This window comes from Streptomyces sp. NPDC005303 (assembly GCF_040607335.1).
Lineage (GTDB): Bacteria > Actinomycetota > Actinomycetes > Streptomycetales > Streptomycetaceae > Streptomyces.
Window position 1 is genome coordinate 1 of sequence record NZ_JBEXGM010000005.1, and the last position, 57,671, is coordinate 57,671.

Genomic DNA, 57,671 nt, shown 5'->3' on the forward strand with positions numbered 1-57,671 from the left:
CCCGTGAGAGCGCGTCGGCCCTGAGTCCCAGCTCCACGAGCCGCCCGTCGCGGGCCCGGCCGGCGGGATGCCGGTCATCCTGCCTTTCGTCGGGTCAGTTGATGCGGACGATCTTCCAGAGTTGGTCGTCGACGGTGAGGTTGTTCCATTGGATGACGGCTGCGCTGTCGGCGGTGGAGGACTGGGCGACGCCGGCGTAGAGGGTGCTGTTGAGGTTGCGGAGTTTGTAGTAGCCGTTGCCCGAGTCGGTGAGGGTCCACTTCTGGGAGTCGGCGGTGGAGGGGGTGTTCTGGACTATCGCGGCTCCTGCGTTGGTGGAGGAGTTGGCGATGTCCAGGTTGAGGTTGCTGTTGGCGTTCTTGATGTTCCAGGTTCCGTTGCCGGCGGACTGGAAGGTGAACAGCTGGCAGGGGCAGGCGGAGTTGTGGTACTGCTGCGCGGCTGTGCCGGCGGTGGTGGAGGCGGCGGGGATGTCGATGTACTTGCCGCTGTTCTTGTTGACGAGGACGTACTGTCCGGTGCCCAGTGGTGGCAGGGCGGTCTGGGTGAGGTTCCAGCGCTGGCAGGCGCAGTTGCTGGTGGTCCACTGGTCGGCGGCGGTGCCGGCGGTGGTGGAGGCGCCGGGGATCTCGAGGAGTTTGCCGGTGACGCGGTTGGTGATGGTGTAGCCGCCGGCGGGGCTGGGGGCGACCGCCCACTCGTGGTCGAGGGTGCCGTTGTCGTCCCACTGCAGAATGGCGGCGCCGTCGGCGGTGGACTGGCCCTGGACGCCGAGGACCTTGCCGCTGGCGACGTTGAAGATCTTGAAGTAGCCGGAGGTCTGCTGGACGAACTTCCACTGCTGGTCGGTGGCGTTGTCGGCGTTCTGCTGGGTGGCGGCGGTGCCGTTGGTGGTGGAGCCGCCCGCGATGGTGAGCATCAGGTTGCTGCCCGCGTTGGAGGCGGTGTAGGTGGCGCCGTCGGAGATCCCGCCGCCCAGATCGATCGTGCTGTACTGGATGGGGTTGAGGGTGCTTCCGTTACGGCCCCCGCTGAAGATCTCCAGGCTGTGTCCGTCGGACAGGGGGAACATGCCGCGGCTGTAGCCGCGGGGGACGTTGGACTGGATGTGGATCCAGGCGTCCGAGGCGCCGCCCTGGGTGTTGGTGAACACGTCCTGCACGGTGTCGCCGCTGACGACGAGGGTGCCGTTGGGGCCGCCGGTGGGCAGCCAGGTGACGTAGGGCGCCCCGCTGGGGATGGTGCCGTCGGTCGCCCGCAGCACCTGGTCGGTGGCGGAGTTGAACGCCTCGGGGTCGGCGGAGACCTTGTAGTACACGGAGCAGCCACCCTCGGGTGCACCGCAGTACTCGTGGGTCATCACGTAGTTGCCGTTGGGCAGCCGGGTCACCACCGGCATGCCCGGCCGCTTGGAGTAGGTCGGCTTCGTCACGTCGTCCACGACCGGGCCCCAGGTGCGCAGGTCCGTGGTGACCTGGTGGTCGATCTTCTGACCGTAGGTGGTGTCGCGCTGGTCGGAGTAGTAGACGATCAGCTTGCCGCCCGCGAACAGGAACTCCGGCTCCCACACCGGGGTGTGGCCGTTGCTGGAGATCGCCTCGCCGCCGGTGGCGATGTTGCTGACGAAGCTCCAGGTCAGTCCGCGGTCCGTGCTGGCGTACAGGTCGATCTTGGTCCCCGAGCGGTCGCTGGGCACGGAGTCACCGGCGACCAGGATCGTCCCCGCCGGGAACCCGCCCATGGCTGTGGGCAGTTCGTACAGGTCGGGCTCCCAGCGCATGCCCCAGCCGTTCTGGGTGTCGGCGACGTCGGAGATCTTCGTCCAGGAGTTGCCGTTGTCGGTGCTGCGGTAGATCGGGAAGACCGGTGTGCCGTTGGTCCACTGCTCGAAGGTGGCGAGGATGGTGCCGTTGGCCGAGCCGTTGTGCTGCAGGCGCAGGGCTCGCGGGTAGAGCGAGCCGGGGGCCGGCGCGTCCGACGGCGGCGTGTACATCGTCTGCGCGGGGCGGGAGATGGCGTCCGCTCTGCCGGCGGCGGGCAGGAGCAGCGTCGCCGCGGCCAGGGCCAGGGCGAGCAGCAGGAACAGGAGGGTGGTGGGACGGGGGCGCGGAGCGGCGCCTGGTTGTGCGGGGGACATGTGCGGCTCCCAGACAGGGATAGGAGGGGTGTTTCGGTGTCCGCCGCCCTGCTACGGATCCGGAGCGACGCGGCGGAGTTCGTCGGGCGCGTCGCCCGGGAACGATCGGGCGACACTGCCGGGTGCGGCTCGCGAGTGTGGGGCTCGCGGTGGGACATGCGCGGCATGGCGGAGGTGGTGAGGGCATCCGGGCGGACGGGCCCATGCCTGAGCAGTGGTGTGCGGGTGTGGATCAGAGGGCGGGCGGGGGCGCGGTCGAGCCTCGGACGATGAGTTGGACCGGTGGGTCACTCGCCGGCGGCGGTTCGACGTCGGGCTTCTCGATGGCGTGGAGGAGAAGCCGGATTCCTTCCCGTGACGCGGCCTCGAAGGGCTGACGGACCGTGGTGAGGGGAGGAGAGACGTAGGCGAAGACCGGGTTGCCGTCCAAACCGACGACGCTGACGTCCTCCGGGACCCTGCGCCCGGCTTCCTGCAGGGCGTGGATCAGGCCGATGGCCATCTCGTCGCCCGCCGCGAACACGGCGGTCACCGAGCTCTCCGCGGCCAGCCCGCGACCCGCGGCGTACCCGGAGGCCGCTGACCAGTCACCGTTGAGCACGGGTGGTTCGTGCGCACCTCGTGCCGCCAGCGCCGCCTGCCATCCCTCGATGCGGTCCTTGGTGGCGTACCACCGTCGCGGTCCGGCGAGGTGATGGACGGTCGAGTGCCCCAGGTCCAGCAGGTGTTCGGTGGCCGCGCGCGCCAGCTGATGGGCGCCCACGCCGACGGTCAGAGTCCGGGCGGCGGCGAACGCGGGTGGCGCGCCCAGGAAGAGGACCGGCACGTCGACACCGAGCGGGACCTCTCCTTCGACGACGGGTTCGGAGACGACGACGCCGTCCACGCCCTGTTCGAGGAGTGAATGCACGGCGCTGGCGATGCTTTCCGGGCCGCCGTCCGGTGTGTTGACCACGCGAAGCGCGTAACCGGCGTCGCGTACCGCTTGTTCGATGCCCACGAGCAGGGAGGCGGTCCCGTACCCGGCGGTGCCCAGAGCGACCACGCCGACGGAACGGGTACGTCCCGAGGCCAGCGCCCTGGCCGCGTGGTTCAGCCGGTAGCCGAGCTCCTCGGCGGCCGTGAGGACACGTCGGCGGGACTCGTCGGAGACGTACGGCTCGTTGTTGAGGACCCGGGAGACCGTCTTGCGCGAAACGCCGGCCAGCGTGGCCACGTCTGCGCTGCGCGGCGCGGAGGAGCCCATACCGCGCTCCAGCCCTGCTGCCATGAAGCCTCCCCACCAGTTCCTACACGATTAAGTGCGTGTCATGACCGCGCGGTCAGACCGCGCGGTCAATGTCTACGCATCCGTCGAACGCTCGTCAAGAGTTCAGGCAACGCCACTTGTCTCCGGTGCCGGTCGTCGTGGAGGCGCGTGACCGGATGGAGTCTGGTGCTGTAGGTACCGAGGAAGGGGTGCCAGCCGTGTATTCCTGCAGTTCAAGGGGTGATTGCTTCACCCTGGGGCGGTTTGAGGGGCAGTCATGTCGGCCCTGTCCGTCTGGTCCGGCTCTCCGCATGAGCGGCTTCTCGCGGAGCGTCCACCCTTCCTGATGTCCAGCGATCGTGTTTGTTTGATCGCGTTTGTTGCTGGTCGTTTCGATGGACTCGACGTTGGCCTTCGCCGGGTCGCCGGGCCGGGCTGCCACCGCCTCTTGACAGCGACCCCGGGCTCGCGGACCTCGGTACAGGGCCCCTCGTCGGCCTCGGCCCAGCCGATCGCGAAGAGGGAGATGCAGCAGGCACCGGTCTCCACTACTCGGCACCCTGGTCCGGAGCAACCGCGCGCCACCCGCGCCGTCGGCAGGCCGTGCCGCGCCCGGTCGGCCCGCCGGCCTCGGCGGGCCGCACCGTCGCCGGCGTGCTCTGTTCGCTCAGGCGCCCGGTGTGATGCGCAGCCTGATGGTGCGGGCTTCGGGGCGCAGCACGAACTCCGGCCATACGTCCGGCCCGCAGGACCGGGAGCCGAGTCCGTGCTGGCCCGCGTCGATGATCAGGTGACTCGTGTTCGACTCCGGGAGCTCGAAGGGGTGTGCGGCCCGGGCGAGCTGCTGGGGGGTGTGGCGGCCGAGGGTGAAGCCGGGACGCCGCCCGCGGGTGTCGGGGAGGGCCACGAGCCGCAGTACCTCGGTGCCGCCGCTGGTCAGCGTGAGGCGGCGCATCTGGGAGCGGTGGCCGGTCTCCTGGGGGCGCGCGTAGGCGACCGCGAGGTCCTGGACCGAAGAGGAGAAGCGGCCGGTGCGGGCGGCGCGGAGACTGTCGGGGTAGGACTCCAGCGGGCCCAGGCCGAACCAGTCCGCGCCGTCGACGGGTGCCGTGTCGTCGGGCAGTTCGAAGCGCACCCCGATCCGCGGCCACACCGAACGCCAGCCGCGCGAGGGCTCGATCTCCACGCGCAGTTCGAGTTCGCCGTCCTCGATCGACCAGACGGACTCCACGGTCACCGAGAGGGCGGAGTCCGCGGCGGAGACCCGGTCGACGGTGCGCAGGGCGCCCGCGGCCTCCTCGACGCCGAGGCGTCGCGTGGTCAGCCGGTCCAGGCCGTCGCGGCGCCACATGTCGGCGCTGGACACCCCGAGGACGCTGTTGTCGCTGCCCTCCAGCCGGTCGGCCCGGCTCTCGTCGTTGTCGGTGGGTGCGCGGAACAGCTCCAGGCGTGGTCCGGTCACGGGGCGCCCGGCGAGCTGGGTGAGGGAGCCGCCGGTGAACTCGGCGATGCCGAGAGTGAGCGTTCCCTCGCCGACCCGCCAGTCGCGCCGGGGCCGGGCGGCTGGCACCGGCCGCCGTACCGAGCGGTCGAGTTGGGCGGTGGCGATCTCATGTCCCTCCGGTGCCCAGGCCGTTGCCGCCGCCAGTACCGCCTCGACCGTCAGCCAGGTCTCGCCGTCCGGGCCCACCGCCACCGGCGGCAACGGCAACCGCCCCGACTCGCCCGCCGCGAGGACCGGGGCATCCCACACCCCCGAGTCCACGAGGTTTCCGTCGTGCTCGACGCGCCAGCGAAAGCGCAGGTCGGACGTGTCGGCCGAGTGCCGCAGGTTGGTGATCTCGAGCTTGTCGCCGTCGAAGACGAAGCGGATCGGCTGCACGACCGCCTTGTACTCGTACAGGCCCGGCGTCGGCACGTCGTCGCTGAGCACCATCCCGTCCATCACGAAGTTGCCGTCGTGCACGACCTCCCCGAAGTCACCGCCGTAGGCGTGGTACGGCGTCCCGTCCGGGGCCGTGGCCAGGATGCCGTGGTCGCGCCACTCCCAGACGAAGCCGCCGTGCAGCCGCGGGAACCGGTGGACCAGTTCCTCGTACTGGTCGATCGCGCCCGGCCCGTTGCCCATCGCGTGGACGTACTCGCAGAGCAGGAACGGCTTGGTGCGCTGCCGGGCACCCTGGGCGGGGGTGCAGCCGAGCAGTGGCGCGGGGGAACCGTCCGTGCCGATCTGCTCGATCTCCGGGACGGTCGGGTACATGCGCGAATAGACGTCGGTGTACTCGCCGGTGTAGTCACCTTCGTAGTGCACGGGACGCTCGGGGTCGCGGGCGTGGACCCAGGCCGACATGGCGGCGAGGTTGGCGCCGGTTCCGGCCTCGTTGCCGAGTGACCAGATCACGATGCCGGGATGGTTCTTGTCCCGCTCGACGGTGCGTTGGACGCGGTCCAGGTAGGCCGCGCGCCAGGCCGGGTCGTCGCTCGGGTTGCCGGCCCAGTCGACGTTCTCGAAGCCGTGGGTCTCCAGATCGCACTCGAGGACGACCCAGAAGCCGAGTTCGTCGGCGAGGTCGAGCAGCCGGGGGTGCGGGGGGTAGTGGCTGGTGCGGATGGCGTTCACGTTGAACCGCTTCATGCGGGCCAGGTCCGCGCGGGCGTGCTCCTCGTCGAAGACCCGGCCGCGCTCGGGGTGGGCCTCGTGCCGGTTCATCCCGTGGAAGACGATGCGGCGGCCGTTGACCAGGAACCGGTCGCCGCGGATCTCGACCGTGCGGAAGCCCACCCGCAGGGCGATGCTCTCCGCGGCCGAGGACACCGTGGCGTCGTACAGCCGGGGCCGCTCCGCCGACCACGGCTCCACGCCCGCGATGTCGACAGGCGCCACGTCGGCCGGGGTGGCCCAGACCCGTTCGACGCCGAGTTCGGGGATGCGCAGGGTGACAGGGAACGCGGCCGCGTCGGCGGTGACCTCCGGGTCGATACGGCCGTTTCCGTGGTCGTAGCCGGTGCGCAGCCAGACGTCCTCGACGCCGCCCGCCGGGCGGGCGAGCAGGGTGACGTCCCGGAAGATGCCCGGCAGCCACCACTGGTCCTGGTCCTCCAGATAGCTGGCGGCCGACCACTGGTGCACCCGTACGGCGACGACGTTGCCGCCCGGTCGCACCGCGGACGTCACGTCGAACTCGTGGGCCAGCCTGCTGCCACTGGCACTGCCGATCTCGACGCCGTTCACCCAGACCCTGAACAGCGACTCCACCCCGTCGAACCGCAGCAGGACCCGCTCGGCGTCCGACCAGTCCTCGGGGAGGTCGAAGCGGCGGCGGTAGTCGCCGGTGGGGTTCTCGTCGGGGACGTACGGAGGGTCGATCGGGAACGGGTACTGGACGTTCGTGTAGATCGGCCGGCCATAGGCGCCGTCGCCCTCCAGCACCCAGTGCGCGGGCACCGGGATGCTGTCCCAGCCCTGGTCGTCGAAGTCCTCGGAGGCGAAGTCCTCGGCGACGGCCGCCGTGGGCGACAGACGGAACTGCCAGGGGCCGTTCAGCGACTGGGAGGGGGCGTCGGAGTGCAGCCAGGAGCGGGCCGGACGCAGGGCGCCCCGCCACGGTGCGGTGTCCGACACATACGAGGAGAGCTGGGAGGGCAACGGGCTCACAACCTTCTTGAACAATGTACCGTGAGCGCTCACGGGAGCGGTAACGTGAAGCGATGGGAGTGTGGGCCGCAGCCCGGCGGAGTGTCAAGGTTCAGGACGTCCGGGCGGGCCCATGTGGGCAAGGTGGACCCCAGGACCGTGCCTGGACGAACCCGGGGCAGGGCTGACGGCACCGGGGCACGGGCATACTCGGTGCCCCTGCGACGCGGGCGCGTGGGCAATTGTGCGGAGGTAAGCGATGGTGTCGTCGGAGACCGGACCCCGCAGGGTGACGATCGACGATGTGGCCGAGGCCGCCGGAGTGTCCCGGCAGACCGTGTCACGCGCGCTCAACGACAAGGGTGAGATCGGCGTCTCCACCAAGCAGCGCGTCCTCGACGCCGCCCAAGCGCTGGGATACCGCCCGAGCCGGTTCGCCCGGGGGCTGGTCCGTCAGGACACGTTCAGCGTCGGCCTGGTGATCCCCGATCTGCTCAACCCGTTCTTCACCGAGGTCGCCGCCGCCGCGCTGGACGCGGCGCGGGCGCTCGGCTGGCACGTGGTCGTGTACGACACCGGCGACCGCGTCGAGGAGGAAAGGGGCACCCTGGAGGTGATCGCCTCACAGGTGGACGCGGTCGTGGGCTACCTGACCCTGCCGGAGGACGAGATCGGCAGGCTGACCCGGGGACTGCCAGTGGTGCTCATCGACCGGAAGCACCACAGCGAGCGGTTCAGTTCAATCCTGATCGACGGGGAGGCGGGCGTCCACGCGGCGATCCGGCACCTCGCCCGAGCGGGCCACCGGCGCATCGGCATGCTGGACCACGCGGAACGTTCCGAGCCGAGCGTCCGGCACGACTGGTTCGACGCCGCGATGACCGCGTGCGCACTGGACGCCGGTGCGGTGGCCCGCGCCGACCAGAGTGTGGAGGGCGGAGAACGCGCGCTTAAGGAACTTCTCGCCCGGCACCCCGACCTGACCGCCGTGTTCATGTTCAACGACATCATCGCCATCGGGGGCCTGCGCGCGGCACGCCGGCTCGGCCGCCAGGTCCCCCGGGACCTGGCGGTGATCGGCTTCGACGGCCTCCGCCTGGGCACGCTGGTCGAACCCCCGCTCACCACGGTGGCCCTGGACACGCGCGCTCTCGGCGCGCTGGCCGTCGAAGAGGCGGCCAGACTCCTGACCGGAAGCGGCCCCCTGCGCACGGACGAACTGACGGTGGGGGCGGAGCTGCGGCTGCGCGAGTCGGCGTAGAGGCGTCCCGGCAGCGGCGACGTCACGAAAGAACGGGACGACGACGCCGCGTGTGGGTGGCGGGTTCAGGTCCCGGGGCCGCCAGCGGCCAGGGCCGCCGCGGGTTCGGGGCGGTGGACGCCGCGGGGCCGGTAGCCCAGCAGATCGGACAGGCCGATGAGATCGGCGAGGGTCCACACGATGGCCAGCCACATCTCGGTGCCCTGCAGGCCCGGCTCACGCCCGGGGCCGCCGCCGTCGGCTGAGGGCCCGAATCCGAAGCCCTGCCCCGGGTGCCAGCGGGGCAGGACGGTGGTGAGCTGTCCAGCCGCCCAGTGCCGGATCTCCGCGTCGCGGTGGCTCGTCTGCCGGGTGCAGAGCCACAGAGGGTGGGCGACGTCGAGGACGTTGCAGGCGTTCTCGTGTCCCGGGGTGAAATGGCGAGGGTCGCGGCTGTGGTCCAGGACGGTGTCGATGACCCGTTCGGGATGTGCGACGGGCAGGCCGAACTGGGCGAACGTTCCGCGGGTGAGCCGGTAGTAGCCGTTCACCTGCTGGAGTCTTCCGGTGGCCGGTGAAGCGGCGCCCCACAGGCCGGTCCAGGGGTCGACGCGGGTGAGCAGCCAGCCGAAGAGTGCCTCCAGTGCGCCGGAAGCGGGCGGTTCGTCGTTGCGGCGGAGGTTCCAGTGGGCGGCGGTGGCCCAGGAGTCGATCCAACTGCCCGCGTACCAGGCCCGGTCGTGCCAGGGCAGAGCGTCGAGGCGGTGGACGAGTCGGTCTGCCGTCAGGGTGCGGGCCATGCCGATCGGATGGGCGAAGGAACTGCCCAGCAGGTCCAGGGCGTAGCCGACGGACAGTACGTGGTACCGCGCCGCTTCGTCGTCGACGAACCCGTCCGGAGCCGGGGGTGGGAGTCGGCGCGACAGTCCGGTGGCCGGGTCGGTCTCGGGCACCAGGCCGGTGAGCGGGTCCTGGGCGGCGCGCAACCGCTCGATATGGGAGCCGGCCGTGCCCTGCTCAGGAACGTCCCCGAGCAGCAGGTCCGCGATCTCCACCGCGTCGCAGTGCGCCCGCATGGTGGGTGCCGCTCCTGGGCGGTCGCGGTACCGCCCGCCGCCCGGAGCGGCTGGGTCCCAGCAACGGGCGATGAGGTCGGCTGCCTGGTCGGTGGCCGTGCGGCCGAACTCGGCGAGCTGCTCCGCGAGCCGCTCCTGAGGGGCACCGGCAGCGGCCGGACGGGAGCGCGTCCGGCGGTCGCGGACCGGTTTCGCGGGGTTGCCGGCCGCGACCGTCCAGGCGGGGACGGACTTGGTGACCACCGCGCCGGCGCCGATGACACAGTGGTCGCCGATGGTCACCCCGTCGAGAACGACGACATGGGAGCCGATCCACACGTCGTCGCCGACGCTGATCCCGCGGCTGGTGACGGGCTGCTGGTGGACCGGGCGGTCGGGCTCGAAGGAGTGGTTGAAGCCCAGCAGGGAGGTATGGGCGCCGATACGGACCCCGTCGCCGAGTGCCACGGTGCCGCGCACGGTCGTGAACGGGTTGATCGAGCAGTCGGCACCGACCGTGACGTCACCGGTGACGTACGCGTGGGCACCGATGTAGGAGTCGTCGCCCAGGTGCAGGCGGTCCGGGTACACGGCGGCGGACTGTGCGACGTAGCACCGCTCGCCGAACGTCACGGTCCCGGTGGCGAGCAACTGCTTCTGCTGTCGCCTCTGTTCGGCCCGCTGAGCGTCCGAGGCGCCCTCGGCGAAGAGCCAGGGGCAGTGCTCGAACAGGCCGTCGTCCTGGGGTGAGGTGTCGGGCGGCATAGGGGTGGTCGGCTCCAGGTCAGCAGCGGGACGGATTTCGCCGTCTTGGCTCATCAGGTGCTCCTCCACGGGGCAGTTGAGGGAGTACGGCCGTCCAGGCGGACTGTGTCAGCGGGCGCCGGTGATCGCGAGGAGTCGGTCGATCTCGGTGAGTTCGTCGGCGTTCAGGGGCGCGGAGTCCAACGCCGCGAGATTCTGGTCGAGTTGGGCGACGCTGCTGGCGCCGATGATGACCGAGACGACGCGCGGGTCCCGCAGGATCCAGGCGAGGGCGAGCTGCGCGAGCGTCTGCCCGCGCTGTTCCGCCACCTTCGCCAGGGCGTGGATGAGCAGGAGGGTCTCCTCGGTGAGGGCGGCGCTCTTGAGGAAGTGTCCCACCGCCATTCGCGAGCCGGCGGGGATCCCCTTGAGGTAGCGGTTCGTCAGCAGACCCTGGGCCAGCGGGGAGAACGCGATGAGGCTGCTCGCGGTGTCACCGACGGCTTCCAGCACTCCATGCTCGACGGTGCGGTCGAGCATGGAGTAGCGGGCCTGGTGCAGGAGCAGTGGCGTGCCCAGGCCGTTGAGGATCTCCACGGCGCGGCGGTGCTGTTCGGGTGAGTAGTTGGAGATGCCCGCGTACAGGGCCTTGCCCTGTCGGACGGCGGTGTCGAGGGCGCCCATGGTCTCCTCCAGGGGCGTGTCCGGGTCGAAGCGGTGCGAGTAGAACACGTCCACGTGGTCCAGACCGGTACGGCGCAGCGACTGGTCCAGGCTGGACAGGAGGTACTTGCGTGAGCCGCCGTCGCCGTAAGGGCCCGGCCACATGTCGTAGCCGGCCTTGCCGGCGATGAACAGCTCGTCCCGGTACGGGCGGAAGTCCTGTGCGAAGAGCGTGCCGAAGTTCACCTCGGCGGAGCCGTAGGGCGGGCCGTAGTTGTTGGCGAGGTCGATGTGCGTCACCCCGCGGTCGAAGGCCCGGCGCAGTACCGCCCGCTGGTTCTCCAGCGGCGCGGTGTCGCCGAAGTTGTGCCACAGGCCCAGGGAGACGGCCGGCAGGAGCACACCGCTGTGTCCGGCGCGCCGGTAGGTCATCGAGGTGTAGCGGTCGGCGGCGGCCTGGTGGGCCATGGCGGGAGGTCCTTTCGGAGCGCGGGCGAAGAAGTGACGGGGTGTCGTGTGGCCGTAGTCGACCCGGTCCCGGTTCTCGACCTGTACTGCGATCACTGGCCGTCGAAGGTGCCCAAGTAGGGCAGCAGCAACGGGAGGAGGGCCGATAGGTGGCAATCCACCGCGGCGAGGTAGCGGGGGTTCGGTGCTGCGCGGTCGGATCCCGGGCCCGGTCGGCAACCAGGACGGCCGACCGCCGCTTCCTCGGCGACGGCCGGTTCGATGAAACGCGGCACCGCCGGAGACGATCTGGAGCGGCTGCCCGTCGAGAAGGAATCCCTGGTCGACCATTTCAAGCGAGGTAGGACGGGACCGCTCCCTGAGGCGCGGAGGGCGGGGCGGGGCGCCCGCGGTGCGATGGTGTCCCGCCCCGCCCCGGTCCGGTCCGGGGAGGTCTGGTGAAGGGTCAGCCACCGGTGACGGTGAAGCCCTGCCGGTTCCCGTAGTCGGTGATCCGCTTCTGCCAGGCGGTGAGGCCGGCGGACAGGTCGGTGCGGCCGCTGATGGCCTGCCCGGCGGTGTCCTTGAACACCGAGTTCGCGTAGACCTGGAAGGGCAGGTACTGCCAGCCGGGGTTCACCTGGGCGGACGAGCCGGCGTAGATCTGGTTCGCCTGCTGGCCACCGAGGATGGCGATCTTCTTGTCGAGGAAGGCGGGGTCCTTGAGCAGCGCCGTGGTCGCCGGGAAGAGTCCGACGTCGGACAGCGCCTTGGTGGCGGCCGGGTCGGAGTTGAGCCATTCGGCGAAGGCCACCGCTGCGGCCTTGTTCTTGCTGGTCACCGGGACGGCATTGGAGGAGCCACCGTTCTCGGACGACGCCGTGCCACCGGCCTCCCACTGCGGGACGGGCGCGGCGGCCCACTTACCGGCGGTCTGCGGGATGGTGGCGGCGATGGGCCCGGCACCCCAGGCGCCGGCGATCCACATGGCGTACTTGCCGCTGGACATGCCCTGCCACCACTCGTTGGTCCAGCCGGCCGTGGGGTCGACGAGATGCTTCGACAGCAGGGAGGTCCACAGGGTGCTGACCTTGGCCGCGCCGGGGTCCTTGAGGTTGAGCGAGACCTTGGTGGATCCCGAGGTCTGGAAGGGCTTGCCGCCCGCCTGCCAGATGAGGCTGTCGACACCGCCGGCGTCACCCGGGTCGATGGAGGTGATGTAGTGGGTGGGATCCGCCGCGTGGATCTTGGCCGCGTCGTCGGCGAACTCCTTCCACGTCTTGGGGGGCTGCAGCTTGAGCTTCTTGAAGATGTCGGTGCGGTAGAACATGGTCAGCGGGCCGGTGTCCTGGGGGACGCCGTAGACCCCGCCGTTGGTGGTGACCTGCGACCAGGCGGAAGCGGTGAACTTGTCCTTGAGGGACTGGACGTTGTAGTCGTTGAGGTTCACCAGCTGCTTCGACAGTGCCATTTCCGGCAGCGCGAAGTACTCGACCTGAGCGATGTCGGGGCCGCCGGTGCCGGCCTTGATGGCGGTCTGGAGCTTCGTGTACTCGGCGGGTCCCTGGCCCGCGTTGACCACGTTGACCTTGATCTTGGGGTGGAGCGCCTCGAACTTGGCGACGATCGGCTTGAGGTTGGGCGCCCAGGTCCAGAAGGTCAGCGTGGTCGGCTTGTCGAGCGCGCCCGCGGTCGAGGCCGTTTTCGGGTGACCGGCTCCGGAGCCGCCGCAGGCGGTCAGTGTGAGAGCCAGCGCGGTCAGGGGCGCGGCGACGAGGACAACTCGTCTGTGGGACGGGCGGATCGGGGACATGGTGGTGGTGCTCCTCTACGTCATGGTGCGAGGTGGAAGGTGGGGGCTTGGGGTGGGGGGACGCGAGGTGGGGAGCGCTACTGCTTGACGCTTCCGCTGGCGAGGCCGGACTGCCAGAAGCGCTGCAGGAAGAGGAAGGCGATGATCAGGGGCACGATCGCCAGCAGACTTCCGGTGACGATCAGCGGGTAGAGCTGTGCGGTGCCGACCGTGCTCTGTCCGCTGGCCTGGGTGTTCCACTGGTTCAGGCCCACCGTCAGGGGGAACCAGTGGGGATCGCTCAGCACGATCAGCGGCAGGAAGTAGTTGTTCCAGGTCGCGACGAGCGCGAACAGGAGCACCGTGACGAACCCGGGAGCCAGCAGCCGCAGCGAAATGGTGAAGAAGGTCCGCAGTTCGCTGGAACCGTCGATGCGGGCGGCTTCGAGCATGGAATCGGGTACCGCGTCCAGCGCGTAGACCCGCATCAGGTACAGGCCGAACGGGCTGGCGAGCGCCGGGATCAGCACTGCCCAGGGTGTGTTGACGATACCCAGCTTGCTGAACATCAGGTACGTGGGAACAGCCAGCGCGGTGGTGGGGATGGTGACGGCGCCCAGTACGAGGGCGAACAACGCCCTTTTCCCACGGAACTCGTATTTCGCCAGCGCGTAACCGCCCGCTGTCGCGATGACCGCCGCTCCGCCCGCTCCCACCACGGAGTAGAGCAGCGTGTTGCCGAACCAGCGCAGGTAGATGCCGTTGTCGTAGGTCAGGACGTCGTGGACGTTCTGGAAGAAGTGGAAGCCGTCGCCGAACCACAGGCCGAAGCTGGAGAACAGCGACTTGCTGTCCTTGGTGCTGCTCATCAGCAGCCAGAACAGGGGGAGCAGGGTGTAGGCGAGCATCAGGAACATGGCCACCGTCAGCGGGGCGCTGCCGCGCCGCCGCGGGGCACGCCCGCCGGAGCCGACGGGGCGGCGGGGACTGCCGGGGCGGACGCGTCGGCGGGCGGGGGCAGTGGCTGTGGCGGTCACAGGACGCGCTCCTTCCGGGCGGTCGAGAGCTGGACCGCGTAGGCGACGACGGCCGTGACCACGCCGAGCAGGACGGCGATGGCGGCGGAGTAGTTGAACTGCTGGCCGTTGAACGCCAGGTTGAAGGCGTACATGTTGGGCGTGTAGCTGGTGGTGATGACGTCGGGCGCCAGCGACTGGATGATGTTGGGCTCGTTGAAGAGCTGGAAGCTGCCGATGATCGAGAAGATGACGGTCAGCAGCAGCGCCTGACGCAGCGCCGGGATCTTGATGCTCCATGCCTGGCGGACCGCTCCGGCGCCGTCCATCTCCGCGGCCTCGTACAGCTCCTCCGGTACCGAACGCAGCGCCGCGTACAGGATGAGCATGTTGTAGCCGACGTACTCCCAGGTGTTGATGTTGCCGATGCTGGCCAGCATCCAGGACTTGGACAGCAGGTTCGGCATGGTGACGTCGAGCGCGTCCCCGACCTGGTGGACCAGGCCGAAGCTCGGGCCGTACAGATATCCCCACATCAGGGCCGCCACCACGGCGGGGACGGCGTAGGGGATGAAGATGCCGATCCGGAACAGGCCGGCCCAGCGCAGCCGGCCGCTGTCGATGATCAGCGCGGCGAGCAGCGCCAGGCCGAGCATGATCGGCACCTGTACGGCGAGGAAGAGCGCCACCCGCGCCAGGCCCACGCGGAAGAGGGTGTCGCCGAAGGCCCGGGTGTAGTTCTCGAAGCCGACGAAGACGGTCCCGCCGATCAGCCGCTCCTGGAAGAGGCTCAAGTAGACCGCGTACAGCAGAGGTGCGGCGATGGCGATGGCGAAAACCATCAGGAAAGGTGCGAAGAGCACATAGCCGAACCGACCGTGCGGGGAAGTCACCCCCCGGCGGGGCGGATGTGCGGACGATGACAGCTCGCTCAAGGCTCTGGTCCTGTTCAGGCGATACCGATGGCCCGTGTTTGCGCAAACACGCTTGACTGGATGGGAGATTGCCCGCGCTCGCTCCCGTGTGTCAAGAGGGTGTTACCAAACGGAATCCGACGGGTGTCCGGTGCGGTCGAAGGTTCGGATACGGTGCATTCCGGGCACTTCGAAGCCCTGACCTCCCGGTCTGAGGGCCTCCGGGGTGCCGCGACCGCGCCTGAATTGACTCCCACCGGTGTTTGCGTCAACATCCGCAGTGAGAGTGAGCAGCCTGGACGGGCGAGGAGATCAAGGTATGGGCAGGGCAGGGAGCACCTCGGCCGGAGTCGCAGCAGAGGGCGTCCCTCCCGCGCGCACCCGGCCGCCCTCGCAGGCGGACGTCGCCGCGCTGGCCGGTGTCTCCAGCCAGACCGTCTCCCGGGTCGCCAACAACAAGTCCAATGTCGACGAGGAGACCCGGCAGCGCGTCCTGGCCGCCATGCGGATGCTGGGGTACCGGACCAACACCGCTGCCCGTGCGCTGGCGACCGGCCAGTTCCGGATGCTCGGCGTCATCAGCTTCGACCTGAGCGCCCACGGCAACGCCCGGACGCTGCAGTCCATCGCGGCGGTGGCCCAGGACGCCGGGTACTCGGTCAACGTCGCCGTGGTACAGACCGCCACCGAAGGAGCCGTACGACAGGCGTTCACCCAGCTCACCAGTCAGGCCGTCGACGGCATCGTGCTGATCGAGGCCCAGATCCTGGACCGCCCCGAGCTGCAGCTGCCTCCCGGAGTGCCGATCGTCATGGCCGACGGGAACCCCGGCCAGCGCTTCCCCGCCGTCGACAACAACCAGCTCCTGGGCGCCCGCGCCGCCACCGAGCACCTGCTCTCCCTGGGGCACGCCACGGTCTGGCACCTCGCGGGCCCGCAGGACTCCTACTCGGCCCGCCACCGGGTCACGGCCTGGCACAAGGCACTGAAGGAGGCCGGAGCCCCCGTACCGCCCGTCAGCTACGGCGACTGGAGCGCTGAGTCCGGCTACGCCATCGGCCGTGAACTCGCCGTCCGCGACGACATCACCGCGGTCTTCGCGGGCAACGACCACATGGCGATCGGCCTGATCCGGGCGCTGACCGAAGCCGGCCGCTCGGTTCCGGACGATGTGAGCGTGGTCGGCTTCGACGACATCGCCGAGGCCCGCTACCTCGAGCCACCGCTCACCACCGTCCACCAGGACTTCGAGGAAATGGGCCGCGCCTGCGTCGCCCTACTGCTGCGGCAGATCGAGGGTGGCGAGTCGATCGCGGGACTGGTCGACTCCGTCGAGCCCCGACTCGTCGTACGAGCGAGCACCGCGCCCCCGACGAAGCGGCCCCGGACGAGGCCGTAGGGCCCCGACCGGGCGGCGTCCCTGCCTGGGATCTTGATGCCCTCATCACCGCCAGGGAGCCTGAGGCAGCCCTTCCCGGCTGTTTCCCAGCACTGCCTCGGAGGCACCAGTAGATTCCCCACAATCAAATATGTTTGCGCAACCATCCACCTAGGGCCGAGCCTCGTCCGGCTCAGGCGTAGGGGTCGAAGGGGATGCTGGACGGCTTGGAGTGGGCTAGGGCGTACGGGAAGTCGCCGTCGTCGATCTTGAGGGTGGCCGAGCCGAAGTCCGCTGCGATGAGCTTGTCGCGGTAGCCGGCGGGGTAGCCGTTCCAGCCGACGAGGCGCGGGAAGAACCAGCCGCCCGTGGCGTTCTCAGGAGGCTCGTCGTTGCCGCTCGCGAACCGGAAGCAGTGCGTGGAGACACCGTCCTTGTGGTAGACGATCTTCGGGTGGGTGCCGTCGAAACGCACCGCCGAACGGGCGGCCACCTGGTAGCCGGAGTGCTGGGACACCGACACGTACTGGACCTGGTCGCCGTAGACCCACACCACGACGTGCTCCCAGTCGTGGGTGTGTCCGATGGCCGCCGGACCGAGTGTCGCCTGGTCCTTCTCGAAGTAGCTGGCGTACATCACGGCACACCAGCCGTTGTCGCACTTCGCCCGCGAGTAGGTGTTGGAGTTGGCGAGTTGGGCGTAGTCGTGGCACTTGCCGTTGACGTCGCCGCCGAGTTTCAGCCCGGGGTTGATCGTGCCGTCGGCGCCGATCGCGGCGGTGGCGTAACAGCCGTCGCGGTCGTAGTCGTAGGCGGGGGAGAAGGTCTGCTCCAGGCCGTCGGCGTTCTGCGGGAGCAAGGTCAGGACGTTCGCGTGGGCGGTCGCGGGAATCGCCACGACGAGCGCCAGGGCGGCGCCCAGAGCCGTGGTCAGGGATCTCAACTTGCGCATGTCGTGCCCCTGTTCAGCAGTAGAGGTTGCCGCCGGGGGAGACCCCGAGGATCGACGTGAAGCGGTTGTAGGCGTCGACGCGGCTCTGCACCTGGGCCGGGTTGCGGCCGTCGCACTCCAGGGAGCCGTTGATGGAGCGGATCGTCTGGCCGAAGCCGGCCTGGTTGACCATGGCGTTGTGCGGGGTCATGGTGCCGGGGCCGGACTGGGTGTTCCAGTACCAGAGGCCGGTCTTCCAGGCCACCGCGGAGTCGTTCTGCACCAGCCAGGGGTTGTTGAGCAGGTCGATCCCCAACGCGTCGCCCGCGGCCTTGTAGTTGAAGTTCCAGGACAGCTGGATCGGGCCGCGACCGTAGTAGGCCGCCTGACCGGCCGGGCAACCGTACGGCTGGTTCCAGTCGCAGTAGGTCGGGTAGTTGGCGGTGTTCTGCTCGACGATGTACACCAACCCGCCCGTCTCGTGGTTCACGTTGGCGAGGAACGCCGCCGCCTCCTGCTTCCTCACCGTGTCGCTGCCGGTGGTGGTGAAGCCGGGGTACGCGCTCAGCGCCGCGACCAGGCCGCTGTAGGTGTAGAAGGAGTTCCGGCTCGGGAACATCTGGTTGAACTGCGCCTCGGTGACGACGAATCCGGACGGTGTGCCGCCGCCACCGCTTGCGGGCGCGTTCCACTTCTGGTTGGCCGTACCCGCACAGGTCCAGATCTGGAGCCGGGTGCCGTTGGCGCTGTTGTTGTCCCGGACGTCCAGGCACTTGTTCGCGGCCGGGTTGACGATGTCGCGCGCGGCGGAGACCACCCACTGCTGGTTGGCGCCGCCCGAGCAGTCCCACAGTTGTACGGCCGCCCCGTCGGCGGTGCTGCGGTCGGCGACGTCCAGACACTTGCCGAGCGCCCGGAGGGTCCCGTCACCGGAGTTCGACCAGATCTGGGCGCCGGTGCCGTTGCAGTCGTAGAGCTGGACGGCCGTGCCGTTGGCGGTGGACGCGCCCGCCACGTCGACGCACTTTCCGGCGAGGCCGGTGATCGTGCCGGAGGCGGCGTGCGCGGGTGTGACCGTGAGCAGCGCGGTGAGTACGGCGGCGAGGACGGCGAAGACCGCGAGGCGGCCTCTGCGCAGGGAAAGGGAAAGGGACATGGGTGAGTGCGCTCCTTGAGGGGGGTGGGGGAGGCCGCCCCCCGGCGAGGAGGGGCGGCCGGAAGGCGGAGCTCTACGGGTAGCTGGTCAGGTTCGCCACGTTGGTGGAGGAGTTGGACGGGCCGCCGGTGCCATTGACGACATGCCGGATGGTGCCGGTGCCGCCGAGGGAGACGGTCACCATGCTCTGGAAGCGCACCCCGGAGGTGTTCGGTGCCTCGATGGCCCGTTCCGCGGCCACGCCCGGGTTCACGTTGAAGTAGCAGTAGCTGCCGAGGCCGAAGGCCTGGTGGCTGGTGACGGAGTCGGCGACCTTGTAGGCGGCGTACCCCTGCGTCGAACCGTTCGTCCAGGCCGCCTGGTTGGGCGGATCGTAGGGCATCTCGTTCTGGTAGAAGTACGTGCGGCCGCCGTTGCCGTTCCAGACGGTCTGGTACTTCTGGTAGTGCTCGACGAACAGGCCGTACGCCGTCACGTTGTCGCCGTTGACGATCAGGCCCGTGTCCGCGGTGTTGGTGGTCCAGCCGACGCCGCTGCCGTGGTCGGCGCGCCAGATCCACATGTGGTCGCCGATGACGTTGTCGCTGTTGATGACGAGGCTGGTGGTCGCCTTGCCGACGCCCGCGCCGCCGACGCGGAAGTACACGTCGTGCAGGGAGGTCGGGTTCGCGGCGTGGGAGGCGGAGGATCCGGTCGGCCCGACCTCCATCAGGGTCGGCGAGTTGGTGGTGCCCGCGTCGAAGAGGACGCCCGCGACCTTCACGCCGTCGACGTCGGCCACCTTCATCGCGGTGACGCCGTTGTCCGGCACGAAGGTGGCGAGACCCAGGCCGAGGACAACGGTGCCGGGGCGGTTCACCTGAAGCGTCTGGTTGAGGTGGTACACGCCCGGGGTGACCAGGAGGTTCTTGCCAGCCGCCAGGGCAGCGTTGATGTCCGCGGCACTCGCGCCCGGCTTGACGACGTAGAAGGTGTCCAGGGAGAGCGAGCTGCCGATCGGGGTGCCGTTCGCCCAGCTGGTGCCCGTCGAGTTGGACCGCACCGACGGCACGAACACCTTGTAGGCGCCGTCGGCGTCGACGTACAGGAAGGGCTTCTCCCGGCTCACCGGGGACTGCGCGACGGTGGTGTGGGGCGGGTTGGGGAAGGTGGTGCCGGGGACGCCCTGGCTGCCGACGAAGACCATGTTCCAGTTGGCGCCGGTCCAGCTGCCGAGCTGGGAGTTGCGGGTCAACCACTGCTGCTGGCTGCCGGAGTTGACCTGTCCGTCGATCTTCGTGTCGGCGAGCAGACCGCCGCTGGACCAGCCGTTGTCGTCCAGGGCGAGGTTGCCGCGCAGATGCATCCGCCGGTACGCCGCCGCCTGCGACACCGCCCAACGGTCGTTGCCGTTCACGGGGTTGACGGACAGGTTCTCGGCGCCGCGCCAGAAGTTCTGGGTCGCGTTGCCCTGGAACCAGTCGGCCTCGGCGTGCACCGCCCCGTTGATCGTGACCGCGTCCGGGGTCAGACCCAGCCCCGCGACCTGGGTGTAGAAGCCGACGTTGGCGTCCGCAGTGTAGGAGCCGGGCTTGAACAGGACGGCGTAGCGCTGGGTGCCGAACTGGTTGGTCTCCTGCTGCTGGAAGATCGAGTTCAGTCGCGACTGGATCGTCGAGGACGACATCGATGGGTCGAAGACGACCACGTTGGGGCCGAGGTCGGGGTTGGTGGCGGACTGGGTCACCGGGACCACCTGGAAGCGCTGGGCCGCGCTGCCGTTGCACGTGTACTGCACGAACTGCACGCTGTCGGCGGTCGAGGCGCCCGGGTCGTCCAGGCACTTGCCGCTGTTGCGGTTGACGAAGTGGTAGGCGCCGCCGCCCTCGTGGACCGGCAGCCACTGCTGGTTGGCGCCGCCGCCGTAGGTCCACAGGTGGACGGGCGCATTGTCGGCGGTGGAGACGTCGGCCACGTCCACGACCTGGGCGGTGTTGTTGCGGTTGTCGATGCGGACGTAACCGTCGCTGGTGGCGGTGAAGCTCCACTGCTGGGCCGTGGTGGTGTTGCACGCGTACTGCTGGACGACGGTGCCGTTGGCGGTGCCGGCCGACCTGGCGTCCAGACACCGTCCGCTTGCCGTGTTCATGACAGTAGAAAAGCCGGTGGGAAGCGCGGTGGCGGCTGCGGCGGTTGTGGGGAGCGAGGTCAGGACAGACGCGGCGGCCACTGTGACCAGCGCGGCGGTGCCGGATCTGCGGAGGCGCGCGAGGGTGTGCATGCGCAGAGCCCTTCGTGGGGGGTGAGGGTGTCGCGAGGTGTCTGGCTGACCCGTGAACCTAAAGGTATGGACCACTTGCGTCAAGAGATGAAGTAAGGTTTGAGGGAAGGCGGTTGGGGCGAGAGGGCGGGCGGTTCTCGGTTCGGGAGGCTTGGGCGGCCACTGCGGGGAACCCGGTCGGCTGTTGTCCGCCGGGAGGGAACCTGTGCTGTGATCGCCGTCGCCGTGTCTCTGCTGCCCGCCTTGGGGGCGCTGCTGTACGCCATGGACCGCATCGAGGACCGGCTGTCGGCCAGGTCGTCGGCGCCCCGGCACGCCAGGGGCCGACATCTACGGCTGGTCCGCGGCACGGCCCGGTCCAGTACTGAGCCTGCCGCTCCGTCCGGCACTGGGCGTGCCGCTCCGTCCGGCACTGGGCGTGCCGCCCCGTCCGGCGCTGGGCGTGCCGCCCCGTCCCGCACTGGGCATGCCGCTCCGTCCGGCGCTGGGCGTGCCGCCCCGTCCCGCACTGGGCATGCCGCTCCGTCCGGCGCTGGGCGTGCCGCCCCGTCTGGTACCGGGTGCGGCCCTGTCGAACGGTCTGCGCGGCACCTGGATGCGGCGTGACTCTGCTGCGTCGAGCGTGCCGCCATGTCTCGCGCGGTGGACGTGCCGTCGGGTCCCGTGCTGGGCGTGGCGTCGCGTCCCGCGGTGGACGTGCCGTCGCGTCCCGCCCCGAGCGTGCCGCCATGTCTCGCGCTGGGTGCGCGTCCCGCCCCGGGTGCCGTCCTGCCGGAACGGTTCGCGCGACGCCTCGATGTGGCGTGACCCTGCCGCGTGGCGGTTCGCGATCCGCGGTGCCGCGCCTCGGCGCCGGGGGGCTGGACATCGGCCCGTCGGGCTCGCCGACGCCCTCGCGGGGAGCCCCTGAGGCGCCTTCCGCCGGATCTGTGTCGCCAGGACGCCGCCCATCCGGCCGCCGACCGGGACAGCATCATCGGCGGCTCCGACGAAACCATCGAGGGTGCTCGCACGACTCTCTCCCCGCTCCCTGATTGGGTGGGTGTCCGGGGGTACCCGCCGGGTATGAAGCTGCATATTCATGGACGAAAAGAACATCACGGCGGCGACGAGGCGCCTGAGCGCGAGGTCCCGCCGTCTGAGGAGGTGGGCCCCGGGCCCGCCGTGGAGGAGCGCGCGCCGGACACGCCGTCTCAACTGCCGAAGACGGCATGGGGAGCGGTGCTTCGGGGCAGCCTGCGGGAGTTCAAGGACGACGAACTGACCGACCGCGCCGCGGCGCTGACGTACTACGGCCTGTTGTCGCTCTTCCCGGCCCTGCTGGTCCTGGTGTCGATGCTCGGCCTGACCGGTAAGTCAGCCACGGACACGGTGCTGAAGAATCTCAAGCAGTTCACTCCGGGCTCGGCCCGGAACATCATCACCGGAGCCGTCGAGCAGTTGCAGAACAACGCCGGCGTCGGGTCGGTCATGGCGATCGTGGGCATCGTCCTGGCGGTGTGGTCGGCGTCCGGGTACGTGGCCGCGTTCATGCGCTCGGCCAACCGGGTCTACGACATGCCGGAGGGCCGCCCGATCTGGAAGATCCTCCCGGTGCGGGTCGGCCTGACGGTCGTCCTGATGGTGCTCGCCGTCGTCAGCGCCCTGATCGTCGTGTTCACCGGTACCCTCGCCCGCAAGGCGGGTACGGCGCTCGGGGTCGGCGACACCGCCCTGACGGTGTGGTCGATCGCCAAGTGGCCCGTCCTGGTGGTCCTGGTCACGATCATGATCGCACTCCTGTACTGGGCCGCCCCGAACGCCCGGGTGAAGGGGTTCAGGTGGATCACGCCCGGCAGTTTCCTCGCCCTTGTCGTCTGGCTGATCGCGTCCGCCGGATTCGCGTTCTACGTCGCCAACTTCGCGTCGTACAACAAGACCTACGGCACGATGGCCGGCGTCATCGTCTTCCTGATCTGGCTGTGGATCAGCAACCTGGCGATCCTGCTGGGCCTGGAGTTCGACGCGGAGACCGTACGTCAGCGGGCGATCGCCGGAGGCCTGCCGCCCGACAAGGAGCCCTACACGGAACCGCGCGACACCAGGAAGTGGGACGAGCAGGACATCCGTCGGCTCGAGGACTCAGGACCGGCGCGCAACGAGTGACGGACTGATCCGGATTCGGGCTGCTTATCTCGGGGAGCTTGGGACATGCGCAGGTCATGAGGTTGCTGACGGATTTGCACGAGGTCGACGGGGCCCTGACACGGCGGGCGGCCTCCCGGATCCCGCCGGGTGTGGCCAAGGTGTTGTCGGTGGTGGAGGAGTCCGCCGAGAGCACCAAGCTCTGGTGCGGTGTGGCCGCAGTGATGGCGTGGAAGGGCGGGTGGCGGGGCCGCAGGGCGGCGGCCGCGGGAGTGGGGGCTCTGGTGGTGGCCCAGCTGGTGTCGAACGGCCTGGGCAAGCAACTGGCCGACCGCCCCAGGCCGCCTGCGGAGTGGATCCCGCACGACGAGGTCGCCGACCGCCCGGACTCGTCCTCGTTCCCCTCCGGACACACAGCGGCCGCGGTCGCCTTCACCGCCGCCGTCGCCCCCACCTGGCCGGCCGCGGGTGTGCTGTGCGCGGTGCCGGCCGCCATGGTGGCCGTCGAACGGGTGCAGTCGGGAGCCCACTATCCCAGCGATGTCGCCGCCGGTGCCGCTGTAGGTCTGGCCGGCGCCTGGCTCACGCGCCGCGTTCCGGCTCTGTTCCTGCGAAGCCGGCTCCAGCCGTCCGGATTCCTGCGCCACTGGGGCTGACTGTCCGGACTCCTGCAACCCAGGGGGTGCGCGTCGGCCCGCTCGAACCTGCTGAGCGGGCCGACGCCGCTGTGTGCCGGCAGCCCCACACCGCGGGCACACACGGGACAAGCCACCGTGAACCGCCGCCGCGGCTCCCCAGGGACCCGTCGTGCGGGTAACCCGTATCCCATGGGGTAATCCTGGTGATCCGTGACTTGTGAGGCCGGCCCGCCCCCGTCACCGGTCCTGCCCCACCACCCACAGGCTCATTGCGCGGACGCACTGAACGGACGCGCTGAACGGACTTGCCCCACCGAGTCGCCGCACTGACTCACCGCCTGCACGGCGACCGGGGCGTTGACCGGGGAACCCGGTTCGCCCTACCGTCGTCGCATGATGTGCCGGAACGTTCCGGCAATGGAGCGGCGCCTGGCCGCGGAAGCGGAGCGACCCATGGGCCTGCCGTCCACGGACTGGTTGGTGCGACCCGTCGCGCCGATCGACGAGGCCACCGCGTCGACCGTGCTGGCCACCCGGTTCGGCGTGCGGGGCGGCGTGCGGGAGCTGGGGAGCCAGCAGGACCGCAATTACCGGGTACGTGGCGAGACGGGGGAGTACGTCCTCAAGGTCGCCAACCCCGCCGCGCAGACAGCCGAGTTGAGGGCCCAGTGTGACGCGGTGGAACACCTGACGCGTGCGCTGCCCAGCCTCCGACTGCCCCGGGCGGTCCCCGGCATCGACGGTGACGTGGTGCAGGCCTTCCGCGTGGGCGGCGCCGAACTGGCCTGTCGGCTGCTGGACTTCGTCCCGGGTGAGCCGATCATGGACAGCCGCTACCTCGCTCCCGCCGTCGTCGCCCGCCTCGGTGAGATCGCCGGGCAGATCACCGCGTCCCTCGCCGACTTCACCGCCCCCGACCCCGCCCGATTCCGAGCGTGGGACCTGCGCAACGCCGTCGCAGTGATCGAGGCCCTCGCCCCGCAGTGGCCCGACCGGACCCGCGCCGAGCAGGTGCTGAGCGCCGCCCGCACCGCGTACGCACTGGTGGAGCCCCACGCGAAGGACCTGCCGGTCCAGTTCGTCCACGGTGACATCACCGACAACAACGTCGTCTGCGAGACAGGCGAGGACGGCCGCCGCATGCCCGTCGGCGTGATCGACTTCGGGGATCTCGGCACCGGCTGGACGGTGGCGGAACTGGCGGTCACCTGCACCTCGGTCCTGCACCATCACGGCACCGGCCCCGCCTCCGTCCTGCCCGCGGTCCGCGCCTTCGACGCCGTACGCCCGCTGTCCGACGGGGAGTCGGCCGTGCTGTGGCCGCTCATCGTGCTGCGGGCGGCCGTCATGGTGGTCAGTGGGCAGTACGACGTCCTCCAGGACCCGGGCAACGGCTACGCGTCCGCCGCCCTGGACCGGGAGTGGACCATGTTCGAGTCGGCCGTCTCCGTCCCGGCGGAGGTGATGACTGCCCAGCTGAGGGAGGCGCTCGGCCGACCCCTGCCGCGGGTCGCCGTCGTGCCCGCCCACCGCATGCTGCCGGACCTGCCCCACGAGATCCCGGCGCTCGACCTCTCAACGCAGAGCGACGACCTGCACACCGGCCGATGGCTGGAGGCGGACGCGGAAGCAGCCCTGGCCTCCGGCCGGTCCGCGGTCCGTACCCGGCACGGCGAGTTCCGCCTGACCCGGACCACGATCGACACCATGGACGCCCCCGCGACCTGCGCCCTTGGAGTCGACCTGCATCTCGCGCACCCACTGGAGGTGCACGCGCCCTGGGCGGGCACCCTCACCCGCCACGCCGACGGCACCCTCGACCTGCGCGGCGAGGGACCGGTCCTGTGGCTGTACGGCGTCGCCGAACCGGCCGCATCCGAACCCGCCGCATCTGATCCGGCCGCATCCGAACCGGCGGCATCCGTCCCTGTCGCATCCGGCCCGATCGCGGCCGGACAGCGTCTCGGCACCGTCGCCGAGCGGGACGGCAGGTACACCCTCGGCCTCCAGCTGTCGACCCTGGCCGACCGGCGCCCACCCCGTTTCGCCACCCCGGACCTGGCAGCCGGGCGGCTGGCGGTGAGCCCGGATCCGACGCCACTGATCGCCGGGCGGCACCTGGAGGAGCCGCCCGCCGACCAGGATCTCCTCGACCGCCGCGACCGCGCCTTCGCCACCGTCCAGGAGCACTACTACGACGAGCCGCCCCGCATCGAACGCGGCTGGCGCCACCACCTCGTCGACACCCAGGGCCGCGGCTATCTCGACATGCTCAACAACGTGACCATCCTCGGCCACGGCCACCCCGCCCTGACCGACGCCGTACACCGGCAGTGGCGACGCCTCAACACCAACTCCCGTTTCCACTACGGCTCCGTGGTCGAACTCTCCGAGCGAATCACCGCACTCCTGCCCTCCGGCCTGGACACCGTCTTCCTCGTCAACAGCGGCTCCGAGGCCGTGGATCTCGCCCTGCGCCTGGCCTGGGCGGCGACCGGACGGCAGGACACGGTCGCGGTCGAGGAGGCGTACCACGGATGGACGTACGCGAGCGACGCGGTCTCCACCTCGATCGCCGACAACCCGAACGCCCTGTCCTCACGCCCGAGTTGGCTCCACACCGTGGCCGCCCCCAACTCCTACCGCGGCCGCCACAGGGGCGCCGAGGCGCGGCGGTACGGTCCTGAGGCCGCCACCCGGATCACCGAACTCGCCGAACAGGGCCGCCCGCCCGCCGCGTTCATCTGCGAGCCGTTCTACGGCAACGCGGGCGGCCTCCCCCTCCCGGACGGCTATCTCAGGCAGGTCTACGACGCCACCCGAGCCGTCGGCGGTCTGTGCGTCGCGGACGAGGTGCAGGTCGGCTACGGCCGACTCGGCACCCACTTCTGGGGGTTCGAGCAGCAGGACGTCGTACCGGACATCGTCACCGTCGCCAAGGCGATGGGCAATGGTCATCCGCTGGGCGCGGTGATCACGCGGCGGGAGATCGCCGATGCCTACCGCACCCAGGGCTACTTCTTCTCCTCGGCCGGGGGCAGCCCGGTCAGCAGCGTGGTCGGGCTGACCGTGCTGGACGCGCTGAGGGACGAACGGCTCCAGCACAACGCCCTGGAAACGGGTGGGTACTTGAAGCGGCGGCTGGAGGAACTCGCCACCCGGCACCCGCTGATCGGCGCGGTGCACGGCTCCGGGCTGTACCTGGGCGTCGAGTTCGTCCGGGACCGCGAGACCCTGGAGCCGGCGACCGAGGAGACCGCCGCGATCTGCGACCGGTTGCGCGAGCTCGGCGTGATCGTCCAGCCGACCTCGGACCGGCAGTGCGTACTGAAGATCAAGCCACCGCTGTGCCTGACCCGGCGCAGCGCCGACGTGTTCACCGCCGCGCTGGACGACGTGCTGACCCACGGTTGGTGAGGCAGGGTGCCGACCAGGAGCCCCCGCATCCCGACCGGGCCGGGCGCGCCCGCCACCATCGCCGACGTCGCCCGGGAAGCGGGGGTCTCCAAGACCACCGCGTCGGACGCCCTACGGGGTCACGGCCGGGTGTCCGACGCGACCCGCCAGGCCGTCCTGGACACCGCCCGACGCCTCGCGTACGCGCCCAACCGCAGCGCCCGCAGCCTGCGCACCTCGGTGACCGACACGATCGCGCTGCACATCCCGGAGTTCCTCACCAGCGCCGAGTACTACATGTCGTTCGTGTTCGGTGTCGCCGAGCAGGCCGCGCGCGCCGGGCTGAACGTGACGCTGGTGTCCTCAGGCCGCCTCCCGCAGGCCGACGGGCTGATCCTGTGCGACCCGATGCCGGACAACCCGGTCGTGGAGCAGTTGATGGACGCGGGGCTCCCGGTCGTCACCGCCGAGCGTTACGGCGGCGGCAGAGAGCCCGCCGGCGTGGTCTGGTCCGACCACGAGAGCGCCCTGACGGAACTCCTCGACCACCTGCGCGCGAGGGGCGCCCGGCGGCCCGCCTTCATCGCCTCCGACACCTCCGCCGACTGGGCCCTCACCCTCCAGCGCAGCTACGCGCGCTGGTGCGCCGAGCACGACGTGCAACCGCTGCTGCGTAAAGCACCGTTCGGCTCGGCGCCAGACGTGCTCCGGGGCGTCGTGGGGGAGTTGCTCGCCGAGGCGCCGGACACCGACGCGATCGTGTGCGCGGCCGACGGGGCCGCGGCTGCCGTCCTGCCCGAGATCCGGTCGGCGGGCCGGGTCGTGGGCGAGGACCTGCTGCTGGCGTCCTGCGTCGACAGCATGGCCATGCGGACCGCGGAACCGCCGATCACGGCGATCGACCTGAGACCCCGTCATATGGGCCGGGAATGCCTACGGTTGCTCTGCGAGACACTCGCCGGCGAAGCGCCGCCCGGTACCGCCCGCACCCTGCCCATCGAAATGATCGTTCGGGCATCCACCTAGGCGGGACGCGTCAGGACCAAGGCGGTACCGCTCTCACCGCCTGGGCGCCGCCCCGCTGCTCGCGCGGAGCACGAGGTCGACGGGGACGAGCGTTTCGGGGTGCGGGGGCTGCGCCGAGTCGTCGATGCGGCTCAGCAGGAGTCGCAGGGCGCGGGTGCCGATCTCCGCGAAGTCCGTCCGCACGGTGGTCAGCGGCGGCAGCAGATGCGCGGCCTCGGGGATGTCGTCGTAGCCCACCACGCTGATCTCGCCCGGCACCGAGCGGCCCGCCTCGTGGAAGGCGTGCAGGACGCCGAGGGCCATCTGGTCGTTGGACACGAACACCGCGGTGACCTCCCTGCGTCGGGCCAGTCGGCGTCCCAGGTGGTAGCCGGAGTCGGCGCTCCAGTCGCCGACCAGCGGCTCGGGGACCGGCGCCCCGGCCGCCTCCAGCGTGGAGCGCCAGCTCGCCAGACGCTGGTCGGCGGAGGTCCAGCCGCTCGGCCCTGCGATGTGCCAGACGGTCGGGTGGCCGAGCCCCAGCAGATGCTCGGTGGCCTTGCGTGCGCCCTCCCGCGAGTCACCGGTGACCCTCTCGGTCTCCGCGTCGAAGCCGTTCTCCAGCACCACCAGCGGGGTGTCGAGGCGGGTGTCCGCCAGGGCGCGGCCCACCCACAACTGCGGGGCGATGGCGATCACCCCGTCCGCGCCCTCTGCGGAGAGCCGGTCGACGGCCTCGACGACCGTGTCGTGCTCGGCCGAGTCCAGGGAGATGGAGCTCAGCAGGTAACCGGCCTCCTGGGCCGCGGTGTTGATCGCGGTCAGGATCGCGGCCGGCCCGTAGCGCGCCGCGTCGAAGGTGATGACCCCGACCATCCGGGTCCGCCCACTGGCCAGCGACCGGGCGCTGCGGCTGGGCCGGTAGCCGAGGGTCCGCATGGCCGTCAGGACCGCCTCACGGGTCTCCGGGCGGACCGACGGATGCTCGTTGAGCACCCGGGAGACGGTCTGCTTGGAGACACCGGCCAGCCGGGCCACGTCGTCCATCACCGGGCGCGAGCCGGCGAAGTTGCGTCGGCTGCGCCCCTTCGGGACGGCTCCCTCGGCGGCACTTGGGGTCATGGTGGCGGTTCCTAGACGTGGTGGTGGCGGTGGTACGACGGTCCCGGCCCGCCCGAGGAGCACAGCATAGGCGGGCCGGTCCCGGGGGTCCGGCGGTGACATGGGGCTCCGGGGCAGGTCAGCCCGTCCGGACCGACCAGGTGTGTCGACTGATCCACTCGGCGTGGGTGACGGTGGCCGTCTCCCGCTCACCACCTGCCTGCTCCGGCAGATGGACCGGCGCCTGCGCGTGCAGTGGCAGCACCCGCAGCCGCAGACCCTCGGCCCGCAGGGCGTCCGCGGGGAGCCGGTCCAGGCCGATGTCCCAGACCCGCCCCGCGCAGAACTGGTCGGCGACCAGCGTGTCCCCCACGTACGCCCGCCCCACGTCACCGCTCCAGCGCAGCCGCAGCAGCGTCCCGGGCGGTAGCCCGTCCGGCACCTCGACGTGGTACTCGGCGGCCACGGTGTCGAAGTACTTGTCGGCCGGGACGCTCGCCCGGCCCAGGACGCCGGTGACGGTCTCGGGGGCGGCTCCGGCGGCCCGCACGAGGGTGACCTGGGGCGCGGAGACCCCGACGACCGGCGCCGCCGGGACCGCGTAACGGGTGAACACCCCGTCCGCGACCGCCTCCGCCGCCACTCCGTCCACCACGGGTGCCCGCTCGGGCGCGGGCAGCACGGCGAACGACGTCGCCGTCCCCGAACCGTGCAGCCGTACCTCCCCCCGGTCGAAGACCACACCGTCCCCGCTCAGCACCAGCCGCTCGGCACCCCATGCCTCGCCCCGGTAGGCGGTACGGGCCGTCGCCGCGTCCAGCACCAGCAGGCCGACCCGCCCGCCGTCGGCCGTGTCCACCTCCACCAGGGCGTCGGTGCCGGGACGCAGCCCGGTCACCAGCAGCCGTTCGCCGACCGGGGTGACGTCGCCGGTGGGCGCGTGCAGAGCCGACACCGTGGCCGTGTCCAGGGCGAGTTCGGGCGCGACCCCGTCCGTCGCGGCCAGCACCAGGACCGTCCGGCCGTCGACGTCGACCGTGCACACCGGCTGGGCGGTGGCCCACTCCAGCCGCAGACCGGCCACGTCGAGACGCAGCGGCCAACAGAAGTAGGCGCCGCTCGGGACTGTGACGGGAGTGCTGGGAAGCGTCAACTCGGCATCAACGGAAGGGAATTCAACCGTGAAGGACGTCTCAGGGTGCTCCGGGAGCGGTTCGTGCGGCTGGTGGTTGTTGACGAACAGGAAGCCCGAGGTGCCGTCACCGCGCACCGCCCAGCGCAGGGTGTCCCGGTCGAGCTGCCCGTCCGGCCGAGGCTCGGGCAGCACGGACTCCATCGGGGCGATCAGGTGCCCGAAGCCCGCCAACAGCAGGTGCTGGAGCCGGAGTTCGTGATAGGTCCGCCGGTACTGACCGTACTCGCCGAGCGGCGCCTGGAAGTCGTACGTCAGGACCGGCAGGTCGTTCGGATAGCCGGTGGCGTGCGACTCCTGGAGGGTGCTGAGCTCACCCGCCGGGTTGGTGCCGCCGTGGAACATGTAGTAGCCCTGCCAGACCGAGCCGCAGCCGATCTTGGTGAGGCCGAGGGCGCCGATGTCGTCGGGACCGACGTACGGCCGACGGTGGTACGACACCGCCATGCCGCCGCCCAACTCGCAGGTGGCCCAGGGGAATCGGTCAGCGAACGCGTCGGGCCGGCTGCCGCGCACACGCACCGGGCGCAGGTCGGATCCGATGCCCTCGTCGTCGCGCTGGTGGGTGAAGAAGAAGTGCTTGCGGCAGGTGTCGGGCCAGCCGCCGTCGGCCTCGGTCCAGAAGGCCTCGGTGTAGCCGCCGTACAGCGGAAGCAGCTCGTCCGGCGGGAGTCGGACACCGCCCCAGGCGGTCGACGTCCACAGCGGCGCGCTGAGGCCGGCTTCCTGGGCCATCCGCTTCAGCGTGAGCAGATGGCCGGGCTGGTCGTAGAGCTCGTTCTCGATCTGGATCGCCACGATCGGGCCGCCGTGTGCCCGGTCGAGGCCGCTCAACTGCTCGGCGATGGCCGCGAACCAGGGGCGTACGGCGGCCAGGTAGACCGGGTCGTCGGTGCGGGGCACGCAGTCGCGGGCCAGGACCCAGTCGGGCAGTCCGCCGCCGCGGACCTCGGCGTGCGACCAGGGGCCGACGCGGGGGATGAAGTCCAGGCCGTGGCGGGCGCAGAGCTCGGCGAAGCGGCGCAGGTCACGGTTGCCGTCGAAGCGGACGCGGCCCTCGATCTCCTCGTGGTGGATCCAGATGATGTAACTGGCGACGGCCGTGACTCCGCCCGCCTTCATCTTCAGCAGCTCCTCCTCCCACTCCCCGGCCGGGTAGCGGGAATAGTGGAACTCACCGGAGACCGGGAACCAGGGGCGGCCGCCCCTGGTGAGCCAGCGGCTGGTCACCTCGATCGGGTCGGGCACCCCGGGGGCGTCCGCGAAGGGCAGGTGTCCGGTCAGCGGGGGCCCGGCGGGGGAGGGGACACGCAGGTGGTGCGGGTGCGTCATCAGTCGATCTCCGGTCCGAGGTCGGGCGTGCCGGTGAGCTGGGCGCGCGTGCCGGTGGTGGCGTGCAGCTCCAGCAGGACCAGTTCGTTGGTGCCGGGGCGGAGGACGGGCGCGGGGACGTACAGGGTGTGCTGGGGACCCCGGTTCCAGTAACGGCCGAGATGGAAGCCGTTGACCCAGGCCTGGCCCTTGGTCCAGCCGGGCAGGGACAGGAAGGTGTCCGCCGGGCTGTCGACGTCGAAGGTGCCCCGGTGGAAGGCGGGTACCGCGTCCGTGGTCGCCCCGGACGGGCCGAACGGCACGGCGGCCAGGTCGTCCAGGGGCACGGCCCGGCACTCCCAGCCGCGCAGTTCGGTGCCTTGGAAGGACACCGGGCCGAGCAGTCCCTTGGGTGCCCCGATGCGCGGCCCGTAGTTGACGCCGCCCATGTTCTCCACGAGGACTTCGAGGACGGCACCGGCGTGCGGCACCCGCACGGACAGCGTCTCGTCGTGCCGTTCCCGCTCCAGTACGCCGACCGAGGCGCCGTCCACGAAGACCTGCGCGCGGTCCCCGACCCCGCCCGGGAAGTGCAGCAGACCGTCGCCCGAGCCGGGAAGCGTGGTGCGGTAGAGCACGTAACCGGTGTGCACGCCCAGGGCGTTCATCGTCACCGGGGTCTCGGTGGGTGTCGACGACAGCCCGCGGACGTACGGCAGCAGCGGCGCCCGGTGATCCAGGTCGACTTCGGTGAACGGAAGTTTGGGAGCGGGCGAGGGGGCCGGCTCCTCGGGCGTGGCCGTGTGCCGGGCGATCACCTCGCGGAACGTGTGGTACTTGGGGCCGGGGTCACCGCTCTCGGTGAGCGGGGCGTCGTAGTCGTAGGACGTGACGGTGGGCTCGTAGGCGTGCTTGTGGTTGGCGCCGTTGGTGAAGCCGAAGTTGGTGCCGCCGTGGAACATGTAGATGTTGACCGAGGCGCCGGCCGACAGCAGCCGGTCCAGGTCGGCGGCGGCGTCGGCGGCGGGCCGTACGTGGTGCGGGCCGCCCCAGTGGTCGAACCAGCCGACCCAGAACTCCGAGCACATCAGCGGGCCTTGGGGCTGGTGGGCGCGCAGTGCGGCCAGGTTCTCCTCGACCCGGCTGCCGAAGGTGACCGTGGCGAGCGTGCCCGGGAGGGTGCCGGCCGCAAGGTGCTCGGCGTTGGCCTGATCGCAGGTGTACAGCAACTCCTCGACACCCCGGTCGCGCAGCGCCTGGTGGACATGCTTGAGATAGGCGGTGTCGTGGCCGTACGCCCCGTACTCGTTCTCCACCTGGACGGCGATCACCGGCCCGCCGTGAGCGGCCATGAGCGGACGCAGCACGGGCAGGAGTTGGTCGAGGTAGCCGTCGAACGCCGCCGTGAACCGCGGGTCGCTGCTGCGAAGCCGGATGTTGGGGTCCGCGAGCAGCCAGGCGGGCAGACCGCCGTCGTCCCACTCGGCGCAGATGAACGGCCCCGGGCGCAACAGGACGTGCAGGCCCTCGTCCTGGGCGAGGCGCAGCCAGCGGGGCAGATCGAGGAAGCCGTCCAGGACGAGCCTGCCCGGCTCGGGCTCGTGGAGGTTCCACGGCAGATACGTCTCGATGGTGTTGAGGCCCATGAGGCGGGCCTTGCGCAGCCGGTCGCTCCACTGGTCGGGATGGATCCGGAAGTAGTGCATGGCCCCGGAGATGATCCGGAACGGCTCGCCGTACAGGAGGAAACCGTCGGAGGACGTCGTCAGAGCGGGCATGCGGGGCATCCCTTCGAGTCAGCGGGAGTTCGGTGGAATTTCAGTGGGTTCTGGTGCTGCGGACGAGCCAGAGCGTGGCGGCCAGGCACAGTGCCGACACCCCGCTCAGCAGAAGCGGGACGGCCCGGATCCCGGACCGTTCGATGGCCATGCCCAGCGCCGGTCCCGCGGCCACACCGCCGATCATCGAGGCGGCGATGACCAGCGCTCCGGCCCGTCGGGCGCCGGGGGCGGCCCGGTGCAGCCAGGGCAGGCCGGTGGGGAAGATCGGCGCGATGAACAGACCGACACCGGCGTACGCGTAGGGCGCCAACTCCCGTACGGACGCCAGGATGAGACAGGTCGTCATGCCGGCGCAGGACACGGTGATGATGGCCTGAGCAGAGAACCGCAGCGCGATCGGCGCGACCAGGAAGCGGCCCACCGTCATCATCAGCCAGTAGACGGAGGTGGCGGTCGCGGCCACCCCGGCGCCGTATCCCACGGTCTCCAGATGGGTGGGCTCCCAGCCGCCTACGCCCGCTTCGATGCCCACGTGCAGGACGTAGAGCGCGACGAACACGGAGAGCACCGAGGCCAGGCTGCGGCCGAGCACGCCGGGGGAGTCGGGAGCCGTGCCGGAAGGCTGCGGCGCCCGGTCCTGTACCCCCTTCAGGCACAGCAGCAGCGGCAGGTCGGCGAGTGCGAAACCGAGGAAGACCGCCGGATAGTGCCCGGCACCCACCACGCCGATCAGGGCCGGACCGAGGATCGCGCCCACGCCGAAGTGCGCGTTGAGGATGTTCAGCATCGCGGTGGATCGGTGGCCGAAGCCGACCGCGAACAGTTGGTTCAGGCCGTAGTCGATGCCGCCGAAGCCGAGCCCGGCGAGCAGCGCGGCGGTCAGGGCGGTCGGCCAGTTCGGCGCGAGCGCGAAACCCACCGCACCGAGCGCCATGAGCAGGTACGAGGCGCCCAGGATCCGTCGGTTGCCGATCCGGCCGAAGAGCCGGGCGAACAGCAGGACACCGGCCACGCCACCGACGAAATGGGCGCTCAACCCGAGTCCGGCCCCGGAGGGTGACAGGCCGAACTCCTCGCGGAACGCGGGGATCGCCGGACCGTACAGCGCCTGGAGCGCGCCGATGAGCACGAAGCCGACGCAGGAGGCGACCACTGCGGCCGGGCTGAAGACCGGAGTGCGCGCGGGCGCGAGCGTCGAGGACATGAATGGTCATGTTACCGGTAACATGAACGCCGTCAAGATCCGAGGTCGAAACCAGGGGTGGAGTATGGAGATTGGACTGGTGGTCCAGAGTCTGGATTGCTAGTCTAGTGGAAGTGGATCGAGGGGAGGACGTGATGGAGGCGGAGCGGGACGCGATCATCGCCGCGCTCACATCGGTGGTCGACGGGATCGCGGCGACCTTCGGACCGATGTGCGAGGTCGTGCTGCACGACTACCGGAAGCCGGAGAAGTCGGTGGTGGCCATCGCCGGCTCGGTGACCGGGCGCACCGTGGGCGGGGCGATGAGCCAGATCGGCATGCGGATGGTCGCCCGTGGCGACGAGGCGGCCGACGAGCTGAACTACGTCACCCGGACCGACACCGGCAAGCTGGTCAAGTCGTCGACGATGCTGCTGCGGGACCCCTCGGGCGCGGTCTTCGGAGCGTTGTGCGTCAACGTCGACGTCACCGCGGCGAGCGAGGTCCACGCCCTGTTGGGAGCCCTGGCCGGGATCGGCGCGGCCCCCGAGGAAGTGCCCGTCACCACCTTCGGCGACGACATCGACTCCGTCGTCGACGTCATGCTCGACGCGCACCGGCACCAGTCGTGGGCGCTGCTGGACCGGGCCGGACGCCTGGACCTGTTCCGCAGCCTGGACGAGCGGGGAGTTTTCGCGGTCCGGCGGGCGATCGAGCAGGTGGCCGGACGCCTCGGTATCTCCCGAGCCTCCGCCTACAGCTATCTGTCCCAGTCCCGAAAGCAGACGAACACTGGAGGGCACCCGTGACGACCACCATCCCGCCGGTCACCCTGGACGACGTCCGGGACGCGGCCGCCCGGCTCAAGGGCGTCGCCCACCGCACACCGGTGCTGCGTTCGCGGACCCTCGACGCGCTGGTCGGCGCGGAGGTCTTCCTCAAGTGCGAGAACTTCCAGCGGGTCGGCGCCTTCAAGTTCCGCGGCGCCTACAACGCCGCCTCCCGGCTGACCCCGGAGCAGCTCGCCCGGGGCATCGCCGCCTACTCCTCCGGCAACCACGCTCAGGCCGTGGCCCTGGCCGCGCGTGAGCTCGGCACCACCGCGGTGATCGTCATGCCCGAGGACGCCCCGGGCTCGAAGCGGGCGGCCACCGAGGGCTACGGCGCCGAGATCGTCACGTACGACCGCTACACCGGCGACCGCGAGGCCATCGCCGAGGCCCTGGCCGTCGAGCGGGGCCTGGTGCTCATCCCACCGTACGAACACCCGCACGTGATGGCGGGACAGGGCACGGCGGCCCTCGAACTACTGGAGGAGACAGGCGAGTTGGGTGCGCTGCTCGCGCCGGTCGGAGGGGGCGGGCTGATGGCGGGCAGTGCGACCGCAGCCAAGGGTCTGCACCCGGGCATCCGCATGATCGGCGTGGAACCGGAGGCAGGCGACGACACCAGGCGGTCCCTGGAGGCGGGGCGGCGGGTCAGCATCCCGGTGCCGAAGACCATCGCGGACGGACAGGCCCTGCACACGCCCGGCGAGCTGACCTTTTCGGTGAACCGGCGACTGGTCGACGAGATCGCGCTGATCTCGGACGACGAGATCCGCGCGGCCATGCGGTTCGCCTTCGAACGGCTGAAGATCGTCGTGGAGCCGAGCGGCGCGACCCCGCTGGCCGCCCTGCTCAGCGGCCGGGTGAGCGGCCTCCCGGACCGGGTCGGGGTGATCGTCTCCGGTGGCAATGTCGACACGGACCGCTTCGCGCGGCTCTGCGCGGGTGGGGACGGGGACTGACCGGGCGCCTTCACCCGAATGGCAGGCCCGACTGGACAGGCGGACGATGGAGTGATGGGGCTCGGCCCCCGCCGGTGCCGCCCAGGCAGGGCGGGAGACGGAGACCGACCCCGGCCGTACCGCAACACGGCCGGAAGGGAGAGCCGTCATGTTTGAGGTGAAGACGCTCGACAAGCCGGACGAGCGCCGCGATTTCCCGCGTGGCCACCTCGAGGCGGTCCACATGAGCGGACTGGACTTCGCGGTGGGGACCTTCGAACCGGGCTGGCGCTGGTCGGAGTCCGTGGCACCCATCGCGGGCACCAAGAGCTGCGAGGTCCACCACAACGGCTATGTGGTGCAGGGCCGTATGCACATCACCATGGACGAGGGCGGCGAGGGCGAACTGGGCCCCGGGGACATCTTCGTGGTGGCACCCGGGCACGACGCCTGGGTCGTCGGCGACGAGCAGTGCGTGGTCTACGACTTCGCGGGCGGCATGGCGACGGACTACGCGAAAGGCAAGTGAGGCACGTCGGTGGCGGACCGTCGTCGCTCACACCGTGACATCACCGCTCACACCGTGACGACGATCTTCGCGCGTGCGTGCTCCACCTCCAGATGACGGATGGCCTCGGCCGCCTCGCCCAGCGGATACATACGCTCGACGGCCGGGGCGATCTTCCCTGCCTCGGCGAGTTCCCGCAGGGCCGCCAGGTTCTTCTTGCTCGCCCGGGCCGGAAGGTGCAGCACACGCTGGCGCACGAAGGGGGAGAGCAGCCGTCCGCCCATCAGGAGCCACATCGGACCGAGCACGCTGCCGCCCTCGTAGACACCGCCGCCGGACAGGACGACTGTTCCGCCGACACTTGTCGCACGCCGCAGATCGCCCAGTGAGCGATTGCCGACCAGGTCCAGGACGACGTCGTAGCGGTGTCCGGCGCGGGTGAAGTCCTCCCGGGTGTAGTCGACGACCTGGTCCGCCCCGAGCGACCCGACGAGTTCGACGTTGCGCGCGGCGCACACACCGGTCACCTCGGCGCCGTACGCCTTCGCGATCTGCACGGCGAAGGTCCCCACGCCTCCCGACGCGCCGTTGACCAGGACGGACTGTCCGGCCCGGAGTCCGGCCACGTCCCGCAGTCCGATGAGCGCGGTGTTCGCGGCCAGCGGCATCGCGGCCGCCTGCTCGAAGGAGAGGCCGGCGGGCTTGAGATCCGTCTCGCCGTCCTTGGCGCACACGAACTCGGCGAACGTCCCGTCCGCCTCGCCGTACACCTCGTCGCCGGGGTGCAGGCTCTTGACCTCGGCGCCGACGGCCTCGACGCGGCCGGCGAAGTCCCGGCCCCGGATCCGCACCTTCGGCGCGCGCAGCCCGAACGACAGCCGGGCGATCTTCGGGTCGCCGTGCAGGAAGTGCCAGTCGTAGGCGTTGACCGAAGCCGCGTGCACGCGCACGAGCACCTCGTCCGCGGCCGGCACCGGCTGCTCGACCTCCCTCAGTTCCAGTGTGTCCGCCGAGCCGTACCGGTCCTGGACGACTGCCTTCATGGGGCCCCCTCCGTCGCTTCGGAGCGTAGGGACGGGATCGCGACTTGCCATCGGAAACCGATCGGTTTACTGTGATGGCCGTAGGTAAACCGATCGTTATCTCGGCATTTCTGGAGTCTCTCATGACCACCATCGAAGGTTCCGTCGCCCTGGTCACCGGCGGCAGCCGCGGCATCGGCCGGGCGCTGGTGACCGCCCTGTACGAGCGTGGCGCCAAGAAGGTGTACGCCACCGCCCGCGACCCGCGGACCGTCACCCACCCGGACGCCGTGCCGCTGCCCCTGGAGGTGAGCGACCCCGCCTCCGTCGCGGCCGCCGCAGAACAGGCCCGGGACGTCACCCTGCTCATCAACAACGCCGGCGCGGCCGTGAACGCGAGCTTCCTGGACGCCCCCGTGGAGGATGTCCGCCGCGAGTTCGAGACCAACTTCTACGGCCCCCTCCTCGTCACCCGTGCCTTCGTGCCGGTCATCGAGCGCAACGGCGGCGGCCACATCCTGAACGTCCACTCGGTGCTCTCCTGGCTCGGCGTCGCCGGCTCCTACAGCGCCTCCAAGGCCGCCCTGTGGTCGCAGACCAACTCCCTGCGCCTGGACCTGAAGCCGCGCGGCATCGAGGTCACCGGCCTGCATGTCGGGTACGTCGACACGGACATGACCGCGAACGTCGACGCCCCGAAGGTCACTCCCGAGAGCGTGGCCGCGCAGGCCCTCGACGGCATCGAGTCCGGCGCCTTCGAAGTGCTCGCCGACGACCTGAGCCGACAGGTGAAGGCCGGACTCGCGGCCGATCTCGCCGCGCTGTACCCGCAGTTGGCCGCCTGAGTCAGCTGTGTGTGCGCGGAGCGGTCCGCCGGTGGATGGTTCCGCCGGGTGCGTACCATGCCGCCTTCTTCCGGACGGCCGGGCTGGGGTCCCCGGCGCGGCAGGTCTCCAGGGCGGTGACCGCGCGGTCGTCGGTGTGGACGAACTTGCCGACGAGCTCGGCGGCCCGCATCCGCACCTGAGGGTCGGGATCGTCGGCCAGGTGCCGCAGCGCGGGTCCGAGGACCTGCTCGGCGCTCGGCGCACAGGTGTCTCCCTTGCACCGGTCGCAGGCCAGGGCGTGGAACGCGGCGATCCTGACGCGGGCGTCGGGGTCGTCGGCCATGGTGGTGAGCTCGTCCATGGACTCGGTGTCGACCAGGTGGTCGAGAAGGCGGCAGCAGCCCTCGCGGACGGCCGGATTCTCGTCGCGCAGACCTGCCCGGACGGCGTCCAGCGCGGCCGAGTCACGCCTGAGAAGTTCGTGGTAGGCCGCGACGGCCCGCTGCGGGTCGCCGAGGCAGGAGACGAGGGCTTCGTTGTCGGTACGGACGAATCCGAGCATGTCCTCAGTGTCGAAGGGCAACGCCCCGCGTGGCAAAGGGATTTCGGCTTTCCCGGTCAGATCGGCAGCAGCCGTCCCACCAGCGCGCTGAGCTGCCGGACATTGCGGCACTCGTGCATCTCCACCAACTCGGCGTACTCGTGGGCGGCCGAGTCGCCCGTGCCCCACTGCGCGTGTGCCTCCGGGTTCAACCAGTAGACGCGGCGGGCCCGTTCGGTGATCTCCCGGACGGCGGGCAGGTTCGGGTCGCTCATGTTGGTACGGGCGTCACCGAGGACGAACACCGTCGTCCGGGGGCTGAGCGCGTCCCCGTACAGCGACGCGAACTCGCCCAGCGCCACGCCGTAGTCGCTGCTGCCGTGCCATCCCGTGAGCGTGGCCTCGGCGCGGATGCGGGCGCCGAGCCCCTCCGCGTCGGCCGCCCCGTGTTCGAGGAGCCGGGTGACCTCGTCGATGCGGTTGACGAAGGCGAACACCCGCACCTTGCTGAACTGGTCGTGCAGAGCCTGCACCAGCAGCATCGTGAAGTCCGAGAACCCCGACACCGATCCCGACACATCGCACAGCAGCACCAGTTCGGGCCGGGCCGGCCGGCGCCTGCGCAGCACCGGCTTCATCGGCACCCCGCCCGTCGACAGCGAACCGCGCAGCGTCCGCCGTAGATCGATACTGCCCCGCGCGGCCCGCCGGCGGCGGGCCGCCAGCCGGGTGGCGAGCTTGCGGGCCAACGGCTGGACCGTGCGCCGCAGTTCGGCCAGCCGGTCCTTCCCGGCGAACAGGAAGTCGACCCGGTCGGTCGTCGGGGCCACCGCCCGCCGGGCGATCTCGTCCCGGTCCCGATGCTCCGCGACCCGCCGCCGGGCCTCCGCCGCCACCAGCGCGCGGAACGCCTCGATGCGCCGCCGGATCTCGTCCTCCAGCAGCCGGTCGGTGAACCCGGACATGCCCTGCCGCCCCCGCACGTCGTCCCGGACGCGCGCGAGCAGCGTCTGCGGGCGCAGCCGGTCCAGCGTCTGGTACGACGACCAGCCGTCCGAGGAAGGGGAGTTGCCGTATCCGCCGAACCCGTCGACGGCCTCTGCCGCGAGGCGGGCCATCAGCGTCTCGTCGTTCGCGGCCAGAGCCCCGGCGAGTCGGTCGCGCAGCGCCTCCCGGTCCGCGGGGCCGGTGTCGGGGCCGCCGACGCCCCGCGGGAAGTACAGGTCGAAGACCGGGTCGAACACCCGCCGTTGAGCGGTGCTGTGCAGCAGGGTCGCCGCCAGGCCTTCCCGCAGCCGCTCTCGGTCGGCGAACCCGAGCGCCTCGACCGCCTGCGCCGCGTCCACGGTCTCGCCCGTCCCGATCCGCACACCGTGTGCGCGCAGGGCGCCGACCAGGGAGGTGAGCCGCTCGGCGGTGCTCACACCGCGTCCAGGTCGAGCTTGGCCCCGGCCTTGAGGATGTCGTCCTGGTGCTTGAGGAGCACGCCCAGGCTGTCCCGTACGACCGTCTCGTCGAGGTGGTCCGCGCCGAGCGCGAGCAGCGTGCGGGCCCAGTCGATGGTCTCCGCGACCGAGGGCACCTTGCGCAGGTCCATGGCCCTGAGCGCCCCCACGACCCGGACCACGGACTTCGCCAGCGTCTCGTCGAGCCCCGGCACCTTCAGCCGTACGATCCGCCGCTCCAGCTCCTCCTCCGGGAACCCGATGTGCAGGAACAGGCAGCGGCGGCGCAGGGCCTCCGACAGCTCGCGGCTGGCGTTGGAGGTGAGGACGACGAAGGGGCGGCGGGACGCGGTGATCGTGCCCAGCTCGGGGACCGTGACCTGGAAGTCGCTGAGCACCTCCAGAAGCAGCCCCTCGACCTCGACGTCCGCCTTGTCGGTCTCGTCGATCAGCAGAACCTTCGGCTCATCGCCGCGGATCGCCGTGAGCAGGGGCCGGGAGAGCAGGAACTCCTCGCTGAAGATGTCCGTGCGCGCCTCGTCCCAGGTCTCGTCCCGCCCTGCGCTGATCCGCAGCAGCTGCTTGGCGTGGTTCCACTCGTACAGCGCCCGGGACTCGTCCACGCCCTCGTAGCACTGGAGCCGGACCAGCCGAGCGTCGGCGACCTCGGCAACCGCCTTGGCCAGCTCCGTCTTGCCGACGCCTGCGGGGCCCTCGACCAGGAGCGGCTTGCCGAGCCGGTCGGCGAGGAAGACGGTCGTGGCGACCGCGGGCGAGGCGAGGTAGCCGGTCTCGGCGAGGCGTGCGGAGACGTCGTCGACGGATGTGAACAGCAACGGGGCCTCCCGGGCGGCGCGAACTCGTTCCGCCAACTATCTAAGCGCTTGTTCACCGGTTCTGTCACGTGGTGGGAGCGGGCACGGCGACGGGCGCCACCGAGGTGACGCCCGCAGTCTGCCGGAGCTCACGCTGCCAGTCCCACCGCCTCCACCGCCGGAGTACGCAGCACCCGGCGGGCCGTGGCCAGGCTCGTCCCGATCGTCGCGGCCGCCGCGATCGCCACCACCGCCAGCCAGATGCCGAGGCCCTGGTGCGGCAGCACCGAGTCGGTGCGGACGACGGTGAACGGGATGATCCCGGCCAGCGCCGCCACCGTGCCGAAGAACAGCCCGACCGCCGTGAGGATCAGCCCCTCCGTGCCCACCGTGCCCAGCACCTGCCCCGGGCTCGCCCCGGCCAGCCGCTGCTGCCCGAACTCCCGGCCGCGGAAAGTCGTCGCCGCGTACAGCGAGTTGACCAGCATCACGCACACGAACACCACGATGATCCCGACGACCGTGAGGTTCAGCGTCTGAAGGTTCTTCGCGTCGACCGTCTTCACCGCGCCCGAGGCCTTCACGGCGTCGCTCTCCACACCCTGCATGTACAGCGTGGCGACGGACACCGCCGTGAACAGGATCAGCGACATCAGGATCCCGGAGAGGTGGTCCACCCGCCGACGCAGGTTCCGCACGGCCAGCCAGCCGCTCGCCCCGGTCAGCGGCAACCGGTCCAGCACACCCCCCAGCAGCCGCGGCGCGAGCAGCGCGCACCCCACGGACAACAGGATCGCCCCGTACGCCGGCGTCGCCATGAGCGCCTCGTCCGTCGCCGAGAAGGCGAAGGTGGAGGTCACCGAGACGGCCCCGGTGCCGAGCGCCGCGTACGCGAGGACCGTGCGCGCCCGGCCCCGCCGCCGACTCCCGCGCGTGGCCCGTCGTACGGCGAGGAAGGCGGCGCCCGCCGCCGCGACCAGCGTGATGTCGACGCCCGACATCAGCGCCACGAGACCGAAGGAGGGCTCGACGTCCTTCGCGACCTGCCCGCTGTCCTGGAAGACGTCCAGGAGCGCCCGCCCGCCGAGCATCGCCGGACCGATGGCCAGCACGGCACCGATCAGCGCGACCGCCACGGACTCGCCCACGACCATCCGCCTGATCTGCCCCGGCGTCGCCCCCGAACAGCGCAGCAGCTCCAGCTCACCCGCCCGCTGGCGGATGTTGACCGTCAGGGTCGAGGCCACGGCGAAGAACACCAGGAGGGTGCCGTAGCCGCCGACGACACTCGCGGACATGGTCAGGGTGTCCGAGCTCACCTGGTCGACACCCGGCCGGCCCGCCGTGTCGTACAGCGAGTTGAACGTCATGATGATCCCCGCGCCCAGGAAGGCGGCCAGCAGGGTCGCGAGAAACCGTCCGGGCCGTTGCCGTATCGACCGCATCGCCAGCATGAACATCGCTCACACCCCCGCCGTCACGTCGTCGCCCAGGTGCGCGAGGCGCTCGGCCACCGCGTCCGGCGTCGGGGCGTCCAGCCGGCCCGCGAGCCGGCCGTCCGCGAGGAACAGCACGGAGTCGGCGTAGGAGGCGGCGACCGGGTCGTGGGTCACCATCACCACGGTCCTGCCGTGCACCCGCACCGCCTCCTGGAGCAGCCGCAGCACGTCGCGTGCGCTCCGGGTGTCCAGAGCGCCCGTCGGCTCGTCCGCGAAGATCACCCGGGGGTCCGCGACCAGCGCGCGGGCGATCGCCACGCGCTGTCGCTGACCACCGGAGAGCTGGTCGGGCCGGTGGCCGAGCCGGTCACCGAGACCGACGGCCGTCAGGACCTCCGTGACCCGCCTCCGGTCGACCTTCCGCCCGGCGAGCTTCAGCGGCAGGACGGTGTTCTGCGCGACCGTCAGGGTCTCCAGCAGGTTGTACTGCTGGAACACGAACCCCACCCGCCCGCGCCGGAACCGGGTCAGCTCCGCCTCGCCGCCACCCGTCAGCTCCATGCCGTCGACCCGCACGATCCCGCTGTCCGGCCGGTCGAGACCGGCGGCGCACTGCAGCAGCGTGGACTTGCCGGACCCCGACGGTCCCATCACCGCGGTGAAGGTGCCCCGGGCGAGGCTCAGTGTGACCCCGTCCAGAGCGGTCACGGCACTGTCCTCCGTGCCGTAGGTCCTGCTGACCTTCACCAACCGCAGAGCCTCGGCGGCGGGTCCCGCGTCGCGTGTGCGTCGTGCACTGGTGTGAAACATCGTCGTCCCCCTTCGTCCGGCACGCCGTGTGCCTCCCTGAAGAAGCTACGGAGACACCGGCCTGGGCACATGGGGCGCAGAGCCCGTCTTCCGGGGTGTACTCAGTGACACCCCCCGGCGGATACGGCAGGGTTGACCGCCATGACCGACGGAATAGCCTGGCTCGCCGAACCGCAGTCCATCGCCTGGGGCGGCTACAGCGTGGTGATCGCCCCCGACCTCGAGTCGGAATCGCTGGCGCGACGCATCGCCGAGACCGCTCACCGGCCCTACCGGCCCCGCTCCATCGGGGAACTCACCGGCCGCCAGGTGCAGGACCTGCTGGAAGGCCTGTACGGAGAGGTCCTGGACGGCATCGCCCTGCGCCACGGCGAGCTCGACGAGTGGTCGTACGTCATCAAGTACGGCGGCTGGCAGGGCGAGTTCGGCACCGGCAGCCGGCCGGTCGACCGCGGGGGCCTGCACGTCTACCACCTGGAGTACATGGAGGAGAACGGCAAACCGGTGCCCCCGAACTTTGCCTACCGCCACGACGAGAACCTGATGTGCGCGTTCAACCTGCACCTGGACGGGAGCTGGGGGTACGGCAGCCCCGAGGGCGCCCCCGACGTGGTCGCCGCCGTCCAGGAGGGGCTCACGGCCGCCGGACTGCCCGACGAGGACCTGGAACACCGTGCCGTGCACCGGGCCTGCCTGGAGGTGCTCCAGCAGCACTTCGGCCTCACCCTGCCCCGCGAGCGGATCCTGGAGGACACCCTGCCCACGCTCCTGCTGACCGGTCCCTGACGGCGGGGGCGTTGTCAGTGGGGCGCTGTACTTTCGGCGCATGGGGATCTATCTGGTGAGCGTGGGCGCTCGGGAGTGGTTCGACGAGGACGAGGACGAGGGCGGCAGGGGTGCCCTCGCCGCGGCGCTCGGCGAGGAGTTGCGCCGGCGGGGCCTGCCACCGTACGAGTCCGTGCCGGAGGAGCCGGAGCGGGTGGTGCGCGGGGCGGGGCTCTCGTTCGAGGAGAAGCTGGTGCCTCCCATGGACGGGTTCGCGGCGCTGTGCAGCGCGCATCTGTCGCCGGAGGAGTACGAGGTGCTCTGCGGCTGGTCGCTCCTGGTGCCGTTCGCGCTCGAGGACGAGATCTGGCTCCCGGTCGAGAACTCCTACGCCGAGACGACGATGGTCGCCGGCGCCCCGCGGGTCCTCGCCCTCACCGAACGGCTCGCGGGGGCCGTCGGCCTGCCGGTGGACGAGATACCCGAGGCCTGCGACAACCTCGACCTCACCATGTGGTTCCTGGAGGGGCCGGTGAAGGACGTCGCGGCCGCACGACCGGGACCGTGGGCCGAGGACCTCGACGCCGTGTTCTACGTGGCCCTGTACCTGCGCGCCGCCCAGCACTGTCTGCGACGCGGCTGCCCGATTGTCTACAGCTGACCTGACCGCGGCGAAGAAGGGCCGTCAGATTTTTGAACGGTTCAACGCACGACGCGAACAGTGGACACTCGCCGTATTCGCCAGTAGCTTCAACCGCCGAACATGACTGAATCGATACAACGCCGAGTCGCCGAAGGGACCACGGCATGACCGACGGAGTCCACTGCACCATCGAGGGCCTCACGGTGGAGCACCGCACCGATCCGCTCGGCGTGGACGCGCCCCGCCCGCGATTCGGCTGGCGCACCGCGTCCCCGGTCCGCGGTCGGCGGCAGACGGCGTACCGCGTCCTGGTCGCGTCCAGCCCCGACCGCCTGGCCGAGGGCCGCGCGGACGTCTGGGACAGCGGCCGGAGAGACGCACCGGACTCGGTGGCCGTGCGCTACGCGGGGCCCGACCTGCGCGCCTCGACCCGCTACCACTGGACGGTCCAGGTGTGGGACGAGCACGGCCGCAGGCTCCCTGAGGCCCCGGCGGCCCGGTTCGAGACCGGCCTGCTCAGCACCGACGGCGTGACCGGCTGGGACGGCGCGAAGTGGATCAGCATGGCGGGCAAGGCGCCGAACACCCCGGGCTCACCGCTCCTGAGAAGGCAGATGGCGCTGAAGGGCGGCCGTGTGCGAGAGGCGCGGCTCCACATCTCCGCGCTCGGCGTGTACGACGCCTACGTCAACGGCCGCCGGGTCGGCGTGCCCCAGGACGGCGGCACCACGTACGAACTCCTCACCCCGGGCTGGACCAACTACGACACCACCGTCAGCTACTTCACCTACGACGTGACGGGCCTGCTGGCCGAGCAGCCGCAGGTCACCCTCGCCGCCGTCCTGGGCAACGGCTGGTACAACGGCCGTGTCTCCGACCACAGCGTCTACTACTCCGAGGCCGGCAACCGCCTCGCCCTCAAGGCCAAGCTCCTGATCCGCTACGAGGACGGCTCGACCCAGTCCGTCGTGACCACACCCGGCGGCGACTGGAGGGCCACGGACACCGGCCCCTACCGCGCGGACGACATCTACGACGGCCAGACCTACGACGCCCGCCGCGAACTGCCCGGCTGGACCGACAACGACTTCGACACCTCCGCCTGGTCCGGAACCGAGGAACACGACTTCACGACCCGGTTCCCCGCCTCCCGGCTGGTCGCCTACCCGGGCGAGTCGGCCCGGCTGATGCCCGCATGGGACCACGGGCCACAGTCGATCACCGTCCACACCGGCGGCGATTTCGTTCCCGACCCCGCCCGCACGATCACCGATCCCACCCGGGCCGCAACCACCCACCTCACCCTGCACCCGGGCGACACCGCCGTGATCGACCTCGGACAAAACCTGGTCGGCGTCCCCCGCTACACCCTCCGCGGTCCCGCCGGAGCCGAAGTCACCTTCGAACCGGGCGAGATGCTCAACGACACCAGCGCGGGCGCAGACGGCCCCGAGGGCTCCGTCTACCGGGCCAACCTCCGCACCGCCAAGGCCACCAGCACGTACATCCTCAAGGGCGACCCGAAGGGCGAGACCCACCAGGACTCCCTGACCTTCTACGGTTTCCGCTACCTCGCCGTCACCACGACCGCCACCGTCACCCTCACCGAACTGACCGGCAGGGTCGCCACCTCCGCCCTCCACGACATCGGCACCGTCGAGACGGACGCCCCCGACATCAACCAGCTGATCAACAACGTCCGCTGGGGCCAGCGCGGCAACTACCTCTGGGTACCCACCGACTGCCCGCAACGCGACGAGCGCTGCGGCTGGACCGGCGACACCCAGCTCTTCTCCCAGACCGGCCTCTACAACACCGACGCGGTCGCCTTCCTGAGCCACTTCCAGGACATCCTGATCGACTCCCAGCGCACCTACGGCGCGGACGGCGCCCAGTTCACCTGGATCGCGCCCGGCGCCCGCTACAACGAGCCGGAGCCAGCGAGCGGTTGGGCGGACTGCGGGGTCGTCGTGCCCTGGACCGTGTGGCAGATGAGCGGTGACCCCACCATCGTCGACCGCAGCTGGGACGCGATGACGGCCTACATGGACTGGATCCACGCCCGTACCGCGGACACCTACGCCGGACAGGGCGCGATCTTCGGCGACTGGCTGGCCTTCCAGGTCACCAGCACCCAGCTCGTCAGCGACGCCTACTACGCCTACAGCGCCCGGCTCATGGCGGACATGGCCCGCGCCACCGGCCGCAGCGCCGAGTCCCACGCCTACGAGGAGCTGTTCTCCCACATCAAGCGGGCGTTCGTCACCAAGTACCTGAGCACCGAGGACGGCCGCCTCACCGTGCGTTCCAGCCTCGGCTCCCCACCGCCCTGGACCCCGGGAGGAAGCCCCACCCGCACCGAGGACGACAGCCAGACCGCCCTGCTCTGGGTCCTCAAGCTCGGCCTGTACGACACCGAGGCCCAGCGGCGCGCGATCGTCGAGCTTCTCGTCCAGAACATCGGCAACTCCGCCGAGTACAAGGCCGCCCACCCCGACAGCACCCGTGTCGGATACGCCGAGAACACCCTCTCCGTCGGCTTCCTCGGAGTGAACGTCCTGGCGCCCGTCCTCACCGAGGAGGGCCAGGTGGAGCTGGCCTACAAGGTGCTGCACCAGGACGCGATGCCGTCCTGGCTGTACTCGGTGAGGAACGGCGCGACGACGGTCTGGGAGCGCTGGAACTCGTACTCGAAGGAGGACGGCTTCGGGCCGGTCGAGATGAACTCGTTCAACCACTACGCCTACGGCGCGATCATGGAGTGGATGTACGAGAGCATGGCCGGCATCGCCAAGGACCCGGCCCACCCGGGGTTCAGGCACTTCTTCCTACGGCCCCACCTGGACCCGACCGGCAGGATCACCCGGGTCACCGGCTCGCACCGGTCGCCGTACGGTGAGATCGTCAGCGCCTGGACGGTACGGGAGAGCGAGTTCACGCACCGGGTCGCGGTCCCCGCCAACAGCACCGCGACCCTGCGTGTCCCCACTTCCGACCCGGACTCGGTGCGCGAGGGCGGCACACCCCTGTCACAAGTGAGCGGAGTGACCTACCTGAGCTTCGAGGACGGTGTCGCCTCGTACGAACTCCCCTCCGGACGCTACGAGTTGACGTCCTCCCTCGCCTGAGAGTCCACCAGCACTACCTCCAGGGTGCGCGGACCGTGCACCCCCTCGACCCGGTCCAGCTCGATGTCACTGGTCGCCGAAGGACCGGAGATCCACGTCAACGGGCGTACCGGGTCGAGGCGTTCGAGGGCCTGCGGTACCGACGAGACGACCTGGTCCGGAACACGGACGACACAGATGTGGTGGTCCGGGACCAGGGTGATGCGGCGGCGGCCCTGGTCGGGGCCGCCGTCCAGCACGATGGTGCCGGTCTCGGCGACGGCCACCGCGCACGCCGTGACCACGCTGTCGATCCGGTCCAGTTCGTGCGGCGTGCTCTCGGCCCGGTCCGGGACCTGCTCGGTGTCGGCGTCCGCGAGCCACGCAGGTTCGAGGCCCGGGGGCACGAGAACGGTCTTCGCACCCCGGGCCGCCAGCATTCCGGCGAGCGTCGCCGGCAGGTCGGCCGAGGTGCAGCGGTGCACGATCGCCCGGTAGTCGGCGAGGTTCTCGGCCAGCAGCTCGACCGTCTGCTCGACACCGCGGTCGCCGTGTTCCCGCAGGTACGCGCGCTCGATCGGGGTGTCGTCCGCCGGCGTATCGGCCAACGCGCGCCGCACCCGGCCCAGGATCCGCTCCCTGCTGCTCACTTGCCGTCCTCCTTGCCACCGTTGGTGCGCTGCCACCAGTCGCGGAAGGGTTCCGCCGGCACGGCGGGCAGCTCCCGGGTGCCGCTCCACGCCTTGCCGGGACCCGGCAAGGTGCGCGGATGCAGACGCCGGGTCCGCGAGGCCGCCCGCTGGCCGGAGCGCAGGACTCCGGGATGGGAGAACGCCCAGCGGGCCGCCCGCATCGCCGCCCGCTCGGCCGCGTGCCCCTTGGCGGGCTTGAGCACCACCTTGTTGCCCTCGCGGACCACCGGCCCGCCCTGAACGACCCGCTCGCGCAGATGCACCAGCACCTCGGGGATGTCGATGGCGACCGGGCAGACCTCGTAACAGGCTCCGCAGAGCGAGGAGGCGTAGGGCAGTGAGGCGTCGATCTCGCTTGACGTGCCCCGCAGTTGGGGGCTGAGGATCGCACCGATCGGGCCTGGATACACCGAGCCGTAGGCGTGCCCGCCGGCCCGCTCGTACACCGGGCAGACGTTGAGACAGGCCGAGCAGCGGATGCAGCGCAGGGCCTGGCGGCCGACCTCGTCGGCGAGGGTGTCGGAGCGGCCGTTGTCGAGCAGCACCAGATGGAAGTTCTGCGGGCCGTCCTCGTCGGTGGTGCCGGTCCACGTGGAGGTGTACGGGTTCATGCGCTCGGCGGTCGAGGAGCGCGGGAGCGTCTGGAGGAAGACCTCCAGGTCCTGCCAGGTCGGCACGATCTTCTCGATGCCGACGACCGAGATCAGCGTCTCGGGCAGGGTCAGACACATCCGTCCGTTGCCCTCGGACTCCACGACCACCAGGGTGCCGGTGTCGGCGACCATGAAGTTGGCGCCGGAGACGCCGACCTTGGCGCGCAGGAACTTCTCCCGCAGGTGCAGCCGTGCCGCCTCCGCCAGTTCGGCGGGCGTGTCGGTGAGGCCCTCGGGGGCCGGGCGGCCCCACTCGCTCATCTCGCGCTCGAAGATGTCCCGGATCTCGCCCCGGTTGCGGTGGATGGCCGGGACGAGGATGTGCGAGGGGCGGTCCTTGCCCAACTGCACGATCAGCTCGGCGAGATCGGTCTCGTAGGCCCGGATGCCCTCGGCCTCCAGCGCCTCGTTGAGCCCGATCTCCTGCGTGGCCATCGACTTGACCTTGACGACCTCCGACTCGCCGGTCATCTTGACGAGCCGGGTCACGATCTCGTTGGCCTCGTCGGCGTCGGCGGCCCAGTGGACGGTGCCGCCCGCCGCCACCACCGACTCCTCCAACTGCACGAGGTAGCGGTCGAGATGACGCAGCGTGTGGTCCTTGATCTGCTTGCCCGCCTCGCGCAGCTCCGCCCAGTCGGAGACCTCGGCGACGGCCTTCTCCCGCTTGGCGCGGATGGTGTGCGTGGCGTGGCGCAGATTGCCGCGCAGCGTCTTGTTGTTGACGGCCTCGTGCGCGGCCTCGGGGAAGGCCGGCATCCCCAGATAGGTCCCGCTCATACGGCCGGCTCCTCTTCCGTGCTCGCCAGGATCTCCGCGATGTGCACCGGCCGCATACCCGACTCCAGCCGGCCCATCGTGCCGCCGATGTGCATCAGACAGGAGTTGTCGGCCGCGCACAGCACCTCGGAGCCCGTGGACTCGGCGTTGCGGACCTTGTCCGTACCCATCGCCGCCGAGACATCGGAGTTCTTCAGCGCGAAGGTGCCGCCGAAGCCGCAGCACTCGTCGGCGCCCGGAAGCTCCCTCAGCTCAAGGCCCTTGACCGCCTGGAGCAGCCGCCGGGGCCGGTCACCGAGCCCCAGACCCCGCAGTCCGTGACAGGTCGGGTGATAGGTCACCGTGTGCGGGTAGTACGCCCCGACGTCCGTCACCCCCAGCACGTCCACCAGGAACTCCGTGAGCTCGTACGTCTTGGGCACCACGGGCGCCAGCGTGGCCGCGAGGCTCTCCCCGCGTCCCTCGGCCCGGGCCCGCTCACCCATCCGCGGATACAGCTCCCGCACCATCGCCCCGCACGATCCGGACGGCGTCACGATCGCCTCGTAATCCCGGAAGACATCGGAGAAATGCCGGGCCAGTGGTTCCGCCTCATGCCGGTAGCCGGTGTTGTAGTGCGCCTGCCCGCAGCAGGTCTGCGACATCGGGAAGTCGACGTCGACGCCCAGCCTGGTCAGCAGTTTCACCACAGCGCGCCCGGTGTCCGGATAGAGCGTGTCGTTGACACAGGTCAGGAACAGGGCGACACGCATCGCGGCTCCTTGTGGTCGATCATCGGATGGGTGAAGCGTAGTCCGAGGGCGAGGCCCGGGGGAGACCCCGGTCAGGCCCGGGCGAGCCGGGACTGTGCCTCGCGCCAGCGCGCGGTGTCGCCCTGCGGCTCGTACCGCGTGAGCGGCTGCGTACGGGTGAGCAGCTCGCGCCCACCCGCGAGGTCACCCACGAGCCCGTGGGCCCGCGCCTGGACCAGGACGTTGCCGAGCGCCGCCGCCTCCGTCGGCCCCGCCACCACCGGCAACCCGCAGGCGTCGGCCGTCAGCTGGCACAGCAGGGCGTTGCGCGTCCCGCCCCCCACGACGTACACGACATCGACGGGATGGTCGGCCAGCCGCTGTGCATCCTCGACGGCCTTGCGGTGGGCGAGGGCCAGCGAGTCGAGGATGCAGCGGGTGACCTCGGCGGGGGAGACGGGCACCGGCTGCCCCGAGGCACGGCACGCCTCGGCGATCCGCTCCGGCATCCGGCCCGGCGCGAGGAACATCGCGTCCCCGGCGTCCACGACCGACCGCAGCGCCGGCACCTTGGCCGCGTCCAGCAGCAGTTCGCCCAGGTCCGGGTCGCCCCAGGCCCGTACGCACTCCTGGAGCAGCCACAGCCCCATGATGTTCCGCAGATACCGGACCGTGCCGTCGAGCCCCAGCTCGTTGGTGAAGTTGGCGGCCCGGCTCTCCTCCGTCAACACCGGCGCGTCCAGCTCAAGGCCGGCGAGGGACCAGGTGCCGGTGCAGATGTAGGCGAACCGCTCACCGGAGGCGGGTACGGCGGCCACCGCGGAGGCGGTGTCGTGCGATCCGACGGCCGTCACGGGCACGGGCCCCCGCAGACCGGTCTCCTCCAGCACCTCGGGCCGCAGCAGACCGGCCGGGTCACCGGGCTGCCGCAGCGGCGCGAACAACCCCAGGTCGATGCCCAGCCGCTCCGCGATGCCGTACGACCATCCACGCGTCCGGGGATCGATCAGCTGGGTGGTCGAGGCGTTGGTCAGCTCGGTGCCCTGCTCGCCGGTCAGCCAGTAGGTGAGCAGGTCGGGGATGAGCAACAGCCGTCGCGCGCCAGTGAGTTGATCGGCAACGAGCTGGTACAGCGTGTTGAAGGGCGCGTACTGGAGCCCGGTCGCCGCGTAGAGCTCCGGCGCGGGCACGGTCGCCCACACCTTCTGCGCGACCCCCTCGGTTCGGGAGTCCCGGTAGTGCACCGGGTTGCCGAGCAGCGCCCCGTCGGCGTCCAGCAGCCCGTAGTCCACGGCCCAGCTGTCGATGCCGACGGAGTCGAGTCCTCCACCGCAGTGGGCACCGGCCGCCTTGAGCCCGTCCAGGACACCGCCGTAGAGCGAGAGGATGTCCCAGCGCAGGCCCTCCGGGACGCGGACCGGCCGGTTCACGAACCGGTGTGCCTCGGACAGCTCCATGCTGTCGGGGCCGACGCGGCCGACCATGACACGTCCGCTGGACGCGCCGAGGTCGACCGCGGCGTACGACTTCACGGACGCGCTCATCGCAGGAAGGCGGCCGCGACGCCGGCGTCGACCGGGACGTGCAGCCCGGTGGTGTGCGTCAGCTCCCCGCCGGTCAGCGCGAACACCGCGTTGGCCACGTGCTCGGGGAGCACCTCGCGCTTGAGGATGGTCCGCTGGGCGTAGAACTCGCCCAGCTTCTCCTCCTCCACGCCGTACACGGCCGCCCGCTTGGCACCCCAGCCGCCGGCGAAGATGCCGGACCCGCGCACCACGCCGTCCGGGTTGACGCCGTTGACGCGGATGCCGTGCTCGCCCAGCTCGGCGGCCAGCAAGCGCACCTGGTGGGCCTGGTCGGCCTTGGTGGCGGAGTAGGCGATGTTGTTGGGCCCCGCGAACACGGCGTTCTTGGAGGCGATGTAGACGACGTCGCCGCCCAGCTTCTGCGCGATCATCACCCGCGCCGCCTCCCGCGACACCAGGAAGGAGCCGCGCGCCATGATGTCGTGCTGGAGGTCCCAGTCCTTGGCGGAGGTCTCCAGGAGCGGCTTCGAGATGGAGATGCCGGCATTGTTGACGACGAGGTCCACGCCTCCGAAGGCGAGCAGCGCCGCCTTGAAGGCAGCTGCGATCTGCTGCTCGTCGGTGACGTCCACGGTCACGGCGACGGCCTTGTCCGACCCGCCCAGTTCTTCCGCGACCGCGGCGGCGTTCTCGGCGTTGAGGTCGGCGACGACGACACACGCGCCCTCGGCGACCAGGCGCTGCGCGATGGCCTTCCCGATGCCGCTGCCGGCACCCGTCACGAGTGCGACCCGCGTCGCGAGCGGCTTGGGCTTCGGCATCCGCTGGAGCTTGGCCTCCTCGAGGGCCCAGTACTCGATACGGAACTTCTCGGACTCCTCGATGGGCGCGTAGGACGAGACGGCCTCGGCGCCCCGCATCACATTGATGGCGTTGACGTAGAACTCGCCCGCGACCCGGGCGGTCTGCTTGTCCTTGCCGAAGGAGAACATGCCGACACCCGGGATCAGCACGATGGCCGGGTCGGCACCGCGCATGGCGGGGGAGTCGGGCAGCGCGTGCCGCTGGTAGTAGGCGGCGTACTCCTCGCGGTACTCGGCGTGCAGTTCGTCGAGCCGCGCGATCGCCTCCTCCAGGGGAGCCGTCGGCGGCAGGTCCAGGACAAGCGGCCGCACCTTGGTCCGCAGGAAGTGGTCGGGGCAGGAGGTGCCGAGCGCGGCGAGCCGGGGGTGCTCGGCGCGGGCCAGGAACTCCAGCACCGGCGCGGAGTCGTTGAAGTGGCCGACCTGCGGCTTGTCCTCGGAGGCGATCGCGCGGACGTACGGCGCGAGGGCAGCCGCCCGCTCCCGCCGGTCGGCCTCGCCGAGCGCGCCGTACCCCTCGATGACGGGCCCGAAGGGCTCGGCCTTGCCGCGCTCCTCCAGGAACTTCTCGGCGGTCCGGATGATGTGCAGCGAGTTCTTCTCGCACTCCTCGGCCGTGTCGCCCCAGGCGGTGATCCCGTGCCCGCCGAGGACGACACCGATCGCCTGAGGGTTGGCGGCCTTGATGGCGGCGATGTCCAGCCCCAGCTGGAACCCTGGCCGACGCCACGGAACCCAGGCCACGGTGTCGCCGAAGCACTCGGCGGTCAGCTTCTCCCCGTCCGCGGCGCAGGCCAGCGCGATCCCGGAGTCGGGGTGCAGGTGATCGACGTGCGCGGCCTCGACGAGCCCGTGCATGGCGGTGTCGATGGAGGGAGCGGCGCCCCCCTTGCCGTGCAGGCAGTAGTCGAACGCGGCGACCATCTCGTCCTCGCGCTCGACACCCGGGTACACGTCGACGAGCGCCCGCATCCGGTCCAGCCGCAGCACGGCGAGCCCGGCCTCGGTCAGCGTCCCGAGGTCACCCCCGGACCCCTTGACCCACATCAGCTCGACGTCACCCCCGGTGACGGGATCGGTGTCGGTGCCCTTGGCGGAGGCGTTGCCCCCGGCGTAGTTGGTGTTACGGGGGTCGGAGCCGAGCCGACGTGACCGGGCGAGGAGGGCGGCGGCTTCGGGGTGGAGTGCCATGAACTTCCAGTCCTTACTGAGAAGAGGGTGGGATTACGTCCCTAGGGGCGCGGGGCCCTATCAATTTGCGGCTACCGCCGCGCGGGCAGGACCAGCCACAAACGGCCCGCACCCCGCAGACGACAGAACCAGGCAGACGCTCACGCCCCCCAACCAGCCTGCTCCCCACCAACCCGCGAGGCCACGATCTTCTCGGCCCACCCGGACGCCTTGTATGCAGCAATGGGGTTCGCATCGAGCCCCATCTCCTCACGCACTTCCGCAAGCAACGGCCGCACATCCGTGTTGTACGCGTCCATCAACACCGCGTTCGCCTCAAGAACGTCGCCGGAAGCCTGCGCAGCGGACAGCGCGTCCCGGTCGACCAGCAACGCCTTCGCCGTCGCCTCCTGCACGTTCATGACGGAACGAATAATCGCCGGGATCTTCGCCTCGATGTTGTGGCACTGGTCGAGCATGAACGCCACGTCGGGCGTGAAGCCACCGCCACGGATGACCTCGTACATGATCCGGAACAGCTGGAAGGGATCCGCCGCCCCCACCATGAGGTCGTCGTCGGCGTAGAACCGCGAGTTGAAGTCGAACCCGCCGAGCTTCCCCTCCCGCAGCAGCGTGGTCACGATGAACTCGATGTTGGTCCCGGGAGCGTGGTGCCCGGTGTCGACGACGACCTGCGCCTTGGGCCCGAGCTTCAGGCAGTGCGCGTACGCCGTCCCCCAGTCCGGCACGTCCGTGGAGTAGAACGCCGGCTCGAAGAACTTGTACTCGAGAAGCATCCGCTGCCCGTCACCCAGACGGTCGTACACCTCGGAGAGACCCTCGGCCAGGCGGTCCTGCCGGGCCCGCAGGTCGTCCTGACCGGGATAGTTCGTACCGTCGGCGAACCACAGCTTCAGGTCGTGGGAGCCGGTCGCGTCCATGATGTCGACGCACTCCAGCAGATGGTCGAGAGCCTTCCGGCGCACCGAGGCGTCCGGATGGCAGATGCTGCCCAGCTTGTAGTCGTCGTCCTGGAAGGTGTTGGAGTTGATGGCGCCCAGCTTCACGCCCCGCTCCTCGGCGAACTTCGCCAGCGCGGCGTAGTCCTCGACCTTGTCCCACGGGATGTGCAGGGCGACGGTCGGGGCCACCCCGGTGAACGCGTGGACCTGCGCCGCGTCCTCCAGTTTCTCCTGCGGGGTACGCGGCACACCCTGCTGGGCGAACACCTTGAAGCGGGTTCCCGAGTTCCCGTACGCCCACGACGGCGTCTCGACGGCCTGGGTCTTGAGAGCGGCCTTCACCGCGGCGAGCTCGGTCACTTGAGGGCTCCTGTGACGTCGGGTCTTGAGGGCTTCCGAACTGCTTCACTGTGAAACGATTCAAGACGGGAAAGTATGGGGACCTCGCGGGGGTGTCAACCCCTGCGACCAAGGCTGTTGCCCGTGACCCCCTTGTGACCTGAGTTCATCGAAACTTTTTCGACACGAACCCATTGACGTGACATGCGCTCCATGCCTAACGTCCCGGCAACCAAGTTGAAACCTTTCACGACGCCGTGAGGGCCGTCCCGCCGGCGTCGTCGAGGAGACCCCAATGACCCACCCGTCCACCACGGGTCCGGCCCCGGTTCTCGCGCTCAGGGACATCTCGAAGTCCTTCGGCGCGGTTCGCGCCCTGCGGGACGTCTCCCTGGAGCTGCTTCCCGGGGAGGTGCACGCCCTCGCCGGCGAGAACGGCGCGGGCAAGTCGACCCTCATCAAGACCCTCGCCGGAGTGCACCGGCCGGACACCGGCCAGGTACTGCTCGATGGTGAGCCGGTCGTCTTCCACGGTCCCGGCGACGCCCGCGACGCCGGCATCGCCGTGATCTACCAGGAGCCCACGCTCTTCCCCGACCTGTCGATCGCCGAGAACATCTTCATGGGCCGCCAGCCCCGACGTGCCCTCGGCCGGATCGACCACAAGGCCACGCACGCCGCGACCCTGGCCCTGATGAAGCGCCTCGGGGTCGAGCTCGACCCCGACCGCCCGGCGCGCGGCCTGTCCATCGCCGACCAGCAGATCGTCGAGATTGCCAAGGCGCTGTCCTTCGAGGCCCGCGTCCTGATCATGGACGAGCCCACTGCGGCCCTGACCGGCAGCGAGGTGGCCCGCCTCTTCGGCGTCGTCAAGGCGCTCCGAGAGCAGGGGGCCGCGGTGCTGTTCATCTCGCATCGGCTGGAGGAGATCTTCCAGATCTGCCAGCGGGTCACCACCCTGCGCGACGGCGCCTGGATCGCCAGCGAGCACATCGAGAACATGACCGAGGACGACCTCGTCCGCCGTATGGTCGGCCGCGATCTCGAAGAGCTCTACCCCAAGCAGGACGTACGCCCCGGCGAGGTCGCGCTCACGGTGAGCCGACTGACCCGGGAGGGAGTCTTCACCGACGTCTCGTTCGAGGTCAGGCGAGGCGAGATCGTCGGTCTGGCGGGGCTCGTCGGAGCGGGTCGTACCGAGGTCGCCCGGGCCGTGTTCGGCATCGACCGCTGGGACGCGGGCGAGGTCTCCGTGGACGGCAGGGCGCTGGTCAACGGCGCCCCCTCCACCGCGATGGCCGCGGGCCTCGCCCTGGTCCCCGAGGACCGGCGCGCCCAGGGGCTCGTGATGGACATGTCCATCGAGCGCAACATCGGCCTCACCGGACTGCGGACGACCGTCAAGGCGGGCCTGATGGACCGCGGCGCCGAACGCAGCCGCTCCCTCGACTGGGCCGTCAAGCTCCAGGTGAAGTACGCCCGGATCGCCGACACCGTCAACACGCTGTCGGGCGGCAACCAGCAGAAGGTCGTCCTCGCCAAGTGGTTGGCCACCGGCCCCAAGGTGCTCATCGTCGACGAGCCGACCCGCGGTATCGACGTCGGCACCAAGGCCGAGGTGCACCGGCTGCTGAGCGAGCTGGCCGCCGACGGGGTGGCCATCTTGATGATCTCCTCCGACCTGCCCGAGATCCTCGGTATGGCCGACCGCGTGCTCGTGATGCACGAGGGCCGCCTCACCGCCGAGATCCCGCGCTCCGACGCCACCGAGGAAACCGTGATGGCCGCAGCCACCGGGAGGGCCGCCGCATGACGGTGACGACTCCCAACCAGGCCCCCGTGACCGACGTACCCAAGTCCAGCGGTACCCGTCTGGTCGACCGCGTCTTCAAGATGCGCGAGCTGGCCATCCTGGTCG

General features: G+C 70.6%; 42 protein-coding genes (1 of these 42 running past the window's edge). 15 read left to right on the forward strand and 27 right to left on the reverse strand.

Annotated features, from left to right (window positions below; all coding sequences use genetic code 11):
- Positions 1–94: 94 nt before the first annotated feature.
- The 3 genes from ABZT93_RS09840 to ABZT93_RS09850 form a co-directional block, all read right to left on the reverse strand.
- Positions 95–2,137 (reverse strand): RICIN domain-containing protein, encoded by a 2,043-nt coding sequence (locus tag ABZT93_RS09840; RefSeq protein ID WP_356101497.1) that lies wholly within the window; start codon positions 2,135–2,137, stop codon positions 95–97.
- Between the two features lie 232 nt (positions 2,138–2,369).
- Positions 2,370–3,407: a LacI family DNA-binding transcriptional regulator gene (locus tag ABZT93_RS09845; protein WP_356101500.1), complete on the reverse strand. Its 1,038-nt coding sequence runs from the start codon at positions 3,405–3,407 to the stop codon at positions 2,370–2,372.
- Positions 3,408–4,053: 646 nt separating this feature from the next.
- Positions 4,054–7,032, reverse strand: a complete 2,979-nt coding sequence (locus ABZT93_RS09850) for a glycoside hydrolase family 2 TIM barrel-domain containing protein (protein WP_356102192.1) — start codon at positions 7,030–7,032, stop codon at positions 4,054–4,056.
- 247 nt (positions 7,033–7,279) lie between these two features.
- Here ABZT93_RS09850 and ABZT93_RS09855 point away from each other — a divergent pair, with 247 nt between their 5' ends.
- Entirely contained in the window at positions 7,280–8,281 is a 1,002-nt protein-coding gene (locus tag ABZT93_RS09855; protein ID WP_356101503.1) for a LacI family DNA-binding transcriptional regulator, read from the forward strand.
- 65 nt (positions 8,282–8,346) lie between these two features.
- Here the strand turns inward: ABZT93_RS09855 and ABZT93_RS09860 are convergent, their stop codons facing one another.
- The 5 genes from ABZT93_RS09860 to ABZT93_RS09880 all read right to left on the reverse strand — a co-directional run bounded on the left by ABZT93_RS09860 (position 8,347) and on the right by ABZT93_RS09880 (position 14,819).
- The gene (locus ABZT93_RS09860) at positions 8,347–10,080 is read right to left on the reverse strand and encodes an acyltransferase (protein ID WP_356102194.1); all 1,734 of its coding nucleotides are present in this window, start codon (positions 10,078–10,080) and stop codon (positions 8,347–8,349) included.
- Between the two features lie 108 nt (positions 10,081–10,188).
- On the reverse strand, positions 10,189–11,190 hold the full coding sequence (locus ABZT93_RS09865) for an aldo/keto reductase (protein ID WP_356102197.1): 1,002 nt from the start codon (positions 11,188–11,190) through the stop codon (positions 10,189–10,191).
- A 445-nt stretch (positions 11,191–11,635) separates the two neighbouring features.
- Positions 11,636–12,982: a sugar ABC transporter substrate-binding protein gene (locus ABZT93_RS09870; protein ID WP_356101506.1), complete on the reverse strand. Its 1,347-nt coding sequence runs from the start codon at positions 12,980–12,982 to the stop codon at positions 11,636–11,638.
- A 77-nt stretch (positions 12,983–13,059) separates the two neighbouring features.
- Positions 13,060–13,890, reverse strand: coding sequence for a carbohydrate ABC transporter permease (locus tag ABZT93_RS09875; RefSeq protein ID WP_356102200.1), 831 nt, complete (start codon positions 13,888–13,890; stop codon positions 13,060–13,062).
- 104 nt (positions 13,891–13,994) lie between these two features.
- On the reverse strand, positions 13,995–14,819 hold the full coding sequence (locus ABZT93_RS09880; RefSeq protein WP_356101509.1) for a sugar ABC transporter permease: 825 nt from the start codon (positions 14,817–14,819) through the stop codon (positions 13,995–13,997).
- Positions 14,820–15,210: 391 nt separating this feature from the next.
- On the opposite strand from ABZT93_RS09880, the gene ABZT93_RS09885 reads away from it, so the two are divergent.
- Complete coding sequence (locus ABZT93_RS09885; protein WP_356101511.1) at positions 15,211–16,290, forward strand: LacI family DNA-binding transcriptional regulator; 1,080 nt, start codon at positions 15,211–15,213, stop codon at positions 16,288–16,290.
- A 172-nt stretch (positions 16,291–16,462) separates the two neighbouring features.
- Here ABZT93_RS09885 and ABZT93_RS09890 read toward each other — a convergent pair whose 3' ends face one another.
- From ABZT93_RS09890 to ABZT93_RS09900, 3 genes are all read right to left on the reverse strand, one after another.
- Positions 16,463–17,221 carry an NPP1 family protein gene (locus ABZT93_RS09890; RefSeq protein ID WP_356101513.1) on the reverse strand — a complete coding sequence of 253 codons (759 nt, stop codon included), beginning with the start codon at positions 17,219–17,221 and terminating at the stop codon, positions 16,463–16,465.
- 13 nt (positions 17,222–17,234) lie between these two features.
- Positions 17,235–18,356, reverse strand: coding sequence for a lectin (locus tag ABZT93_RS09895; RefSeq protein ID WP_356101515.1), 1,122 nt, complete (start codon positions 18,354–18,356; stop codon positions 17,235–17,237).
- A 73-nt stretch (positions 18,357–18,429) separates the two neighbouring features.
- Positions 18,430–20,616, reverse strand: a complete 2,187-nt coding sequence (locus tag ABZT93_RS09900; RefSeq protein ID WP_356101517.1) for an RICIN domain-containing protein — start codon at positions 20,614–20,616, stop codon at positions 18,430–18,432.
- Between the two features lie 1,065 nt (positions 20,617–21,681).
- Between ABZT93_RS09900 and ABZT93_RS09905 the strand changes: the two genes are divergently transcribed.
- The 4 genes from ABZT93_RS09905 to ABZT93_RS09920 all read left to right on the forward strand — a co-directional run bounded on the left by ABZT93_RS09905 (position 21,682) and on the right by ABZT93_RS09920 (position 27,800).
- A complete protein-coding gene (locus ABZT93_RS09905) occupies positions 21,682–22,761 on the forward strand; it encodes a YihY/virulence factor BrkB family protein (protein ID WP_356101519.1) in 1,080 nt (359 codons plus the stop codon).
- Positions 22,762–22,817: 56 nt separating this feature from the next.
- The gene (locus ABZT93_RS09910; protein WP_356101522.1) at positions 22,818–23,396 is read left to right on the forward strand and encodes a phosphatase PAP2 family protein; all 579 of its coding nucleotides are present in this window, start codon (positions 22,818–22,820) and stop codon (positions 23,394–23,396) included.
- A gap of 375 nt (positions 23,397–23,771) precedes the next feature.
- Positions 23,772–26,795: an aminotransferase gene (locus tag ABZT93_RS09915; protein ID WP_356101525.1), complete on the forward strand. Its 3,024-nt coding sequence runs from the start codon at positions 23,772–23,774 to the stop codon at positions 26,793–26,795.
- Positions 26,796–26,801: 6 nt separating this feature from the next.
- Entirely contained in the window at positions 26,802–27,800 is a 999-nt protein-coding gene (locus tag ABZT93_RS09920) for a LacI family DNA-binding transcriptional regulator (RefSeq protein ID WP_356101527.1), read from the forward strand.
- Positions 27,801–27,833: 33 nt separating this feature from the next.
- Here the strand turns inward: ABZT93_RS09920 and ABZT93_RS09925 are convergent, their stop codons facing one another.
- From ABZT93_RS09925 to ABZT93_RS09940, 4 genes are all read right to left on the reverse strand, one after another.
- Entirely contained in the window at positions 27,834–28,901 is a 1,068-nt protein-coding gene (locus tag ABZT93_RS09925; RefSeq protein WP_356101530.1) for a LacI family DNA-binding transcriptional regulator, read from the reverse strand.
- Between the two features lie 118 nt (positions 28,902–29,019).
- A complete protein-coding gene (locus ABZT93_RS09930; RefSeq protein ID WP_356101533.1) occupies positions 29,020–31,404 on the reverse strand; it encodes a beta-galactosidase in 2,385 nt (794 codons plus the stop codon).
- The gene (locus ABZT93_RS09935; protein ID WP_356101535.1) at positions 31,404–33,161 is read right to left on the reverse strand and encodes a glycoside hydrolase family 35 protein; all 1,758 of its coding nucleotides are present in this window, start codon (positions 33,159–33,161) and stop codon (positions 31,404–31,406) included. The genes ABZT93_RS09930 and ABZT93_RS09935 overlap by 1 nt, the downstream gene beginning before the upstream one ends.
- A gap of 40 nt (positions 33,162–33,201) precedes the next feature.
- On the reverse strand, positions 33,202–34,368 hold the full coding sequence (locus tag ABZT93_RS09940) for an MFS transporter (RefSeq protein WP_356101537.1): 1,167 nt from the start codon (positions 34,366–34,368) through the stop codon (positions 33,202–33,204).
- Between the two features lie 134 nt (positions 34,369–34,502).
- On the opposite strand from ABZT93_RS09940, the gene ABZT93_RS09945 reads away from it, so the two are divergent.
- The 3 genes from ABZT93_RS09945 (at position 34,503) to ABZT93_RS09955 (ending at position 36,644) form a co-directional block, all read left to right on the forward strand.
- A complete protein-coding gene (locus ABZT93_RS09945) occupies positions 34,503–35,156 on the forward strand; it encodes a PAS domain-containing protein (RefSeq protein WP_356102203.1) in 654 nt (217 codons plus the stop codon).
- Positions 35,153–36,136: a threo-3-hydroxy-L-aspartate ammonia-lyase gene (locus ABZT93_RS09950; protein WP_356101540.1), complete on the forward strand. Its 984-nt coding sequence runs from the start codon at positions 35,153–35,155 to the stop codon at positions 36,134–36,136. Before ABZT93_RS09945 ends, ABZT93_RS09950 begins: the two co-directional genes overlap by 4 nt.
- A 148-nt stretch (positions 36,137–36,284) precedes the next feature.
- Entirely contained in the window at positions 36,285–36,644 is a 360-nt protein-coding gene (locus tag ABZT93_RS09955; RefSeq protein WP_037714366.1) for a cupin domain-containing protein, read from the forward strand.
- A 47-nt stretch (positions 36,645–36,691) separates the two neighbouring features.
- Here the strand turns inward: ABZT93_RS09955 and ABZT93_RS09960 are convergent, their stop codons facing one another.
- Entirely contained in the window at positions 36,692–37,666 is a 975-nt protein-coding gene (locus tag ABZT93_RS09960) for an NAD(P)-dependent alcohol dehydrogenase (RefSeq protein ID WP_356101543.1), read from the reverse strand.
- A gap of 122 nt (positions 37,667–37,788) precedes the next feature.
- On the opposite strand from ABZT93_RS09960, the gene ABZT93_RS09965 reads away from it, so the two are divergent.
- Positions 37,789–38,490: an SDR family oxidoreductase gene (locus ABZT93_RS09965; RefSeq protein WP_356101546.1), complete on the forward strand. Its 702-nt coding sequence runs from the start codon at positions 37,789–37,791 to the stop codon at positions 38,488–38,490.
- A gap of 1 nt (position 38,491) precedes the next feature.
- On the opposite strand, the gene ABZT93_RS09970 is transcribed toward ABZT93_RS09965, so the two are convergent.
- From ABZT93_RS09970 to ABZT93_RS09990, 5 genes are all read right to left on the reverse strand, one after another.
- Positions 38,492–39,034, reverse strand: coding sequence for a HEAT repeat domain-containing protein (locus ABZT93_RS09970; RefSeq protein WP_356101549.1), 543 nt, complete (start codon positions 39,032–39,034; stop codon positions 38,492–38,494).
- 56 nt (positions 39,035–39,090) lie between these two features.
- The gene (locus tag ABZT93_RS09975) at positions 39,091–40,437 is read right to left on the reverse strand and encodes a VWA domain-containing protein (protein ID WP_356101552.1); all 1,347 of its coding nucleotides are present in this window, start codon (positions 40,435–40,437) and stop codon (positions 39,091–39,093) included.
- Complete coding sequence (locus ABZT93_RS09980) at positions 40,434–41,291, reverse strand: MoxR family ATPase (protein WP_031046081.1); 858 nt, start codon at positions 41,289–41,291, stop codon at positions 40,434–40,436. The genes ABZT93_RS09975 and ABZT93_RS09980 overlap by 4 nt, the downstream gene beginning before the upstream one ends.
- A gap of 131 nt (positions 41,292–41,422) precedes the next feature.
- Entirely contained in the window at positions 41,423–42,733 is a 1,311-nt protein-coding gene (locus ABZT93_RS09985) for an FtsX-like permease family protein (RefSeq protein ID WP_356101555.1), read from the reverse strand.
- Positions 42,734–42,736: 3 nt separating this feature from the next.
- Complete coding sequence (locus tag ABZT93_RS09990) at positions 42,737–43,522, reverse strand: ABC transporter ATP-binding protein (protein ID WP_356101558.1); 786 nt, start codon at positions 43,520–43,522, stop codon at positions 42,737–42,739.
- Positions 43,523–43,663: 141 nt separating this feature from the next.
- Between ABZT93_RS09990 and ABZT93_RS09995 the strand changes: the two genes are divergently transcribed.
- The 3 genes from ABZT93_RS09995 (at position 43,664) to ABZT93_RS10005 (ending at position 48,058) form a co-directional block, all read left to right on the forward strand.
- A complete protein-coding gene (locus ABZT93_RS09995) occupies positions 43,664–44,308 on the forward strand; it encodes a hypothetical protein (RefSeq protein WP_356101561.1) in 645 nt (214 codons plus the stop codon).
- A gap of 40 nt (positions 44,309–44,348) precedes the next feature.
- Complete coding sequence (locus ABZT93_RS10000) at positions 44,349–44,948, forward strand: hypothetical protein (protein ID WP_356101564.1); 600 nt, start codon at positions 44,349–44,351, stop codon at positions 44,946–44,948.
- Positions 44,949–45,094: 146 nt separating this feature from the next.
- On the forward strand, positions 45,095–48,058 hold the full coding sequence (locus ABZT93_RS10005; RefSeq protein WP_356101566.1) for a family 78 glycoside hydrolase catalytic domain: 2,964 nt from the start codon (positions 45,095–45,097) through the stop codon (positions 48,056–48,058).
- Here ABZT93_RS10005 and ABZT93_RS10010 read toward each other — a convergent pair.
- The 6 genes from ABZT93_RS10010 to rhaI all read right to left on the reverse strand — a co-directional run bounded on the left by ABZT93_RS10010 (position 48,031) and on the right by rhaI (position 55,774).
- Positions 48,031–48,687 carry an LUD domain-containing protein gene (locus ABZT93_RS10010; protein WP_356101568.1) on the reverse strand — a complete coding sequence of 219 codons (657 nt, stop codon included), beginning with the start codon at positions 48,685–48,687 and terminating at the stop codon, positions 48,031–48,033. The genes ABZT93_RS10005 and ABZT93_RS10010 overlap by 28 nt on opposite strands.
- The gene (locus ABZT93_RS10015; protein ID WP_356101571.1) at positions 48,684–50,162 is read right to left on the reverse strand and encodes a LutB/LldF family L-lactate oxidation iron-sulfur protein; all 1,479 of its coding nucleotides are present in this window, start codon (positions 50,160–50,162) and stop codon (positions 48,684–48,686) included. The genes ABZT93_RS10010 and ABZT93_RS10015 overlap by 4 nt, the downstream gene beginning before the upstream one ends.
- Positions 50,159–50,914 carry a (Fe-S)-binding protein gene (locus tag ABZT93_RS10020; RefSeq protein ID WP_356101574.1) on the reverse strand — a complete coding sequence of 252 codons (756 nt, stop codon included), beginning with the start codon at positions 50,912–50,914 and terminating at the stop codon, positions 50,159–50,161. The genes ABZT93_RS10015 and ABZT93_RS10020 overlap by 4 nt, the downstream gene beginning before the upstream one ends.
- Positions 50,915–50,985: 71 nt before the next feature.
- The gene (locus ABZT93_RS10025) at positions 50,986–52,437 is read right to left on the reverse strand and encodes an FGGY-family carbohydrate kinase (RefSeq protein WP_356101576.1); all 1,452 of its coding nucleotides are present in this window, start codon (positions 52,435–52,437) and stop codon (positions 50,986–50,988) included.
- Complete coding sequence (locus tag ABZT93_RS10030; protein WP_356101579.1) at positions 52,434–54,473, reverse strand: bifunctional aldolase/short-chain dehydrogenase; 2,040 nt, start codon at positions 54,471–54,473, stop codon at positions 52,434–52,436. Before ABZT93_RS10030 ends, ABZT93_RS10025 begins: the two co-directional genes overlap by 4 nt.
- 140 nt (positions 54,474–54,613) lie before the next feature.
- The gene (gene rhaI, locus ABZT93_RS10035; RefSeq protein ID WP_356101582.1) at positions 54,614–55,774 is read right to left on the reverse strand and encodes an L-rhamnose isomerase; all 1,161 of its coding nucleotides are present in this window, start codon (positions 55,772–55,774) and stop codon (positions 54,614–54,616) included.
- A 274-nt stretch (positions 55,775–56,048) separates the two neighbouring features.
- On the opposite strand from rhaI, the gene ABZT93_RS10040 reads away from it, so the two are divergent.
- On the forward strand, positions 56,049–57,566 hold the full coding sequence (locus ABZT93_RS10040; protein ID WP_356101584.1) for a sugar ABC transporter ATP-binding protein: 1,518 nt from the start codon (positions 56,049–56,051) through the stop codon (positions 57,564–57,566).
- Positions 57,563–57,671: the beginning of an ABC transporter permease gene (locus ABZT93_RS10045; protein WP_356101587.1), read on the forward strand. 932 nt of this gene lie beyond the right edge of the window; only the first 109 of its 1,041 coding nucleotides appear in the window; its start codon is at positions 57,563–57,565; its stop codon lies beyond the right edge, outside the window. The genes ABZT93_RS10040 and ABZT93_RS10045 overlap by 4 nt, the downstream gene beginning before the upstream one ends.

Coding starts and splice junctions, on each gene's coding strand:
- ABZT93_RS09865 (WP_356102197.1), bottom strand. CDS start 11,190: ATGGCCCACCAGGCCGCCGCCGACCGCTACACCTCGATGACCTACCGG.
- ABZT93_RS09965 (WP_356101546.1), top strand. CDS start 37,789: ATGACCACCATCGAAGGTTCCGTCGCCCTGGTCACCGGCGGCAGCCGC.
- ABZT93_RS10000 (WP_356101564.1), top strand. CDS start 44,349: ATGGGGATCTATCTGGTGAGCGTGGGCGCTCGGGAGTGGTTCGACGAG.
- ABZT93_RS09880 (WP_356101509.1), bottom strand. CDS start 14,819: ATGGTTTTCGCCATCGCCATCGCCGCACCTCTGCTGTACGCGGTCTAC.
- ABZT93_RS09985 (WP_356101555.1), bottom strand. CDS start 42,733: ATGTTCATGCTGGCGATGCGGTCGATACGGCAACGGCCCGGACGGTTT.
- ABZT93_RS09915 (WP_356101525.1), top strand. CDS start 23,772: ATGATGTGCCGGAACGTTCCGGCAATGGAGCGGCGCCTGGCCGCGGAA.
- ABZT93_RS10020 (WP_356101574.1), bottom strand. CDS start 50,914: ATGCGTGTCGCCCTGTTCCTGACCTGTGTCAACGACACGCTCTATCCG.
- ABZT93_RS09945 (WP_356102203.1), top strand. CDS start 34,503: ATGGAGGCGGAGCGGGACGCGATCATCGCCGCGCTCACATCGGTGGTC.
- ABZT93_RS09900 (WP_356101517.1), bottom strand. CDS start 20,616: ATGCACACCCTCGCGCGCCTCCGCAGATCCGGCACCGCCGCGCTGGTC.
- ABZT93_RS09990 (WP_356101558.1), bottom strand. CDS start 43,522: ATGTTTCACACCAGTGCACGACGCACACGCGACGCGGGACCCGCCGCC.
- ABZT93_RS09845 (WP_356101500.1), bottom strand. CDS start 3,407: ATGGCAGCAGGGCTGGAGCGCGGTATGGGCTCCTCCGCGCCGCGCAGC.
- ABZT93_RS10015 (WP_356101571.1), bottom strand. CDS start 50,162: ATGAGCGGGACCTATCTGGGGATGCCGGCCTTCCCCGAGGCCGCGCAC.
- ABZT93_RS09885 (WP_356101511.1), top strand. CDS start 15,211: ATGGGCAGGGCAGGGAGCACCTCGGCCGGAGTCGCAGCAGAGGGCGTC.
- ABZT93_RS09890 (WP_356101513.1), bottom strand. CDS start 17,221: ATGCGCAAGTTGAGATCCCTGACCACGGCTCTGGGCGCCGCCCTGGCG.
- ABZT93_RS09855 (WP_356101503.1), top strand. CDS start 7,280: ATGGTGTCGTCGGAGACCGGACCCCGCAGGGTGACGATCGACGATGTG.
- ABZT93_RS09940 (WP_356101537.1), bottom strand. CDS start 34,368: ATGTCCTCGACGCTCGCGCCCGCGCGCACTCCGGTCTTCAGCCCGGCC.
- ABZT93_RS09970 (WP_356101549.1), bottom strand. CDS start 39,034: ATGCTCGGATTCGTCCGTACCGACAACGAAGCCCTCGTCTCCTGCCTC.
- ABZT93_RS09955 (WP_037714366.1), top strand. CDS start 36,285: ATGTTTGAGGTGAAGACGCTCGACAAGCCGGACGAGCGCCGCGATTTC.
- ABZT93_RS10030 (WP_356101579.1), bottom strand. CDS start 54,473: ATGGCACTCCACCCCGAAGCCGCCGCCCTCCTCGCCCGGTCACGTCGG.
- ABZT93_RS10005 (WP_356101566.1), top strand. CDS start 45,095: ATGACCGACGGAGTCCACTGCACCATCGAGGGCCTCACGGTGGAGCAC.
- ABZT93_RS09960 (WP_356101543.1), bottom strand. CDS start 37,666: ATGAAGGCAGTCGTCCAGGACCGGTACGGCTCGGCGGACACACTGGAA.
- ABZT93_RS09910 (WP_356101522.1), top strand. CDS start 22,818: ATGAGGTTGCTGACGGATTTGCACGAGGTCGACGGGGCCCTGACACGG.
- ABZT93_RS09935 (WP_356101535.1), bottom strand. CDS start 33,161: ATGCCCGCTCTGACGACGTCCTCCGACGGTTTCCTCCTGTACGGCGAG.
- ABZT93_RS09995 (WP_356101561.1), top strand. CDS start 43,664: ATGACCGACGGAATAGCCTGGCTCGCCGAACCGCAGTCCATCGCCTGG.
- ABZT93_RS10040 (WP_356101584.1), top strand. CDS start 56,049: ATGACCCACCCGTCCACCACGGGTCCGGCCCCGGTTCTCGCGCTCAGG.
- ABZT93_RS09840 (WP_356101497.1), bottom strand. CDS start 2,137: ATGTCCCCCGCACAACCAGGCGCCGCTCCGCGCCCCCGTCCCACCACC.
- ABZT93_RS09905 (WP_356101519.1), top strand. CDS start 21,682: ATGAAGCTGCATATTCATGGACGAAAAGAACATCACGGCGGCGACGAG.
- ABZT93_RS10025 (WP_356101576.1), bottom strand. CDS start 52,437: ATGAGCGCGTCCGTGAAGTCGTACGCCGCGGTCGACCTCGGCGCGTCC.
- ABZT93_RS09870 (WP_356101506.1), bottom strand. CDS start 12,982: ATGTCCCCGATCCGCCCGTCCCACAGACGAGTTGTCCTCGTCGCCGCG.
- ABZT93_RS09895 (WP_356101515.1), bottom strand. CDS start 18,356: ATGTCCCTTTCCCTTTCCCTGCGCAGAGGCCGCCTCGCGGTCTTCGCC.
- ABZT93_RS09925 (WP_356101530.1), bottom strand. CDS start 28,901: ATGACCCCAAGTGCCGCCGAGGGAGCCGTCCCGAAGGGGCGCAGCCGA.
- ABZT93_RS09860 (WP_356102194.1), bottom strand. CDS start 10,080: ATGCCGCCCGACACCTCACCCCAGGACGACGGCCTGTTCGAGCACTGC.
- ABZT93_RS09930 (WP_356101533.1), bottom strand. CDS start 31,404: ATGACGCACCCGCACCACCTGCGTGTCCCCTCCCCCGCCGGGCCCCCG.